We start from the raw sequence: 57671 nt of genomic DNA on the forward strand, positions 1-57671 counted from the left end.
GTAGGTGCCGAAGATACCTTTTCGGAAGATACCAATGAAGATTCGGTAATGCACGACCTATTGAAGCAAATTAGCGAAACGGTGGCCACCCGACTAGAAAAACACCAGCTGAGTGGCAAAACAGTTACCTTAAAAATTAAATTTGCTGATTTTAAGCTCATTACCCGCAGTCGCTCTTTTGCTACGCCAATAAATAAAGCAGAAGTGATTTACGCCGAAGCCATTAAACTTTTAGATGAAGCAGCAATTGGCACAACACAGGTAAGGCTTTTAGGAATAACTTTATCAAGGTTTTATGATGATGTAGTGATCGAAAAACCTGAAGATAATCAGCTGGAGTTTGAGTTTTAAAAATACTGTTGGCCATTGTTATACAGGCTTTTATAGCATAAAACCAATCTTCATGCGCTATTTTGAACTTAGATAAGGCATTTACTTACAGGGCTGACGCTTTAACAGGGGCTAAATCAGCTAGTAAATTATTTTTTTTTGTTATAGGGAGCAAAAAACCTTAGTTTTCAAACTAGTTTTTTTGGTCGGTGATACACCAACCGATAGGTCAATCGAAAAACAGTGTCACCTTGAGCATAGTATAAGGGCATAGCCAAATAGAAAGGAATAATTACACAATCTTTATTTTTTGGAGCGCAAGGCCTGTACATAATAATACGTTTCCGCCCGTTTTGCGCTTTTACGCTTCGCTGCCTCGTACCTCGTTGCTGCAGGGTAACGCTTCAACCGGGGCTAAATGGCCAGAATAGCATTCCATTTTGAGGGTTGCAGGGAGTAAAACTATTGTTTAGCTTGGTTATTTCGGTCGGTGAGACACCGACCGATAGGTCAAATAATAAATATCTCCTGCTTTATACAACAACATTAATTTCGGAAGATGAGACTCCAAACAAGAGTATAGCCCAGCATTAATATATAGAATTATCTATGCGGTCTGTGGGGACACAGACCATGGGAACAAAAACAAAAAGGTTCTACAAATTAATGCAGAACCTTTGATTGTTAATTTATAGGTAATCTTATTTGCCAGCTAATTTATCGGCAAGCATTTTCATATAAAAACCGCCTACAACACTTCGGGCTTTAAAATTATCACGTATACCGGTATTTGAATCATAAAAATCGTTAAGCGGCACTCTCGAATCGGTTTCAATGGCATGTTTGTAAACTGGATGTACCAAGGCTTCGAATTCTTTTTGTGTTGGGGCGAAAGTAGCTGTCCACAAAATCCAATCGTTTTTTGTATATGCTTTTCTGCTATCCAACGGAATGCCATACCTGTTTTGTTTGGTCAGGTAATATTTGGTTTCGGTATCGTAAATTTTCTGAGGAAACAGATTTAAATTTAAAACCTTATCCCAAACCAGGTTATATTTTTGGCTCCAGGTATCTTTATTGTCGAAAGTTAAAGCATAGTGATCGCCTGCATCAGCCATGTCAATCCATTTTGGCACCATACTTTCAGCAATTGCACGGTATTTTTTAGCCACATCATCATAACCCAATGTTTTAGCCATTTGTGCATAGCAGGCAATACCCACAATCGCTTTTACCGATAAATTGGCATTACGGGCAAGGTGACCGGCAAAATCATCGGTACAAAGCTGCGTTTTCGGATCTAATCCTTCTTTTGTTAAATAATCAACCCAGGTGGTTAATGTTTTCCAGTGCGCTTTTGCATAATTAGCATTTCCTTGCGCTTTTGCAATGGCGGCAGTTAAAATAATCATGTTACCCGATTCTTCCACAGGCATTGGCTCACCATAAGTTTGTCCGTTTGCCAATGGATATGTACCTAAATCATGAGCTGCCCATGGATGGGGATATTTCCCGCTTTCGCTGAAATAAAAAATTCCGTTCAACATGCCCTGTAACAATTCTGGCTTATATATCAGGTATAATGGTGCTGATGGGTAAGTTACATCAACAGTATTGATAAAACCACCACTGTTGTTTTCTTTTGATAACCATAAAATTTCACCTTGCTGACTTTTAACCAAAGTATGTGCTGCAATGCTCTGGCGATAGCCTAAAACACATAAATCTGCATATTCTTTGCCACCTGATTTTAATGCATCGGCATATAAAGTTTTGTTAAAAGCTTCGCATTTCTGAATCACATTTTTGTATTCATCTGCTGCTGCAGTTAATTGTGCTTCTATGGTTTCTTTACCTTAGGTGTTCCACCATGGCCTTAAATTTTTATTAAAATACTGAACTGAATAAATTTCATCGTAGCCCAATTCTACATATTTTTCTACAGGGGCCTTGCCTACCGCACCGAAAGGAACAATTGTATTTAGAGCCAGCATTTTGCCCTGCTTAGCTGTTGAAGCAGAATTACCTTTTCTAAAAGCATCTGATGCATCTTTTTCTGCAGTTACAAATTGTATTACATTACTTGCTTTTGGTGCAGCTACATAAAAGTAACCCCAATCAATACGCATATCATCACTTGCTTTTTGTAGAATCGGCTGTTCTACTGTACCTGTTTTTAGCACCGATAACTTGGCGGTACTGTATTTGCTTGCGGTAACTTCTTGCGTAGGGCGGTAAACGGCAATATTTGATGATGCACTTAGCAAAACTTTTACCTGGTGCGTTTTACCATCATTGGCTTTTACCTGGTAAGAAACATAAGAAACCGGACGGGCAAACAAGCCCAAATCTTGCATTAATAATGGCGAAGTAAATGTTAATTTAAGATCTATTTTACCACAAGTAAAGTTATAAATGGTTTGTGTAGCATTAATATCGACACTTTTTTGCTTTGCAACCTGCACCTTTTCGGCATTATCTTTCAGTTTTTCAACCAAGCCAAAATCAAGGAAACGGCCACCAGCGGTATTTAATAAGTGGATTGCGATTACGTTTGCACCTGCTTTTAATGTGCTTTTATCACCATTGCTTAAAGCGATATATTGGAAACTGTTTGTCCACCCTTCTTTGTTATAAATTTTTTTCCCGTTTAAATAAACTTCAATGTTATCATCGTGGTTTATTTTTAGAAAAAGTTCATTTATAGATGCTGGATTAGCAACATTAAAGGTTCTTCGTACCCAGATATCGTGAGATTTCCAGAGGGTTTTAACATTCTTTGCATCATCGCCAATGGGTGCTGCACCGGTTTGCCAGTTGCTTGCAGTATATTGCTCAGCTTTCCAATCGCCCTGAGGTTCTGTTTCAGTATATTTTACTTCATATCCTTTTTCATCAGAAGCGGGTACAACAGTTTTGTAAGTAGTGGTTTCTTTACCTAAAAAACGATAAATATTGCCATCAACGTTAATCATACCCAATAGAGAATGATCGGCACCTGTCCAGTGTTGCGTAGCAGATTCATTTAATTTATCGGTGGTAGACCAGATACTGAAATAGGTATTGTGCGTGATTAAGGGATAAGCCGGGGCTTTTCGCTCCTGTGCCTTAAGCAAACTGCCAATAAACATGCAGCCCAGTATGCCTATGCGTTTAAAAGTGTTGATTTTGTTCATAATTTGTGTGTGTATTGAAATCTGATATTATATTCTGGTTAGATTTTAACTATAGTTAAACGTTTTACTAAAGTATAAAATATAATTAACTTTTAAGCGTGAATTAAAACTTTTAATTGTCATTTAGACAATTAAAAATAAACTTCAAAAAAATACATGAAGTTTTTAAGCTCCATGTATCTTTCAAATTGTGTATAAGGGTAAAATGAATTAGGGTTGTTTTTTATTGATTGTCCACTCAGATAGTTGGAAAACTCTACTTCCTCTGTTGGCTTTAATGTATAAACGATAGAATTTATAGGCTACAAAATTGTCGAAATAATATCTTTTGGTTACATTTCTTTCGCCTTGATTTGGCCAAGGACAAGTGGTTACCGTGTGTAAATCGGTATATTGGATGCCATCTAACGATCCTTGCAAAATCCAATACCTTGGGTCTCTATCCTCGGCATCATTTCCTGAAGTTAGCGTATAAGCACCAACAACCTGTGGCGTTGCGAGTTCGAAAGTACACCTCTGGGTACCATCAAAACCTGCTTGCAAAAATTTGGTTTTAATATCATTATCAACCAGTTTTTTTGATCCCTCATTAGAATCGGCACCTGCACCTGCTTCGAGGTTTACCGAAAATTTACCGCCAATAGTTTGCATATAATTTTCGCCAATTTTGGTTGGATCGAAATTAGGATCTACAATATTTAACAAAACCTCTTTAGAAGCTGAATAACCTTGTCCGTTTCTGGTGGTTAAAGTAACCTTATATTTGCCTGGAAAACGATAAACATGCTTTGGATTAACTGCTACTGATGTACTATCATCGCCAAATTGCCAAAGCAATGTTTTATAATTGGTAGAGCTTCCGGTAAACTGATATTCTAAAAACTTGGTTGGGCTTGCTACCGCGTAATCAAAACCTGCTGTAGGTTTAGGTTCATCCACTACCGGAATCACCTCTTCTGCATCCTTCTTACACTTTACTGTTGTAATTACAATAAGTATTAAAAGAGATAGAATACTGAATAATCTTTTTGTGTTATTTTTCATATCTTATTAATATTTAAGGTGTTGGAAATAATTGAGATTTTGGTATTACTCTTTTCGACAAGATATCAGGTACTTCAATTTCTAAATAAGCTTGCTGCCCACCTACATTTTCACGGTGATGTGCCTCAATTGTATACCGCTTGCCGCGCTCTAAAAATATGGTGCCCTTACGTGTATCTTTATCCCATTGGGTGGTATAATCGTTTACTAAGGCAACTCCGTTTACATATAATCTTGATCCATCATCCCAACGGGTTTGATAGAAGGTGTAAGTGCCACGTACCGGAGCCAAAAACTCACCTTTCCATCTGGTTGCAAAATTATCTCTGCTTAACTGCGTTCCGCTGGTATTTTTAACATTATCCGGCCATCCATCACCACTAAAGTTAATGGTTTCATCAACCCTTGTTACAAATGGTGCACGCCCGTCATCCGGATCCAATTGTGTATTGGTATAATATTTTGCAGTTAAACCAGTCCCGTTTCCGGTGATATAAGAATTGTTATCCAAATTTACATTCGGATCTATCACCACAATTAACTTGCTTTTTGTTGGATGAATTACGTGGTTTGTTGCATCGCTGATATTTAAAGCAAATGCAAATTTCTTATTTGCAACAATATTCGCATCAAATACAGGCCATGGGATCTGAAGCCTTACGGTTGCACTTGTTGCTCCTGTAGCAAATCGAACTAAAGTATCAAGTGAATAATCTTTCGCTGCCAGATGGATTGCATCCGCAGGTAAAGTTCCTTTTCCCACTAAAGTGGCAATGGTATCTATGTTCTCTTTGATTTTTACATTAAATGCTGTAGATGGCTGGTTTTCCAAACTTATTGTAAGCGGTATGGTTACTCCTGCCGGACCTATAATGTACTTGCCTTGATAAACCACGGTATAAGTACCACCCCCATTTAAGCTTAGATAATGGATATCAGTTGGTTTTAACAGCTCGGCAGTATTAATTATCACTACAATAGTAGATTTACCCGCTGCAATTTTATTTCCTTTGCCCGGGGCCGAAAGTTTTAAGGCAAAAACAACCTTTTTACCATAATTACGCTCCAATACTGACCTACGTACAATGGCAATACCCTCGCTGTTATCTGTTCCAAAGGCTACGTTGATTACGTTCGGATATTCTACTCCGGCTGATGGCATAAGTATGCCATTCGTAATTGAACCATTTTTAATTAACTGGGTAACGGTATCGTTATTTAAAGTTAAACCAACCTGAAATGCTTCTTCTGCAATTCCTGTTAGGGAAATTTTGAAAGGGACTTTAACAAATTCGTTGTCGATAGAAACATTTCCGGCTACAATGCCATCTCCTGTAATACTCCTGGTATTGGGATCGGGGAGTTTTAAATCCTCTACCTGTGATTTGCGGCAAGAATAAACACCAATAATGCTTAGGCTTACCAATGCGATGTATATAATTTTTTTCATTTTATGATATGTTAATTATCGAATAATCCTTATTGATCTAACCAAACTCGGCCATCTAACCTCCAAGATTGCTTATTGGCAATTTTTAACCAGTTTATAACCTGTGCGGGTATATCTGAAGTTTGCGGAACAAATATGGCCAGTGTTTCTGGTGCTGGCGGGCAGATTAAATCGTTAAAATTTTCCCAGGTATAAATTCCCTGAAATTTGAAATCATGTGCCTGAGAACTCAAGTCGGCCATAATGTTGCCGTTACCATCAGTTGCAGGCCAGTATCCTACCAAGAAATTAAAGTATGGATGGCTCTGATCAATAGAGGTTTGACAGGCATAATTACTGATCATTCCATCTGGAACAGAAAATTTAAAGAAACGGATATCACTTACATATACATCAGGCTCTCCATGGCCATTGCCGTTTAAATAACCTAATTTTAAGGAATTTGAGTTTGCTAATGAACCTGATCCGGTAATTTCTACTTCATTATTAAAGCTACCGTTGGTATAGGTACGAACAAATCTTTGGCCATTACGCACCTCGATTTTAGCGGTTAAATTTGTCCATTTTCCTTTGCTAAAACTGCCTCCCCTACATTGATGGTAATCTCCATCCTTGGTACCTCTCCATTCGAAATACCAATAATCTTCTTCCAGATAAATTACCCAACCCACACTTGGGTGACCGCTAGACCACTCGTTACGTTTACCCAAAACACTTGGCCAGAAAAATTTTTCTTCATTCTTTTTAACCTTAAGCTCTATGGTTACTTTTGTGGTATCGTCTATATTGTAAACGGTCGCATCAACGCTATCAATTTGCGCCCTAACATCTTTCCCTTTAAAGCGGATTGTTTTACCTAGGTACCGGTTTCCGGTAAATGGCTTGGTAAGAATCCGTTTGCTATATGTTGGCGTATAATAAATAACAAATGAGTTGGCTTTAGGCTGGCTAAAAATGGTTTGATCATCGGCATTTGGGGGCAAGGTAAACTGGCCGCCTGCACTTGATGCAATAACAACCAACCATTGTTCATTATTGTAATTTGGTCGTTTTGTTAAAGCGGCCAAAATTTCACCTACCGAAGTATCGAATTTTTCGATAGCTGTTTTATAAGCCGGATAAGAAATGTCGTACCCGGATGCTGCTCCTGCTGCATTAATCCCAGTAAAATGGCCCGACAACAACAGTTGCTGTATCGCTGTTTAAGTTACTAATCAATCCTGCTTTTACGGCATCATCATTTGCCACCAGGCTACTTACATCAGCTCCTGTTGTTAATGATTTAAATACAGTTGATGAAGTGTAGGTAACAATTTTACTTTTTGCACTCGTTTCTTTAATTCTGTTAAAAATTATTGGATAATTCTGCAGGTCGTTATTGGTTAGCGCATCGGTTGTAACTTGATGTTTATCTTTTGAAACACCGGTTAACATATTGGCCCAATTGGTTGCATTTGCGGTTGCATCAAGGTCGCTTAACCCCACCCAACTGTAAATGGAGTGTGGTAAAATTGCATCGATATTTGGTGTATTGGCATCTAAAACCGATTGGCCCCTTGCTCCATCAACAATTAAATAGAGCACCTTACGGTTTCCGTATTTTACAGTTGTGGTATCGTTGGCATTCTTATCTCCAATTGTTCTGTCGAACTCCTTATTACAAGAAAATATAGCCGTAGTGATTATTGCTGCGATTAAGCCAATCAATAATTTATATTTTTTCATCATACTCATCCTAATTTATATTTTGGTTAGCTTAATCTATTATTCGATGGTTACCCTAATAATGTGATACAATGGTAAATTATCAAAACGATAAAATTCGCCGATTAACAATAATGCTTTTTTACCATCTGCAGATTTTGTTTCTATAACATCAGATAATTTTCCTGTAAACGGACCTGTTGCATTGTATCCTTTTGCCAATGTACCTGATGGCGTTAAAACCATAAAACCGTTTCTGGTAATAGCTCCATATTTTATAAAAGATCCGCTTACCACAATTAATCCGTTATTAAGCTGTTTCGCAAAACTAGGATAGCCTCCTTCAAATGATCTTGAAGAGAATGTTTCATCTAAAGTTCCGTTATCATTTAGTACGGCCAAACCAAATGCTGGTTTACCATTATATTGGCTAAAAATTCCGGTAATTACATATTTTTTTGTAGTTGCATTATATACACACGAAATTATGGAGTTATCTGCTCCTGAGCCAGGAGTAAAAGTAGGATCAATGTTTCCATCAGGGTTTAACCTCACAATGCGATTGGCCGGCTGACCATCAAACGTATTAAAATTACCGAATACAACCAGTTTTTCAAGTTTTTCTGCATCGGTATGCATATAAGTATAGGAACGTCCGTTTGCACTTTCTTTTCCCTTATTGGTAACGGTGTTAAAACGGAATGTTTTATCCAGACTGCCATCTAAATTAAAGCGTAAAATCTGTCGAATTTCTGTACTGTCCAATATTACAGTATCCCTTGATAAATCGTAATTAAACTTATCGTAAGTTCTTTTTACGTAAAACCTAAAATCGCCGGTTGCTAAAATTTTTCCCTGGTGTTTGTATACACGGTCAATATAACCATTTGTACCACCATTAAACTTCGGAAACCACTTTTGCGTAACAGTGTCGGTTGCTGTTGGTTTTCTTTTAGTCTGAATTTTTACAGTGTCAATTGCTCCACTTGTAAACAAACTGGTAATATTGCTGATGTTATCAGCACGCTGGTTAAATCCGCTAAAGCCACCTGCTACAATAAAACGGTTACCAATTTCTACAATACTGGATAAGCCTCCATTTGCACCTTTTCCGGTACGGAATGTACGGTCATATTCACCATCAATTGATGTTCTAGCGATTCGGTTAATTGGAACTACACCACCTTTATTATCGAAGTTGGTAAAATTACCAACAACAATTGCCCGTCCATCAAGCATTTCGTAAAACTGGCTTACATACCCATTAGTACCGGCCGTAGCTTTAAAAGTAGGGTCGACCTGGATAAGGCCGGTTACGGTAAATGTTGGGCCAATAAATAATTGATCGCCAATGGCGATAGACGTAACGCCTGTACTTCCAGTTTCAGGAACTTTAACTTTTATTTCAGTAGCGGTTACACTAAGTACTTCGCCTTTTTCGCCATTGAACATAAAGCTCAACTGATCTTTATATTTATCAAAGCCTGATGCTTTAATGGTTACTGTTGTACCCACCAGCCCTACTGCCGGAACAGGGATATCAGTTTGCGAAATGGCCACACCCAGGGGTGATTTTGCATCTGCATAAGGATCGGGGATCACTTCATCTGCTTTTTTACATCCTTGAAAGCTAAAAGCAATCAAAGTGATTATTGCGAGTATAAATTTAATATTTTTCATTGTTTTATATCTTGAGGTAAAACCTGTTATGACTTATTTTGTGGGATCAGACGGAGCTAAACCACTAAAATATACGTCGCTGTAAAAATCATCGCGGTTAAATCCAAAATAGGCGCCGTTTACTATATCATTAAAGGCTAAAGCATGTACTACACCATTGGTAGGTTTTATATCTGATGATGATACTTTATTTATACGCCAATCATCATTAGGCTTTGAAGCATCTGGTATATAAGTTAAATTTAGTTGGCGGTACCCGATGTATTTGATATTGTTTGCGGTGGCATAGGTTACGCCAATGTTGGCAATGTTGCCTGCAAGCGAATAGTATAAGCCACCCGGATAAACTGTCCTCACATCAAAATCTATCTGTTGATAGTCTTTTAACCTGTTTACCCCTTTAAACATATAGCGCATTAAATATTTTTTCCATATCGCCGGGCTAATCTGATCCAAAGTTTTAACGGTATCTTTTCCTGAGTAATAAAGAAAATTATTTAACCCATCAGTTCTAATTGTTCCAATTGTTCTTTTAATAACATCATCATCGAATGCAAAAAAAGTGAAGTCATCATTAGAAAACGTACTTTCCAAGCCCGCCAGCTTTACAATTTTAGCTACAGTATCAAAAGGAACTTTTTTAGCCTGCAGGTACTGAAGCATGTTACCTTTAAAATTAGGATCAGCCAATCCTCCATCACGATAATATTCATCACGTTTACAAGCATTTAATATAAGCAGTACAGCAGCACAAGCAAAAATTAGCTTTTTCATATATCTTTTATTATAATAATTAATTACCACCATTAACCCAGTATTCATTCAGTTTCATAAATGGATTATTGTTCACAGCATCTGAGCTGATAGGCCAGGTCCAGGCACCACGACTAAATTTATCTGATGTAAGTACATTGTAAGAAAACTGACTGTTTAAAATTCTTTTGGTTCTAACCAGATCGAAGTAATGGTGGCCTTCGCCGATAAGCTCTCTAGATCTTTCGTAGAAGATAAAATCTTTCAGTTCTGAGCCTCCGCCACCACTGTATTTTGTTGCTTGTGCACGCTCTCTTACTTTATTCACCAATACAATGGCCGCTGCATCTTCTCCTAAATTGGCAAGGGCTTCTGCATAAAGCAGCAATTCGCCGCCGTACCTGAAAATCATAAAAGTATTATCAGGGTTGGCATCTTCCTCACCAACAATGAAGGAGTTTTTTGCATATTTCAACAACATGAACTTTCCGTTATCAGCAAAAATATCTTCGTTAAACCAGGTGGTTATTCTTTTATCACTACCATCCTGAAAAATTTTCTGCATATACTCTCCCCTGTAATAAGCAAAACTTACACGGTGGGTATACTCGGGCCTTTTATATGGGTAATGCAAAAACATATCGGCAATTGGCGCAACGTTCAATACTGCATCTCCATAATTGATACTTTGATAAAATTCAAACAAACTTTCTTCTGAACGACCTTTGATCACGGTTGACCATTCGCTAAGCGGCAATAACCGATAGGCATTACTGGCAACCAGTTCTTTACCTAAATCTGCGGTAGCCTCATAATATTTTTTTGCATTTGCATTGTCGAAACCGGCATTCCACATATTCATTTCCATCATTAAGGCAATAATGCTGCCTCTACTTGCCCGTACACCTTTTAAAGCAGGATCGCTATAAGTAAATGGAATTTCGTTTTTATGGCTATTTAAATCGGCAATGCATTTATTCAGTACAGAAACAAAATTTTCACGTGGTAATGAGGTAGAGTGAAATGCATCTGTATAGTAAACAACATCTCCAAATAATCGTACCATGGTGAAATAGCAAAGTGAGCGGATAAAAGCAGCCTCAGCTTTAAACTGTCCTTTTTCGGTATCGTTAACGCCTGGTACGCCCTCATCTAATTTTGCAATTAAAATGTTTGCACCTTGAATGGCCCTGTAATAACCTGTCCAATTTGTTATTCTATCAAAATTGTAGTAATCCCAGGGCTGCCCCCTTCTGATTAGATTTAATATATCGTTCCTGCCCAAATATTCTACATATTCTCGCGATGGGGCATTATCAGACTGGCTTTCATGCAGCACTTCACCTGACCTATATTCTCCAACCGCACCAACATAGTGTGTTTCGTTTATTTTACTAAAAACAATCCTCGATAAATCGTAAATATTGGCAACAACATCTTCTTTAGACTGGAAATAGTTGTTACCCGTTAATTTATCCAAAGGCTGTACGTTTAAAAACTTTTTACATGAAGGCAAGCAAAAAGATGCCGCAATAACTAAAGTGTAAATGATAACTTTTTTCATAATAAATATTTTTAGTTGCCTGTATTAAGTTCTAAGTTTAAACCAATATTATAGGTACGTGGTACAGGATATCCATTTGAAATATCGCGCCCTAATGCGGTTACATTTTCTGGATTTGGACCACTATACTTAGAAAAGGTAATTAAGTTATTGGTTGAACCAAATATCCTTAAATTGGCAAGCCCGAATCTGCGTATCAACTTTTTATCGAACATATAAGAAAGCGTTAAATTGTTGATTTTCAGGTACGAACCACTTTCCTGCCATAAGGTTTGATCGGCTCTTAACGGCTGTATACTTCCGTAGCGGGCAAAATCATAAGGGTATGGATATTTGGCTACATCACCAGGTGATTGCCAGATGTTCAAATCACCTAAAGGCACTACCGCATTTAATGCAAAAGGATCTTTCATAATGGCAATACGATCGGCAAGGGCATTATTCAAAATTGTTCTGTCTGCGGTATAACTTGCATACATATTTAAGCCCCAGTTTTTATACCTCATGGTAAATGATAAACCTCCTGTAAACAATGGTTGTGAGTTTCCGGTAATTTCGTAATCTCTTCCATCCAGGATGTAATCGCCATTTACATCTTTTAAAATCGGGTCTCCTCCATAAAAGAAGGTATTGTTGGTTTGGTACCTTTTTCCGGTAACCGGATCTACAGGTACATCACCATCAGTGCGGTAAACACCCTGGTTAATTCTTAAATAGTTGGAAAGAGTATTTCTACCCACACGGAAAACATTATGTTGCAGGTAACTGGAACCATCAAAGCGGATATATTGGCCGTTATATTCTTCAGGCAATTTTAAAAGCACATCGCGGTTATAAGCGCCGTTTACTGAAAATGATAAATCAAAATCTTTACTGGTAATGGCTTTCACATTTAAACTGATCTCGGTACCATAATTTGCAATACCTAAATCGTTGCTTGATAATTTGTTAAAACCTGTAGTATTGGATAAAATACGATCGAACAATAAATTATCTACTTTTTTGAAATAAGTATCAACAACGATCGAGAATCTGTTCAGGAAACCGATATCAAGCCCTAAATTGTATTGACTTGTTGTAGTTGGCTTTAATGCCGGGTTTGGAATTAAATCGTAATCTATACCAATGGTTTGGGTATTGTTGTAATTTCCATTAAGGTTGTAAATACCATAAATACTTTGAAGATTACCTGTTGGCACAATATTTTGCCCCCATGTTAACCTTAAACTACCATAATCCAACCATTTTTTATCGGTTAACCAGTTTTCTTTGTTAAAGTTCCACCTTAAACCAACTGATGAGTTTTTAGAATATGGATTTTCTAAACCGCTTGATGATGTACCATCCAAACGGTAAGAAAATTCAGCAACATATTTTTTATCGTAATCGTAGGATAATGAGCCTGCGAATGAGGCAATTGTAGCATTTCTATAGCTACTTAAAACCCCACCACCTCTTGAATAAAAACCATCAATACCAATTGGGCCCTGAAGCTGATCATTCGGAATTCTCTCCTGCCGACTTATTGACGATTGTGAGCCTTGTTTATAGATCTCATTAAACGTGTTGATAAAGAAATTATGTTTTTCGCCAATCGATGTTGCATAAGTAATGGCATTTCTATTGTACAACTGGAAATTTCTTCCATTATAATCGTATAGTTTGGCAAACTGTCCGTTTGCCGCAGCAGGTGTAAATGTGGTTTCAGTATCTGATGTATAATCGTAACTCAAGGTTGATGAAGCTGCCAAACCCGGGATAAATTCGTAGCGGGCATCAATATTTGCTCTTAAATTTCGCGAGTTATTATCATTTAAAGTTTGTAAGGCCGATAATACCCCGCCCGAGGCCTGATAAAATGATGGTGGCGGCAAAAGTGTTGAAGCCTGCCCGTTTGAAGCTACTCCCGATTGAAGTAAACCGGCACCGTTACCTTTATTTTGTTTACCAACTGAACCGTTAACAAAACCGAAAAATCTAAATTTATCATTCGGTTTAAACTCCATGTTCATGTTTAAATTATAGCGGTTATAACCTGTGTTTTTAATCACACCTTTTTCGGAATAATAACCCATATTGGCTTTGTAATTAAACTTTTGATCACCGCCATCTAAAGCCAGGTTATGACTTTGGTTAAAGGTAGTTTGGTAAAATACATCCTGCCAATTGGTAGAATTATTCCAATAGGCATTTAAGCTATCGGCAAGAAAAGGTGTATTACTTATTCCCCTGATTTGATTAATGGTTTGAGCATTTAAAATGATCTGCTGAATTTTTAATGAACGCTCTGAATTACCACCTAGGGTTTCGCGTAATTTTGGTGGAGAATTAACGAAAAAGTTTGATACGTATTTAATACGTGGCACTTTAGAGTTACCTCTTTTTGTAGTGATAATAATTACACCATAAGCACCTCTCGATCCATACATGGAGGTTGCCTGTGCATCTTTCAGGATCTGGATATTTTCGATATCCTCCTGAGGGATTAATGAAAGCGGACTAACTCCCGGACCTTGTGTTTGAAAACCAAATTCAGCTGCTTTATCTGCATCCAAAGGTACACCATCAATAATATACAGTGGCGATGTAGGTTGCAGAAATGAATCGTTACCGCTACCGGATATACTTAAACTCGACAAACCACGAAGCTGTACCGATCCTCTAAAACCCGGAGCACCCGTATTGTTCTGGATATTTAATCCCGGTACTTTACCCTGTAATAAGGTTTCTATATTGGATACAGGTACATCTGCTACATCTTTATTGGTTAGCACGGTTACCGAACCAGCAGTAGTTTCTTTCGGCCTATTTTGATAAGCTACAATGATAACATCGTTCAGATCTTTACGGTCTTCGCTAATGGTAACTGTAATATTTGTTTGATTGGTAATTTTAACCGAAGAGGTGTTGTAACCTAAAAATTTAAATAAAAGTGTGCCTCCAACAGGTACATTTACAGAAAACTTTCCGTCGCCATTGGTTTGTGTTAGGCCTTTATTGGTGGCTTGTAAAACCACAGATACTCCTGGAACGCCTTGTTTTGTGTCTTTATCTAAAACCCTACCATTTATAATGATATTTTTTTCTTGCGAATAGGCATTCGTACAACATATTATACATACAATAAGTAATGTATATAAAAGTATATTTCTTTTCATAATATTAGCTTTATTGATCAACTATTCGTTAGCAAATTTTGGGTTTTCGTTTTTGAAATAAAATACAATCTCCCAGTCACCTGCTTTATAAATGGCGAAATCGATACCGAAATTGCCCACTGTACGTATACCTCCAAAACCTATTCTGGAGTAGCTCAGATCCACTTTTGCTCTTGAACCTCCGGTTGCGTAAGATGTTGGAACCTCTACCAATGGAATGGGATAAGCAACATCGTATTGCACATATTTATCTGTTTTTTGAATATTAAATCCATGGATCATTTTGTCCCAAACGGTTTCATTAAATGCAGATGGATTAATTTCTACAGAATCTTTGTTCAAAACCTTAATTCTAAGCGAATGCCCGTTACCACCGGAAGTAAATGGACGGATGTAAACGATTGCGTCCTTTTTATCATTATTACTTACCAGCGGTAAGTTAGATGTAGCACCGATTACGTTGTTTAGATAAGGGCGGATATAATCCCGAAGAGTTTTATCTAACGGAAATTTTGGATCAGGCGCAGGCAAACCTGTATAGGCGTTAAAATCATTCGATGGCTCGTAAGGGCGCTCCCTGAACGGTCTGATCTGAAAATCCCTGATGAACCTTTCTCCACCTGTATTTTTCACTTTAACATCAAAAAAGCGCGTATCCTGAGCGAAATTGGTACTATCTGTCGGACGGGGCTTTAATATCTGATTGGTTGCCGAAGGCCATAAAATAAATTCGCCTGATGAACGCATTTCAAATATTGGATGCGTTTCTATTTTTCTCTTTGCTTCGATTTCGGCGAGGCTTTTTTCTAAACCTGTATAAGGTGCAATCCATACATAAGTAGGTGCAGTTGTAAAAAGATCTGTTACTGGTTTTCCATCGCCATATCTAACATTCAAAATTTCAAACGTAATCGGATTGGTTGAATTGTCGCTGTTAAAGCCACCGATAAGATTGGTTCTGCCAATTATAGGCTCGAGAATTTTATTACTAAAATTCACATTATTACTCATATAATCCTTCTCGTCAGGCAGGTCGAAAATCTTTTTACAGCTACTAAAAACAGTGAGGGCAAGTAAAAAGAGCGCAAAATATTTATTTATGATAAATTTCATTGGAGTATTTATTTTAATGTTTCTATTCCGCATCATTATTTCGTTTTGTTTATGGTAAACTCTGCCAACTGGAATAATCCGCTGTTTCGCAGTTCGGTAATATCAATGCGGTAAAATTTATAGGCAACAGTATTTGTGCACCTGAAAATCTTTTGCTGATACCTTTCTTCGAAGAAGAAGTTAGATCTTCTATCCAATTCTACCCAGTTTACACCGTCCATAGAGCCCTCATAAGTCCAGGCTTTTGGATCCCTTTCGTTGGCATCATTTGCCGAGGTTAAGGTATAAACCGATGACACCGCAGGGGTTTTAAGTTCAAACCTCATCCACAATTCACCCTGCAAATCAGCTAAGAACTTAGTATGGTCATCTCCATCAATCACTTTTCTTGAATTTTCTCCACTGGTTATACCTCCGCCATTTTCGCGGTTAGATGAAAACACACCACCTATTTCGAGGTATAGGTTTGGTGGTGGCGGTACAAAAGTTAACCTGGTAACGAACTCGTTAAAACCGAATACGTGATCGGCACTGATTACGTGTACCACACCATTTTTGGTTTTAATGTTGTTTGATGAGGTTGTACTTGTTGCCCAGTTGCGAACAAATTTGCTTTTTTTGGTATTATCAAAATTTATAACTGCCGGCCCTGCGCCAACCTGGCCCGAAGCAGAGATGTTGGTAATGCTGGCATGCATCGGGTAACCAATATGTACACTGGTTAAGTTTAAACCATCCTGAAGTTTTAAGGAATCAGTTGTTTTTTTACCTCTGATAATATAATAAGAGGTCATTGTATCTAACTGAACCGCATCAATATTGGCTAAAAAAAGTGGATCTTTATCTGATAGTTTTTCTTAAAGTATTTAAGTTCCTCAAAGCCAGTTGAAAACTTGGGTTTGTTACAGCAAATAAAGTGACATTACTATCGGTTAATGTTTTTTTCAAACCCATTCTATCAACTGCTACAATTAGCGAATCGAAAACGCCTGGTTTGCTTTTTAAATAATCGTAAGTACTACCGGCAAAGGTTACATCCTGTTCTGGAGCATCATAAAACCCTCCGTTTTTTTTGCAAGCTGCATTGACTAGAATTAGCAACGTTAAAATTGCTAAAGCGCTCATGTATTTTATTGAATTTTTCATATCCGTATAATTAGCGCCAGTAAGCATTTTGGGTTAATAAACTATTTTGAGAAATAAGTCTCCTTGATATTGGCCAATAAATGCCGCCAGAGTTAATGAGGTTCATAAATTTGGCATCATTTTGTTTAATTTTATTGTAGCGGATCAAATCGTACCATCTAGAACCTTCGCCCAACAATTCGCGGTGGCGCTCTTCGAAAATGACTTTAATAATATCATTGGTATTTAGTGAATTAAGCAGTTCTATAGGGTCTTCAAATCTTCTGCTTTGTACAACAAGCAATTCATTTAAAGCACCATTTTGATCGCCTAAAACTGATAAAGCTTCTGCCCTTAAGAGTACAATATCTTCTAACCTTGTAAAAATTAAAGCACTGGTAAAATACCTGAAGTTCGGATCTGTTCCTCCGCCTTGAATCACTTTGATTTTGCTAAAAATGGGATACTTACCGTTTAAATTTGTAAAGTATCTGCCATCATATTTTGCCTGACCTAAAGTATCAACAGCAAACCTTTGATCTTTAGCGATATTAAAATATTTTAAGATCGAATCTTTTGGCAGGTATATATCCGGTACAGATTTGGTCATAACCAAGGCTCAGCCAGGGTTAGCTCTTCAATGTGCCCTGTAGATGAGCCATCAACATGTCCGTAATCGGAGTTAAAACCAAACATTTGTCTGGTGTTTTTATTGTAAAAGAACCCGTTAGAATTTGATAGATCACCACTTGAAGTAAAACCACCTGCACTTCTGTTATAATTATCCTCAACAAATTTGGCATATTTAGCAACATTGGTGTAATCACCATTCCAGGCTGCTATATGGGCTAAAATGGCATAGGCTGTAACTTTGGTAGCCAAAGCACCACCCCATCTTCCTGATGTTTCATTATAATAATCAGTAGGCTGCTGCACATCACCACCACTATAAATGAATGGCATATCGGCTGCTGCTTTTAAAATTTCCTGTTCGGCCCATGCTAAAACCCTTGCCTGGCTTTCGCGGGGTTTATCGGTAAACTTACCTTCATCCGAAGAGGTTATAAAAGGTACATCTCCCCAAATCCTAACCATATAGAAATAAGCAAAAGCCCTTAAAAATCTAGCTTGGGCAATATCAACAGTCATGTTATTGCTGGTGTAACGCTTATCTGTTTCTTTCACATGTGCTATATTTTCTAAAAAAACATTGGCACCATTAACAATGGCGTAAAACCTTGTCCAATCGGATAACGACTCGAGTACCGGATATGATGCATTTAAATTATTACCGATAACTGCCTTTAAATCCTGCCTTTTAGGACTTAAGAAACTCTCCTGTTCTTACATCACCATAAATCCAGTGACCGTTATTATCTGATAAAGCAGCCCTTGTTAAAGCATAAACCCCTAAAATTCCAGATCGGGCATCTTCTACGGTATTCCAGGCATTTTTTTCGCCAACAACTCTGGTAGAATCTGTTTCTAAAGCTTTATTACAGCTCGCAAAGGCCACTATAGAAATCAGAAGTATGTATAAAATATTTTTCATCTTGCTTGATGTTTCGTTAGTTCTTGTTTTCATCTTATAGCTCCATTTTAACACCTACAGTATATGTTCTTGGAATTGGCTGGCCATAGCCTGTATCAACGCCATCGTAGCTAACCAATTCAGGATCCTGACCGGTGTAAGGTGTGAGGGTGAAAATATTACTCACTGCACCGTACACGAAAAATTTACTGATTTTGATGCTTTTCTTACTAAGCAGGTTCCCAAGATCGTAACCTAACGATACCTGCCTCAACTTCAAAAATGATGCATTTTCTAAGAAAAGATCCTGATCTGCGCGATAAGGAATTACCGTACTCCAAGGGTTATAAAGCGGGTATTTTGAGTAATCGCCGCGTTTTTCCCCAAAAGGTAATTTCTTTTACAGAATTGATATCTGTATTGCCTTCGCGGTTAACGAAATCAAAACGGTTAGCCATCTCCTGGTTAATTAGCTTTCTACCTAAATTAAAATATAAGCTTGTACCTAAACTCCAGTTGCCATATTTAAAGTTGTTATCAAAACCACCTGCAATAGTTGGTAAAGAGTGTCCTTTTAATACTTTATCATCATCATCAATGGTATTATCGCCATTTTGATCCTGCCAACGTGGATCGCCAGCTTTTAAAGCAATTCCCTTGTATTTTAATTTTTGTCCATTCACTACCGGCACATCCGCATCTGAAGTGTAAATACCGTTATTAACCAATAACCAATATTGATCTACAGGCTGGCCAACCTTTAAAAACCTGTTACCTACAACAAGCTGGTCCAAACCTCTAGGCAGGGCTTTCAGTTCGTTCGAATTGTGATTAAAGTTTAAGGCAGAATTCCAGGAGAATTTACTTTTGGCAATTACCTGACCGCTGATGGTTACATCAACCCCCATATTATTAACTGACATTCCGCTTTCGATAGATTGCTTATAACCATATTCGGCATAAGCAGGAATACCAATTAATTGGTTTTTATCAGTTTTGCTGTAAAGATCAACCGAAAGGTGGAGACGGTTTTTTAACAATGCGGCATCGGCACCGATATTAACCTGATCGGAATACGACCAAGGCACACCATAACCCACCCAGCCAAACTGATAAGAACGGGTTAACACACCAAACGCGTTATATCCGGGCACGGTTAAGTTACCTGTATAACCAACAGAAGCTGTATATTGTGGCCCTTGTGCGTAATTATCGTAGCTAAATGTACGCCCCATTCTACCAACACTTGCACGTAACACCAAATCATCAACCAATCTGTTATCTTTCAAAAATTCATTTTTGATATTGCAGGCAGCAGAAATAGTTGGTGAATAAAACCAGCGGCTTGTTGGTTGTGCATTTGAAGAACCATCTAAACGTAATATAGCTGATAAGAAATATTTTTCGTTAAATGAATAATCGGCTTTGCCATAAAAAGACAGTAAATTATCTTCAGTTTTATCAATAAAGCGATAAGTTAATTCTCTAGGGAAAGCAACCGGGATTAAATAATTTCCGTTATCCGAACCATCATCATTTTTAGGTTTCGAATCGAGCAAGTTGATTTTAATGTAATCGTTAACACCTTTATAAGCATAAGCGTTACTGTATTTGTAAATATCCCATTGCATGGATTGGCCTATTGCAAAATGAAAATCATGAACCTGATTAAGATTTAAATCATAGGTTACTTTATTATCCATCATTAACCTTTGGCTAAAGCCGTAATAGTTAGAGGCATAACTGTTGCCCTGCAAAAGCGTTCTGGCATAAAAAACATCCCTGTAACCTTCACTGTAATCGGCATTAAAGGCCGATATAACTTTAAACTTGCCAAAAGTGCCTTCTAATTTGGCATATCCCTGGATGCTGTTGGTTTTATTATCATCAAAGCCTTTTGCGTATTGCTGTATATAAGAGGCATAAAAATCTTTGTTCGGAGGAAGCGGGGCGCTTAAATCAGGAAAATAATTAAGTTGTGCAAACCGATCGCGCAGGTTCCTGTTTCTATCACGGTTTAGGCGGTTTGCATTAATCATGGTAGAAAAAAGCAACCACTTAGTGGGCTTCATATTAATATTAAAAGTGGCACTATAACGATCTATGCCGGCTTGATCGGCTACACTCTCGCTTTTAGTGTTACCCAATGCAAACCTGAAGTTAGCCCTGTCGGTACCCCCCGCAAGCGAGAAATTAATGCCATATACCAAGGCATTTTTATAGTACAAATCCGTCCAATCTGATTTACCGCTATATACGTTGTTTAATGAATCACTTAGATATACCGGATATTCTTCATCATCAGAATACCTGCCGTTTGTGGTATAAATATCGTAAAACCGCTGTCTGAACTCATTTTCATATCTTCCATTAATGGTATTAACAGATGGTTTTTGCACCATACCGATATAAGAATTGAAGGAAATTGAACGGTATTTACCAACTGCTGTTTTAGAAGTTAGCACAATTACACCATTAACACCCCGTGGGCCATAAATGGAAGTAGAACCCAAATCTTTTAGTACTTCAACAGATGCAATATTATTCATATCGATACCTGCCAATAAATTAGTTGCAGGGCCGATTCTATTAAAATCAAATTGTTGTATATCAAAAGCGAAAGGATGCTCCCTTACCAAAGGGATTCCATCTAGCACAACCAGAGGCTGTACATCATATAAATCCTTTTTAGACAATAGCGGCATTGCAGCCCCTCTGATAAACATATTTTGTATAGAGCCCGGTTCGCCTGATGGCTCCTGAACATACAAACCAGCAAAATTGCCCTTTAAATTTTGCTGTAATGAAATGGCTGGAAAAAGAGACAGATCTTTCGGATCTTTTTTTACACCTCCGGAAAGCTTGTTGTAAAGTGTTTTTTGCTTAATCTGGTCTAAACTGTCTTTTCGCAAGGAATCTTTCAGAGTTACGATCTTAATTTTTGTCGTATCCTGAAATGCCAGGTAATTAATTGTTAGGCCTTTATGAAGTTTTTTGCCCGCTGCAAAAGTCGGTAAAACGTTTAATGTAAACGCGGCAAAAAAGACAAGGCACACCCATAAGTATCGCATAGTTAATGGATCTTTAATTGGTAAAAAAAATGATTTTTAAAACTTAGTTTTTCGGAAACGGCAAGATAGGTCTCGGGTTAGAAAGACAGGTACTTCGATAGTAATAGTTAGGGATTCTCATAAAATTTAGCATTTGGTTAAATCAAATATATATATACTAAATCGTTTTAACAACAAAATGTCATTTTTATGAAATTTTTATAAAACAACGTAATAATATTAAATTCTATTAAAATAAATGTCAAATCGACACGTAAAAAATTAAATATTATTAATATTTGTTAATATTTTAACATCCTATAAAACAGCACGTAGTGATATTTTTGAGTCTTAATTACAATAAATTGAACAATTTTCTGTTGTTAAGCCTGAATCTAGTTAAACGTTTTACTAAGCATTTAATAAAGAGGCCCATATCTCGCTGAACAATAGGGTGTGTTCGCTTTGCAACAGCACCACTGCTTGTTACAGTATTATTGCCACATCAGTATTCTTTTATGGTTTAAAATGACTTATGAGCGATCATTTTTCTGTAGCAACCCGGTAAACCGGATCTTCAATAATATTTACCTGGATAATTTCGCCGGCATTTTTAAGTAAACGTTTACAATCATTACTCAGGTGCTTCAATTGCAGCTTCTTATTTGCATGGCTATATTTGTCGGTAAGTTTATTCAAGGCATCAATGCCTGACATATCGTAAATTCTACTGTTTTTAAAGTCTATAACTACAAAAGCAGGGTCTTGGGCAACATCAAAAAGCTCATTAAAATTGGCCACCGATCCAAAAAACAACGGTCCGTATATCTCATAGTGCTTTACACCATCGGCATCAATGTGCTTGCCCGCCCTTATCCTTTTAGAACTTTCCCATGCAAAAACCAGCGCAGAAATAATTACCCCGATTAATACGGCCAGTGCAAGGTTATGCAACCAGATGGTAATTACCGCAACCAAAATGCCGATCACAATATCTTGCTTGGGCATCTTATTAATTACCTTAAAACTCATCCATTCAAAGGTTCCGATGGCAACCATCATCATTACCCCTACTAATGCAGCCATAGGCACACGATCGATTACAGGCGCACCTACCAATATAATGATCAGAATGGTAATGGCAGCAACAATACCCGATAACCTGGCCCTTGCCCCTGCCGAAAGGTTAACCAATGTTTGCGCAATCATTGGGCAGCCCCCCATGCCGGTAAAAAAGCCGTTTGCAATATTTGCTATACCCTGTGCTATGCTTTCTCTGTTACGGTTCCCTTTCGTTTCTGTAATTTCATCAACCAGGTTTAAGGTAAGCAATCCTTCAGTTAAGCCTACACCTGCCATAATGAGCGCGTATGGAAAAATTATTTTAACTGTATCCAGGTTAAATGGAACTAGAGGAATATGAAATGGCGGAAAACCTCCTTTAACTGATGCAATATCTTTCACCAATTTGGTATCGATTCCGAAACCTAAAACAACAATAAAAACCAAAATAATGGCCACTAAAGATGCAGGAATAGCTTTGGTTATTTTTGGGAGGATAACTACAATTGCAATAGTAAGCAGCACCAAAGCCAACATAATATATAAAGGTGTGCCGCTTAACCATTCTACTTTACCATTTACCATGGTTTTAAACTGTTCTAACTGCGACATAAAAATAATTACAGCCAAACCGTTCACAAAGCCGAACATTACAGGCTGCGGAACGAGGCGCACAAATTTGCCAAGTTTAAATAAACCCACTAAAATCTGGATTGTGCCGGCAAGCGCCACTGCGGCAAAAACGTATTCTATGCCCTGGGTTTTCATTAAAGCAATAAGCACAATTACAGTAGCACCCGCACCACCCGAAACCAAACCTGGCCTGCCACCCAAAACTGCTGTTACAAGGCCCATAATAAATGCAGCATACAAACCTGTTAATGGCGGAAAACCGGCAAGAATAGCAAATGATAACGATTCGGGAATCATCGTCATGGCTACAGTTAAGCCTGCAAGTATTTCAGTTTTGTAATCTATTTTCTTCGAAAAATCGAAAAGTTGCAGGTAGGGTTTCATTAATGAATGATATTAGCAAATTGCAAATATCGAAATAATAAGCACAATAGCCTTATTATTGGCTACGCATTGTGGGTAAGTTCAGCAAGCTGCTCCTCATCCTTAAAAGTGTAACAGCTCTTGTCGTGATCAGCATTTCCTGAAATTGGATTTATACGATGCTGAAAATTGCTTCCCCAAATTTCCAATGCTTTAAAAACATCAGTCAGCCTTTTACCCGATTCGGTAAACGAATATTCCACCTTTGGCGGTACCACGGGATAAATTTTCCGCTCCACAATCTGATCTTCCTCCAACTCCCTCAATTGCTGGGTAAGCATTTTCTCCGTTATGCCTGCAACACTACGGTGAAGTTCTCCATATCTTTTCGGACCCGACAAAAGCCTATTCAAAATAGTTAGTTTCCATTTACCGCCAATTACATTCAGCGCCGCTTCCATTGAGCAGGAGTAATAGGCTTGTCTTTTCTTTGTCATATAAAAATTTCGATGCAGGTGTTTAAAGAATCTCGGACCATTTCGTACTAAAAAGTGCGTACCGAACCAAAAAGTACATACTTGATGGGTGGTATAATTAGCCGTCTCTTTGACCTATTAAAACATAAAGATAATGAAAAAATTAGCAGGAAAAACCGCAATCATCACAGGTGGAAATAGCGGTATAGGTTATTCAACAGCAGCAGAGTTTTTAGCTCAGGGTGCTAAAGTAATCATCACAGGCAGAAATGAAAAATCGGTAAAAGATGCCGTTGCTGCACTGGGAGAAAATGCTTTCGGAATAGTTTCTGACAGCGCCTATATGGAAGAAATTACAAAATTGGCAGAACAGGTAAAAACGATAACACCCACATTAGATATTATTGTGGTAAACGCAGGCATAGGTAAATTTAACTCATTGGCAGATATGACAGAGCAAATGTTCGATGAAATTATGAATATCAACTTTAAAGGTGCCTATTTTAGCTTGCAGCAATTATTGCCTTTAGTTAACAACGGCGGTTCTATTATTTTAAATACTTCGATAAACGCACACATCGGTATGGCTGGTGCTACCGTTTATGCTGCAAGCAAATCGGCATTATTAACTTTAGCAAAAAATCTATCTGCAGAATTAACTTCCAGAAAAATAAGGGTAAATGCGGTTAGTCCTGGCCCTGTTGGCACACCCTTGCATACCAGCGAAAAACTTGGCTTAAGTGAAGAAGATTTGCAGCAAATGGGAGAGCATTTGGTAAAACAGATCCCCGTAGGCAGATTCGGACAAGCAGAAGAAATTGCTAAAACAATCGCTTTCTTTGCTTCTGATGACTCATCATTTATTTTGGGATCAGAACTTATCGCAGATGGCGGCATGTATAATTTATAATAAACAATTGAACCAGGGGATATTTCCCTTGGTTCAATTAATTAACCTGGAATAATACCATTACGTTTCAATTCATCAAACAAACTAAAAAACATTTTTTCGGTTTCCACATACTCATGAAAACCCATCCGCCGCGCTTTGGTTCCATCAGAAAAGAAATCATAATCCCATGAAAAAACAAAATCGCCAAACGGCCAAGAGGATACCGACGAATAATGGTGTTTAGCCAGGCCGTATTTTTCCTGCATCTGCGTCCATAAAGTCAATTTATCAGCCATAACTATTGTAAGAGGCATTTGGAGCGGTGGCGCGACTTCCATTTTAAAATAAGCGGCAATTTTTGGCCAGAGATCATTCCAGCGGATCAGATCGCCATTTGTAATGTTAAATGCCTGATTGGCGCATAAAGGATTTGTAGCTGCCCAAACTGTGGCCTTTGCCAATAAGCCAGCATCGGTAATATCCAAAAGTTTATCGCAGGCACCCAACTTACCAGGGAAACGAAGTGGCAAACCCAATTCTTTTGATATGGAGGCATAAATAGCAATTACCAGCACTAAATTCATCGGATTACCCAAAGCTGTACCTGCAACCACTGAAGGACGAATTGCCGACCAGCTCCATTTTTTTCCTTTTTGCTGCGCTTCAAGAAATTGCTGCTGATCTACATTAAACTCCGGTGGCATATGCCCGCCATCATTTTCTTTGGCGGGCGTTTTAAAAGGGCCATAATGCGCGCCATAAACTTTATATCCCTGCATTAAACTAATATGCTGTAAATCCACAGCAACATTTTCTATTGCATTAACTACATTAACGAGCATAGCCAAATTAGGGGCTACCAGCTCAGCCCATGATGGCTTATCCTGGTAGGCTGCATAAAAAATATGCGTTACGGCTGTTAATGTTGCTAATTTTAGCTTACTATCTTCACTATCCAGAAGATTAACCGATATATATTTAACGTTCCCATTACCAGTACACCCACGGCGGGATAGGCCAATAATTTGCCAATCGCCAAGGCTTTCTAAATGGCTGATGAGGTTGCTGCCGATAACGCCATTTGCGCCTACCACTACTGCTGTTTTTTTGCTGTTCATCTCTTAAAATTGAGTTGTAAAGTTCAGCTCAAAAAATAAATGTGTTTTTGTAAAATAGTATGATAGATTTGTATAATTCCAAGATGAAACGATACATCCAATTTCAGCCCATTGTTATTTCGGATTTCGAAGCAAACGAATGGCAACATCCTGTGCACCAGCACAACCATTATGAACTGATTTACATCAAAAATGGATCCGGCAGTCATATCATTAATAATATCCCTATAGCCTATCAAAAGGGAAATGTATTCTTAATTGGCCCTGATGATGATCATCGCTTTGAAATTGATGAGAAAACGCATTTCGTTTACATTAAGTTTACTGATATTTATATCCATCAGCAAGAAATTAACTCAACTGGCCTACAACATTTAGAATACCTGATTAAAAGCCGGGAAACACATTTTTTAGGTTTCAGTTTTAATGAAGATGACCAGTTGGTGGTGGAAAATATTATTGCACTCATATCCTCACTCCATAAAAATATGTTGCAAAATGAAGCGCTAATTTGGATACAGATTTTAACATTATCGCATATTATGCAACGCAACATGCCAGAAATTAAAGGCAGTTTACAACGTTCGAAAGATATTCAGGCCATTTTCTGTTATTTGCATAAACACATTTACCATCCACAAAACTTAAAGGCCAGCATTATGGCTGCGCATTTTAATCTTTCAGAAGATTATATAGGTTCGTACTTTAAAAGGAATACAGGCATTACCCTTAGGCAGTATGTTCAGGATTATCGACAAAACCTCATTAAAAAGCGCATGGAAAATGGCAGGTTTGGCCTAAAACAGATTGCCGCCGAATTTGGCCTAACCGATGAAAGCCATGTAAGTAAGGTACTGAAGAAAAGTATATAGTCAACCATCTGAAACCAGTTTCAACGTGAATTACGGACTGAATTGTTTATCCTTAACAAATATTAGGCTTATTTTCCATGTTTTTATAACGCTAAACTATTTCCTCATTTACAGGAGATTTGTACTACAGAAAAATAGCTCTTATCTTTATCCTTACAGGCATGAACCACAAATTAAGAACCCATATAGAAGAAATTGTAACGTTAACGGATGATGAATTTGATTATGTACAGGAAAATTTCATCACCAAAAAATTTAAAAAACATCAATTTTTAATCCAGGAGGGTGAACAGGTAAAATACTCTTATTTTGTGGTATCAGGGCTTTTAAAACTGGTGCATACGGACGATTCGGGAAAACAGCATATCGTTTCTTTCGCTATGGAAAACTGGTGGGAAAGCGACTATCTTGCCTATTTTAATCAAAGCTCTGCCACCATGAGTTTGGAGTGCCTGGAAGATACCGAAGTGTGTTGCTTTACCCTTAAAAATTACCAAACCCTGTGTACGGAATTTCAAAAAATGCAATATTTTTTTCTGCAGAAAGCCAATTACGGACACATTGGATCGCAGCGAAGGATATTATCATTACTTACATCAAATGCTCAAGAGCGTTACGAACAGTTGCTAAAGCAATATCCAGCCTTATTTCAACGGGTACCCAAATCGCTTCTTGCAGCTTACCTGGGCGTTTCCCGCGAAACTTTAAGTCGGTTTTCTCAATAATACTGTGATAAACCTCACTCCAAATTCTTGCGGTTCATCACCGTTTAAACCCTAACATCGGCTGCAACTTTGTATCATTAAAATTTAAATACAAAGTGATGGAAAAACAAATCATTAATCCCTGGCAGTGGCAAAATCAGCGCAGTTATGTACAAGCTGTAGAAGTTAAACAAGCAACAGGCACGCTTTACGTTTCGGGGCAAACAGCTACCAGTGCAGATGGCATATCAAGCACGGCCGACGTAAAAACCCAACTTATTGAAGCCATACAGCATTTGGAACAGGTAATTGCACAAGCTGGATATGAACCTAAAGGTATTGTCCGTTTAAATATTTACACCACCAAATCAGCTGAATTTTTCGAATGTTTCGATATTTTTCAGGCGTGGATAGCAAAACATGGTATTAAACAAGCCACTACCTTATTAGAAGTAAAAAGTTTGTACGAAACCTTAAGCGTAGAATTAGAAGCAACTGTAGTAAAGTAGATGCGAATCAATTAGCGCTTAGAAACTGTAAATTGTTAAACTAATGCTGTAAACGGCATATAAAATGCCATTAAATATAGCTTCGAGCAATAATTTAAAAAATCAGTCGGGTGACTGATTTTTTTTTGCCATTTTATCGACCAAAACAAAACACTGATTATCCAGTTAGATTAATATTATTGGTTAAAAAGCATGGAGGAAAAGTATAAATGACGGCTTCAGCACAATTGGCAAAGTGGGTGGCAGAAAAACATGCGGGGCAACTCGTAAGAAATACGAGTAAGCCCTATTTTAGTCATTTGGAAACTGTTGCAACGCTTGCAGGGCCTGTAATAAGGTTGGGTTACGAAATTGGACTTTGTCATGATTTATTGGAAGATACAAATACCAATGGCGATGACCTTCAAAATGCATTAATCCGTTTTGGTTATGCTAAACCTGATGCATCTGAAATTATGAATTGTGTAATCGAATTAACAGATGTATACACTAAAAAAGCTTATCCTTACCTTCATAAAGTGAAGCGAAAAAAACTGGAAGCCGAGCGGCTTTTTAAGGTAAGTGCCGCTGCCCAGACCGTAAAATATGCCGATTTAATGGATAATATTGACTGGATGATGCAGCACGATCAAAAACATGCTACAAAATACCTAAATAAAAAACGCCTGCTAATTGCCAACCTAAACCAAGGCAATGCACAGCTTCGCCAACAAGTATTAAACCAAATTAATAAATGTTTATGGACACTTAAATATGATCATTAAGATTATGCTCCGCTTTTCTTTTGATCTGCATAGGCCACATTATAAAGGTGGTTTGGCTTTAAATAAATTACATCATTTTGGAAATCGAAAACAGTATTGAATCTTTTCAGAATATCTGTACCTAAATAATGAACGTTTACACCTGGCATTGGTTTATTTTGCTCCATTACCTGCGCCGGAACATCTTTAAGTTCAAAATTGCCGATTTTTAAACTTTGTAATTTTACTGTAGTTACAGGTACTTCGTTTCCCCTAGTGCCATGCATCATCACTTTTTTTATAACTTCCATCTTATCTGTCGGAAATTTCATTTCCCGCAGCAAATCATTATCCAGCATTACGGTACGCTGATAGCCTAAATCAAAGAAAAACAGACTTTTATTTTTGGTACCGCTTTGCAAAATCTCACTTTCAATAAAAGGTTTGTTTTTGATATAGGTGATTTTAAATTTAGTGTATTGTTTATCCAATAAAATCTGTTTTGGCATCACTGAATGCACTATCAGTTTATTTTTGTCGTAATCAAGGGCTACAATCATGCCGTCGAATATATCCCAGCCCAGCAGTCCATCCGTTTCATCACCAGCCAGTTCGATATCATAAATTTTGCTTTTATAAGTTTGATTCCCAATTTTAACATCATAATCGGTATTATAAAGCTTTGGCTTAGATTTAACTTTTTGCTTCAAAGCAGCGGTTGTGAGGTCTACTTCGGTTGCACCAGAATCGAAGTTCAACAAAAGGGAATCCGTTTTATTGAAAACCACTGGTAAAAAGTTAGTATTGTATTTATTTATGAAAAATGGAATAGAATCGTGTACTTCAGGCGATATTTTACTAAAATTCTTTAAAGGTGGGCACACAATCCTTGTTCGGCAGGAATCTTTGCCGTTTAATAAAACAATAAATTCTTTTTCTGCCCCCGGGCCTATTCTGAATACAATAGAATCTATATCTGTTTTAAATTTTATGTTTATTGATTTGGTTATTTTCCCCGTTGTAAACACATCCAACTTTATTTTAGGATTGATGTACCAGTTTGATGAGGCCTTATGCGCTTCGTAAAATTTTGCCTCACCAGCTCCGGCTTTAACAATTGGTAATTTCTGTTGGGCTAAAATAGAAAAGGGAAGTAACACTGCTGCAATGAGTAATATTTGTTTCATAAGCGAATAATAGATTTAAGATTTTGCAAGGGATTGCATTTAAAGATTGCCAACGGAAACTAAAGATAAAAAAGAATTACAAATCATGATGTGCACGATGCATTTAAATTTTGAACGGTTGAAATGAGGTACTCAAACTAAATTTGTTAGCGACAAAACAAGTCGCATATCACCCCTTAACTTGTCGTTTTTGCACATCTGCGTCTATATTATATTGCTGTATTTTTGAGTAAACTAAATAAGAAACAACATGGCAACTCAAATTTTCGTAAACCTGGCGGTAAGCGACCTTAACAAATCGGTAGCGTTTTTCACCAAACTTGGTTATACTTTTAACCCAAAATTTACCGATGAAAAAGCAACCTGTATGATCATCAGCGATACCATTTACGTTATGCTGCTCACCAGAACTTTTTTCCAAACTTTTACCGAAAAAGAAATTGTTGATGCCCACAAAGCCATAGAAACATCCATTGCCATATCTGCCGATAGCAAAGATGCCGTTAACGAGATGGTAGATAAAGCTGTAGCTGCTGGCGCAACGATTCCAAACCCGGCTACGGATTATGGTTTTATGTATCAACACAGTTTTGATGATCTTGATGGTCACCATTGGGAATATGTTTGGATGGATCCGAACGGCATGCCAGAGCATCAGGGGTAAGATATTACAGGAATTAAAAAGGACAGATAAGGAAATTCCTTACCTGCCTCTTTTTGCTTTTATCTGATTACAGCAACTTGGCTAAATTTTTTATTTTGAGAATTTGATCTTCTTTTTATAGGCTTTTTTAATTTCGATTAAGATTACACCATTTGCACCCTTGGCACCATACATTGCTGTTGTATTTGCATCTTTAAGTACTTCAATTCTTTCAATCCAATCCGGAGATATTTCACTTATTTTGGAAGGATCGATGATACAACTTTTATTACCGGCCATAACATAGTAAAGCGGCGTTTTATTTTTCGAAACTATTGAAATGCCACCCAACATAATCCTTTGCTCCGTGGCTAACTTTACAACAATTTTGTCATGTATATCCGTTTCAACATTCGCAAAACCATTTAAACTGAAAATAAATTTACTTAGCCTGTCTATATCCTTGATGTTGAATTCGAACTTACCAGTGGAGTCTGTTACGGCAAGAACCTGCTCATCTCCCTTTTTCCTGATCTTTACACCAACTAATGCATTTCCATTATTATTTTGCACTACCTTTCCGGTAATTATTGTATTTGGAGCAGGTAAATGATATGATAATTCACTCGATATTGAAGAAGATTTAGGATGTTGCTCGCTCAGCAAAACTACAGGTTTTAAATTTTGTGCATCCGCCGGACTAATTATAAATGCACTCAGGGCAAAGGGCACTAACCATTGCCAGTTCAGCCTGGAAGAAGGCAATATAAGCGATCTATTTAACTGACTGGCCAATACCCGCCCACACACATTTTCTTTTTTATTTTGAAAGAAAAAGAAGCAATTCTTTATCCGATTTGCCAGAAAGATCAATAATGTTTTTTTCACACTTACTACAATGGTGATTTCCATCTGCGCTTTCGATGTCGCGCCACTGTTGTGTACAAGGGTTGGTTAATAGCAATTGCAGGCTTTTCATGCTTTGGGTTTTAGAGAAGATGCATTACAAACTATTATTCCATAAAATTACACAGCTGATTTTACTGCTAAATGTATTTTTATATTGATTTATAACGAATAGAACTTCTCGCCCCGGCGTATACGAAAAAAGCCAACTCGAAAGTTGGCTTTTTGCTCCCTCTGCTGGGCTCGAACCAGCGACCCTCTGATTAACAGTCAGATGCTCTAACCAGCTGAGCTAAGAAGGAGTGCTGGTTGTTTTCCTAAAACGTTGCTTAATGTACTTTGCAGCAAACTTAGCCTTGTTCGTTTTGGGAGTGCAATATTAGTGCTTTTAAATTATTTATGCAAGAATAAAATACAATAAAATGATCTTCTATTTTGAACAGAAGATCATTTTACAGATTTAAAACTGGATATCAGTCCATTAACAATTACTTCTTAACAATCCATGGTTCCTGATTTATATCATCGGCACCATTATATTGACGGCTTAATGCCTGTTTTAGGTTTTCTCCATTAGTTGCTCTTTCAATATCAGGGTACTGAAAACGTTTAGGAATCCTGTTACTGTTACCCACACCAGGGCCAGTATCAAAAGTTGGCACAAGCGTACGGCGGTATTGATAGTAAGCCTCTAAACCTGAATTACGGAAATAAGCCAGATATTTTTGGGTAAGAATCTGCTTTAAACCATCGTCTGTATTTCCTGTATATTTTACAACCGGTTGTGCATAGTAATCTGATTCGAAATTGAAATTTACATTATACGTTTCAAATTCGCCCAACTTTCCATCTTTCTTTAAAAAAGTAACTACATTATTGCCATCTTTAATGCCATAAAAGCCTATAGAAGCCTGAATACCTTTTTTATACCAACTTTCGGCATCGCCGGTAGCCCAACCTCTGTTAATACCTTCAGCCTTAATAAAGCAAAGTTCTGGATAAGCTATAATAAAGGTATTTTCGGCCGTGTAACCACTGTAATAACGGTAGCGCCCAATGAGCGAATACAAACCTTTTTGTACTTTATCCAACATCACGCCCTGATCTTCTCCTGTAGGTGCACCAATGAAATTGCGGTAATCGGTAATGGCATAACCATTTTGTTCTGCAATACCGCGAGCTGGCTCGGCAACCATGTAAGCACGAGGATCTTTAAGTGCCGAAAGTGTATTTAAGTAGGTGCCCGCCATATTGTAACGCAAGGCATCATTACCAAAATTATCTTTATTGTTGGGATATTTGTTAAAACTCTCGTTATATACAAACTGTAGGTTATCAGCCATGCTCTCCATTACCGGATATTTTGAAGGGTTATCCAATACCGCAGCAAACTGTTGTTTTACATTTAAGTCTGCATCACCCGCCTTAATGCTCAGATTGATCAACGTTCTTAATTTAAAGGTGTTTACCACCTTTTGCCAGGCTACCAAATCATTTTTGAGGTAAATATCACCCTTTAACTCTTTGTTACCCGCAACAATTAAAGCGGCTAAGTCATTATTTGATTCTTCCAACCAGGTTAGCGATTGTTTAAAAATATCTTTTTGGGTATCGTACTTTGGGGTCAGGTTAGCAAAACCTTTTAAAGCTTCTGTCATTGGTAAATCGCCCACTTTTAAACTCATTTTTACAAAGAAATAGGCTTTAAAAAATTTACCCAGGGCAAGGTAAGGTTTTGCTACAGCACCACCTAAACGATTGGCTTCTTCTTCCATTTTAACCACGTTTTTTAAGGTTGTATAATCTAAAGATGCACCGGTCCAATCGTAGTTGTTGGTTGCGTAATAGAAATAGTTGGCAGCAGTATATTGATTCCATCTTTCTGAACTCGAAAAGGGAGCTTCGTACATATCGAACAAAATGCCATTCAGCAATAAATTTGGCGGAACGGTTTCAGCCTGGTTAGGGTTTTTAAAGTTATCTTCAAATTCTTTCTTACATCCGCTGCAAAAAGCTACGATGATAAAAAGAAACAGGATTTTATATATTGATTTCATCTTTTTATTTTTATGTTCTGGGTATTAAAAAGTAACATTCAGGTTAAAACCTATACTTCTGGTAGTTGGGGTTTGCAGCGACGAAGTACCTTCTCTGCCCGAATATTGATCTACATCCACATCATTATAAGTAGAATTGATAAAGTACAGCAGGTTACGCCCTACTACAGAGAAATTGGCCGACTTGATGAAGCTGCGCTCCAATAATTTTTTAGGCAACTGATAACCAAAAGTTACCTCACGTAATTTTGCATAGGTACGGCTCATCATTGTATTTTCTTTGGCACCATAAAAAACGCCCAAATAATCCTGCAACAATTGAGGGGTAGTGTTTGGCGCGAAAGAAAGCTCTCCATAATTGGTGATAACCCCTGTAACCGGATCGAAGTTAAGTTTGCCGCCATTGGCAACAACCACTCCATCCCCTACCCATGTACCTTTATAGTTTGGATCATTTACACGCAGGTAATCCTGGTATCTGGCTTCGCCCATTTTACCCTGAACAGTTTCGATCTGACGGCCACCCTGAAACGATTTCAACCTCACATAATCTTGCATTACCCCACCCACTTTACCATCTAACTGGAAACTGAAAGAGAAATTCTCATATCGGAATTTGTTGCCGATGCTCCATACCCAATTTGGATCGGCATGCCCCAACAATTGGCTAACCGGTAATGAAATCGGTGTACCGCTTGAAGTATGAATTACCTGTCCGCTTGGTGTTTTAGCTAACACAGAACCGTAAATATTATCGATACGGTCGCCGGTTTTAAAAAATTGATCAACCGATGTTTCACCTGGTGCAAGTTCTTTGTAAACCTGTTTATAGGTAGACCAGTTGATCATTACATCCCAACCAAACTTATCCGTCATAATTGGTGCGCCCGATAAACTTAACTCTAAACCGCTGTTTTGTGTTTTACGGCCATTGATGGTGTTGGTTTGGTAACCAGTAGCTGCTGAAATATTTTGTTTGATAATTTTAGGCCCGTCGATATACCTGAAATAAGTAGCTTCGAAACCCAACCTGTTTTTAAGAAACTTTAAATCTATACCTCCTTCATAATTGGTTCTGCTCTGCGCTTTTACGGCATTGAGGTCAATCAGGTTATTGGTATAATAGGCACCTGTTTGGTTATTATAGGTTGGCCTGATGCTATATGGAGAAGACAAACCATAACCCGGGCCGCCGTATGATGATGAGTATTCTGCACCATAACCGACAGGATAAGATTGCAATGGCGTGGCACCAATAAAATCCTGCGTACCTAAACCAGGGTCTTTAACGTTGGCATACGATGCCCTTACTTTAGCAAAAGAAATAAAAGCAGGCATTTTTATATAATCAGAAATCACCGAACTTAATGAAACTGAAGGATAGAATGCCGCGTTATTGCCTGGAGGAAGTGCAGAATTCTTATCAACACGGCCAGTAGTATTGATATTAAGGTATTTTTTAAAACTTAAATCAACCGAGTAAAAAGCACTTAATACCAACATTTTTGAATTAAAATCGAATGCCTTTACCGGATTTTTAGAGTTTGAGAAGTTGTATACGTTAGGAACATTTAAATAATCGGTAGTGGTAAAGCTTGAGTTGTAACTGAAGTTACGGGCATTACCTCCACCAAAAGCGCTGATTTCGAATAAATCGCCAACATTTTTGTTATATTTTAAAATCAACTGTGTATTGTTTTCGAACATGCTCCGGCGGTCTTCCCTGTAATCACCCAAACCTTCTTCACGTCCATAAGGGTGAGCAGAAAATGGCATTTTTTCGGTTCGTAACTGATCATAAGTCGATATTTGTGTTTTTAACAACACATCCAATCCTTTGGTTACATTGTAGTTTAGTGATGCATAACCATTGATATCATTCTTTTTATGGCCGCGTAACCACTCATACGACATAAAATAAGGATTGTGGTAACGCTGGTATTCTGCATAAACAGACTGGATGCCTTCTTTACCAGGCTGCCAATAGTTTTTCATATCATCTATATTCCAATCGGCACCGCCCCAAAGCGTCATGTTATAAATTACACTGTTTGGGCCATAGTTAACATCAGGAATATTATCAGAAAACTGGCGGCTGTAGTTAATGTATGCTTCGGCCTTTAATTTTGGACTGATGTTATAAGAACCGCTCAGATTAAAGCTATTGATATTTAATTTGGTATTCGGTATAATTCCCTTTTGGTAGTTATTAGAGATGGAAACCCTCAAATTGTATTTATCCGTTGCAGATGATAGTGCAATGTTATTGGCAGATAGCAATCCGGTTTCGATAAAACGCTTTAGGTTGTCTTTACCGCGGGCCACCCATGGAGTACCCTGGCGCACGCCATTTATAACAGGACTATCGTATTGAGGAATTAACTGACCTTCGAATTTTGGCCCCCAGATATCGTAATCTCCATCATTTAAGCCACCGCCTTTTCCATCGCCAAAAGCATAGGCACTGTGTTCACCAGGACCATACTCATCCTGACTTTTTGGTAAAGCAATAAATCCTTTGTTAAATTGCGTGCTCGAATTTAGTTCTACAGTAAAGCCTTTATCGCTGAGCTTACCTCTTTTGGTGGTAATTAATAATGCACCGTTGTAAGCCTGATAACCATAAAGTGCCGCTGCAGCAGGGCCTTTAAGCACAGTATAGGTATCAATATCATCAGGATTGATGTTCCAGGTATCCGAATTGATCGGCACCCCATCTACCACTACCAGGTTTACATCATTACCTCGCAGGTAAAGCGATGAGCGCCCCAAAAGTTCTGAAGATACACCTACAGTTAAACCAGCAACTTTACCAACCAATCCATTTACGGGGTTGGCTTCCCTGGCTTTTACCAGATCGGCACCTTTAACTTCCTGAATGGCATAACCCAGGTTACGCTTTTCTTTGCGGATACCGAGCGCGGTAACCACTACATCATTAAGATTTTTTGAATCTGTTTTTAAGGTTATAGTAAGGTTTGCACTTGTAACCTGCACCTCTTGCGGAAGAAAGCCGATAGAACTTACCACTAGAGTTGAACCAGTTTGGGCATCTAATGTAAAACGGCCAGACTGATCGGTAGAAATTGCTTTTTTGGTTCCTTTAACCGTTACGCTTACGCCAGGAATTGGCTGCTGTGCATCATCTTTTACCTGACCGGTAATTTTTGTTTGTGCCCATGTAAAATAGGGCGTGAGGCATAAAAGCAATAAAGCTAACATGCACATCTTCATCTTGTAGAGATGTTTCATTTATCTATAAGTTTTTTTAGGTTTTATAGATGCAATGATAAGGTATGCATGTTAGCCTAATGCCAACTTTTAGTTAACAAATAACACTATTTTTGTTTAGTATTTGTTAACTAAGTATTTTCTTAATGCTTTCAGCAGCGTAACCTGCACTAGCCGTCATTCCTTTACCGCCAATAGCGGTGCGAATGTGGATGCGGTCGTCGATATCATAAGTTACAATGTGCTTTGTGGGGTGTTGGGGGTAAAATCCTGCCCAGGTGGTTTGGAGCTTCCGCACATCAAAATCAACAATACGCGCCGCCTCTTCCAGCATCAGCTCATTAATATAATGGCTTAAATCAAAACCAAGATCATCAAAATGGTTTACATCTGCATATACATGTGAATCGCCAATTATAATGGTATTATCAGCTGCTTTTTTAAACAACATATGGATGCCCCATTTTTTCAGTTCTTCGTAATGCTCAGGAGTATTAATGCTTTTAAACGAAGGGCAGTAGTGCTCGAAACTTTCGTAACGCCTGGTGGTAAGCCCTGTTAAAATATTACCTTCCAAAGCTACATCAGGCATAGGGATGCTGCGCATCATCTGTAATTTACTCACCACAATTCCACTTTCGCTAAATAACTCAGGATAAAGGAGTTTAAATTCATAACCATTGCAAATAATGGCCTTTTCGGCTGTAAAAAGTGCTGTTTTATTTTTTAAACCAACCTCTACACCGGTTCCTTTGCTTTCACAGGCTGTAACTGGACTATTGTATTGAAGTGTGTAGTTTTTGAACTTGGTTTGCATATAGGTATGCAGGCGGTAAATCATTTGATCTGGCGCAACACTAATTTCCTGAGGAAAAAAAATGGCTTCTTTAGCATAGGAAGCTTTTATAGCAGGATATTTTTTTAAAACAGCTTCCTGACTAAGCAGCTCTGTTTCGTAACCTATCGTATCGTAATGTGCTTTAAGCTCATGGATCAGTGTCTGTTCATCAGGATCGGAAGCGATATATACACTTCCATTTTGCTGCACAGAGATATCAAATTCTTTTTGAATGGATTTATAAATTTCCAGGCCTGCAACACCATACTCAAACCATTCGGCTTCCATACCTGATGGCACTACCTGGCCGAAGTTGCGTACTGTAGCACCTACCGGAAAATTATCTTTTTCGAGCTGCAATACCGTTTTGCCAGAAAGTAAAGCATGGTAAGCATGAAATGTTCCTAAAATTCCTCCTCCAATTACAATAAGATCGAAATGTTTATTCATTTTTTGTTTATGTTTTTGTGCGAGATGCTTTAAATAGCATCATCATCGATGTTAAAATATTTTAAAAATTATTTGCCATTCCTGCGCAAGCTGGAATCTTAGAGCCTATTACGTTACGATTCCCAATCGACCGATAGCTATCGGGTTAGGAATGACGATACTGTTTATAAAAGCCGCTTCAACTTCGTTGCGCTCCGTTACCATTAACAAACTCCAAATAGAAAAGCCGTCATTGCAAGGAGGAACGACGAAGTAATCTTTGCTTTACGGCCACCATAAAGATTGCTCCGTCGGCTGAAAAAGCCTTCTCGCAATGACGATAAATGGTAAAAAGCAGCCAAAACTTTTTTTATTTCCCCGTTAAAACCACGCTTCCTGCCGCTTGCATCTTTTTATTGGTAGCCAATGTTTTCCTTCTAAAATAAATCAATGAAAGTACGCTGCATACCCCACCAATTAGCGGAACAGCAAACAAACACTGCTTAAAGAAATGCATCCAGCTGGTATTGGTTCCTCCAAATTCATGTAACATCAGCACCGAAAAGCTTCCTACATAACCAATAGAATCAGCCACATACATAATAAAACCGATATTGCTTTTGTAATGAAAATTGGCAATCTTCCGCTCAAAAAAAATGGCATTATATGGTATATAAGCCATATAAAGCCCCATACCAAGCAAAGCCATCCAACTCACCGGACCAATATATCCGCGGTCAAAAAAGAATGTACTTACCCCAATTAATAAGCAACCTGCAATAATCATGATGTGTATTACGGTAAAGGCTTTAAGGTTATCTTTAATGAGAATCAAAAGCCCCATCATTACCAATACCACAACCGATATTAAGGTATCTATCTGCGTATAAATGTGGTTGTTGTGTATACCCAAACCATTCCATATCTCAACTTCAAAATTATCGCGCATGTCGCGGATGCAGGTAAGCAGTACATAAATGATAATGGTTAAAATAATACCCGGCAAAAAAGCGGTAATAAAAGCTTTCCGTTGTTTTGCATCCATCGGCACCCGCTTGGTACGCAAAGCCTGATCTTCTGTTGAAGGCGGTGGAATAACCTCCAAACAAAATACAAAAAGGAACAAGGGAAGCAAAAAAAACAAACCGGTAAGGAAAGGCATCCAATAATCACTTACGGCTGCAAAACTCATTAATGTACGTGCCACAGTTTTTACAAAACCTGAGGCAAAGATTAAACTGATCGACATTAACGCTCCCATAAACTCGGTGGTTTTTCTACCTTCGAGGTAACTGAATACCAGGCCCCAGATCATCCCGAAGCGGGAAACCGTTTAGGAAAAGAAATACAATATTGTAAGGCGCAGGTACCAGCGCAAAGCCAAGCAGTGCAAGCCACGAAAAAACAATTAAAAAAATAATGCTTCTGGCGCGGTTGCTTTTTCCGGATTCGGAAATAAAACGGATCCCATAAAATTTACTGAGGGTATAACCTACCATCTGCGCAATAACAAGCCACACCTTGTAATCAATATGCAAAAATTCCTGGTGCTCAAAAGTGGCTGATGCGAATGCTTTTCTGAAAGCATACATACTGGTATAACAACCAAAGGCTGCAACACCACCAAGCACAGTAATTAACCAATACGGCCAGTTTAATGCTTTTTTGCGGGCAATTTGAAGTAAATTCATCTTTAGCTTAACGATTTCCAATATTGCACACTTATATACTTGTCAGCTGTATTTGCTGCACCGAAGGTTTTGCCCATGCTATAGAACTTTACAAACTTAATTAACATAGCTATTATAATTTAAAACAATAGTAAACAATGTTTATTATTTGTAAACAAAGTCAAAGTTATTAAATTGTTAAGTTTAAAAACGTGGCAAAAATTATTTGCCAAAAGCTTCCAACACCGGTTTTCCCCTCCAACTTTGCGGCGCAGTTAACCCCATTAGCCAGGCTAATGTAGCGGCAGTATCATAGGTAATAATGGCATCTTTTAACTCGTGGTTTTTTTGTACGCCAGGCCCTGTAATAATCCATGGAATCTGCACTTCATCAAGTGATTTTCCGCCATGGCCTTTACCTGTACCACCATGATCTGCGGTAACTAATATAACAGTTTCTCCGGCAATACCAGCATCATTAACTGCCTTAACAATTTTTCCAATACGCTGATCTACCAGTTCGAGCTGTTTGTAATAGGCTGGTGTACGGTGACCGATCGAATGGCCGGTTTCATCAGGCTCATCAAAATGCAGGAAAGTAAAATAGGGCTTTTCTCTTTTGATAATGGCCGCAGCAGTGTCTGCACAGAAATCGTCTTTCTCTTTCCCATCTACGATAATATTTACAGCTTCTTTTTCAAACAGGTAACCGATCCCATTCCAACTGTAAATTATAGCTGTTTTAGCCAGCTTTTTCTGATCCCTGATTACGCTGAATATTCCGGGAAATAAACCATAAGAAGTTTTGGTTATGGAAGGAATTTCTGGCACTTTACTGTTCCATTCGGTGTAGCCATGCTCAGTAGGCCCTGCACCCATTAATAAAGAAGCCCAGTTTACCGCACTTGATGATGGCAATACACAACGTGCCTTATCCGTCCACGAGCCATTGGCCATTAGGGCTTTAAGGTTGGGCATATTTGCTTCCTGCAGGGCATAACCCCCAAAGCCATCGCAACCGATTAATACAACATGTTTAACTTTTTTTGGCTGAGCCTGTGCCAACACGGCTACGCAGAGCAACAAAACAATACTTTTTAAAAATTTTTTCATATTCATAATTTTACCACCTCAAAACTAGGAATGGTTTATGAACATGAAGGTAAATATTTGTTAAGTATTTATAAACAGTGTTTACTAAATTGTTACTCGAAGAAATATACTACGAGCATTAAAGCTTTGGTATCGCCAACATTTACAGGAGTATGCGAAAGCCTTCCATCAAAAAGCATTGAATCACCCTTTTCTAAAACGATTTTCTTTTTTGCAAACTGATATTCAACCCTGCCTTCAATCATATATTTAAATTCGAAAGCTTCAGTTTTAACCATTGGGCGTTGGGCGTTTACCTCAAGCTCAAGCAATACAAAATCTGCTGTAGAAAATTTAATATTCTTGGTTAAGATACGCGAATAGTTAAAGCCAACGGCTTGTTCTTTTTCAAATTTCTGATATTGTTCTTTTCGTTTTACCAGTACAGGGGCATCTTTTTTATGGAAGTTGATATCCTTAAAAAAACTGTTCAAATCAATTTGCAAGCTTTTGATTATATCCATCAAAACCATTAAAGATGGGATGGTTCTGCTATTTTCGATCTGAGAAATAAGGCCTTTACTTACTTCTGCCTTATCTGCAAGTTCCTGAACGGTAATGCCAAGTTCTTTGCGTCTTTCCTTAATTTTAACGCTTATTTGTAAAAGAATTTCTTCCTGCATGTTAAAAGTGTATTAATGACGCTAATGTATTATTTTATTCCTACAATCTGATTCCAACCATCGCATTAGTTACGTTTAAACACATTTTTTTTGAGGGTGAAGCGTCAAACTTAGATTTATCACCATGAGCCTGCCGATGGAAATACTTAAAATTATTTAAATTGTTTCGACAGGCTCAATGTGATAGGTGCAAACCAATTGATTTGATTAATTTACTTATTATCGGTAATGGCCCTTTACCCAATGGCGGCCACCATAGGGGCCAACAATATAATGGCCGGGTACCCAATGGGCGCGTGGTGCACGTGCACTTACCACGCATGCACTAAAATTAACTGCCATAACCAATAAGAGCAATGCATTTACAATCTTTTTCATAACCTAACCTTTTTAAGTGAAAAAATAATTCGAGCTTTATGCTGTGTGTATCATTTTGACGGGCCGAGCACGGGAAAGGTTTAATTGTCTTTAACTAAAAACATAAGTTATGTTATCCGATAGCTATCGGATTTATTCATCTTCTTTGCATTACAGACCGTGAAATAAATTCAGGGTGACGAGCGACCACTGACAAAAAAACGGCCTGACCTTTTTGAGGCCAGACCGCTATATATTAGTTAAAAAAAGATTAGAAGCTATACCTCAATCCCAATTGCATCTGGTAACGTGATGCAAAGAAATCTTTTGAATAAGACGTTACGTCTTTTTGAGCAAAGGTATATACCGGATAGGCTGTTGGTGTACCTGCCGTTTGAACTTTAATACCCATACTGGCCATAGAGTTATACGTATTAGGAGAAAAATATTGAATTCCCCAATCCTTGTTTACCAAATTGGTTAGGTTAACAATATCATAAGTTAAAGTAAGTACATGCGGGTGTTTCCCTTTTGCAACCTGTATATCCTGAGAGAAACGGAAATCAGCCTGAACATTCCATGGGGTACGGGCACCGTTACGCTCAGTAAAATCACCTCGGCGGCTACTCAAATATTTATCACCATTAATGTAGTTATCGAACGCCGAAGCTTGTGCAATACCATCAGGTGTATTGGCAAAGAATTTCTGCGTTTGACCTACAGCTGGCACATACATTAAACTTACCGTTTGTCCGGTTCCGTTGATTCTCGTATTCACTAAGCCCAATGAATATGGTGAACCCGACTGGCCGCTGAAGAATAATGAGAAATTAGATACATATTTACCATTTTTAGCCCAATCTAACCTGTAGTTGATGGTAGAGATAATTCTGTTGCGGATATCGAAGTTAGAATAAGCCAAACCTGGATTATTTGGACTAAGGGCCTGGTTTAACTGCCAGTTGGATTCCATAGAGTTACGGATACCATTCGCAATATCTTTCGATCTTCCGTAGGTATAAGCCACCATCATATCCAAACCAATAGGAAGCGATTTACTTACCTGAGCAGTTAAACTGTATTTATATCCTTTATCTGTATTAGACAAAAGATAGGCGTTGGTGTACAATGGATTAATTTTGGTACCTGAGTAAATTGGCTGTTGTTTTTGCGTATCGTAAACCATGTAAGTAGGGTTATCTACATAGTTGATCTGTTGAAACTGCACATCTTTGATTACCTGGCTAAAAATTCCTTCAACTGTAAATTTCCACTGATCGTCAGTTTTATAATCGAAAGCTAAATTACTTCTCCATGCTTTTGGCATTTTAAAGTTATTATCAACCAAATCTACCTGTGTTGCACCTTTGGCATCTTTAACATTAACACCTTGGTTGGTTACATAACCTGCTTCGCCATTACCAGTTAAAGCATCTTTAATCGGGTCTGAACCTGCTGCAGGTTTCACAATTTTGGTCGGATCAGCATTTGCATAAACATACGATTTATCAAATGCACCATAGTTTACACCATTGTTGTAATATGCATAACCAATCCAGGCAAAAGGAACACGGCTGGTAAATAAACCTGTACCACCGCGCATTACCAAACTTTGGTTACCCAATACATCAAAATTAAAACCTACACGTGGAGAAATCTGAATTTTATTTAAAAATTTTCCAGTAATTGACGAGGGTTGTGTATATGTATAAGTTGTTCCATAATTGACATCAACCGGAGAGTTTGTCGTTTTTGTACTTAAAGAAGGCATATCTGGTAAGTTTGCCATATCGAAACGTAAACCTGGAGTTAATTTAAAACGGTCGCCTATGCGGATTTCATCCTGACCATAAACGCTGTACATGTTCACATTAAATTCTGCAGTTGGGTTGGCAATAATGTTATCGCGGGTATTGTCGTCATAATTATAACTTGTACGTACCCTGTTTGGCTGATTGGCCAGAAAATCTGCAACACTGCTGTAAGCTACACGGCCATTCCATGAGTTTACAAAACCATAGTTAATTTTATAGAACTCGTTGTGTGTACCTACGGTAAAAGTATGGTTACCGCTGCTGTAAGTATAGTTATCGGTAAACTCGAAAGTGTTTTGTTTCATGTTGAAGATACTGGCCTCACGGTCGGTACCAAGAAACAACGTTCCACCGTTAGAAGCAATTTCGATTTGCGGTACAGCTGGATTAGATAGTGGATCACGGTAATCGTGAACGGTAGAATAACCTACAATTAAGTTGTTGGTAGCTGAATTTCCGAAACGGGTTTTAAGGTCGGCAACTGTTGAAGTTTGATTGTTGTTCTGCCTAAAATCGATACCACCAAACCTAAAGTTAGACTGATCTCTTTCTAAGTTTGTGGCTTTCGAAATAATGGTATTGTTTCTGATCGTCAACTGCGTGCTCTCGCTGATATTCCAATCTAAACGGTTAAAGAATTTGTTCGATTGTGAATAGATATTGTAGTTGCCAAACGAACCTGCATCAATGCCGTAAGCGGTTTTCATACGGTCAGAAATCTGCTGCGCCTCAGTTAAGGTAAGCAATTTCATATCCGATGATCCTGCACCTAAAATTACCGGGTCCTGACGGCGGGTAATCTCCTCATTGGTGAAGAAAAACAATTTATCCTTAATGATTGGAAAGCCTACGCGGAAACCAGTTTGATAATCGTGGAAAGCAGAAGGCTCTTTGCTGTTATCGCCAATTTTATTCCTGCCGATTAACGAAGCATTACGGCCATAGCCATAAACCGATCCTACCACTTCATTTGTTCCGCCACGCGTTACCGCATTGATACTACCGCCTAAAAAGTTACCCACTTTAACATCGTAAGGAGAAAGCAAAACGGTAACATCCTGAATGGCATCAAGCGAAACGGGATTGGTACGTGTACTGCTTCCAGGCATGCCCGAACTTCCGCTCTGCCCACCCAGTGAAGGACTAAAACCGATGGCATCATTATTAATTGCACCATCAATGGTTACGTTATTGTACCTAAAGTTGGTACCGCCAAAGGTATTGTCTTTACTGCCTTGAGGGGTAACTCTTGTTACATCCTGCAAACTGCGGTTCATGGTTGGTAAGGTTTTTATCTGCCCTTCACCAATACTGGTACCTGCGCCAGATTTTGTTCCGCCTTTTTGACCTTTAACACTTACCTCTGCCAATTGGTTGCCTTGCTCCTGAAGATCGATATCCAATTTAACATCAGCACCCAGGGTTAAGTATATATTTTCTTTTACAACCGGACTATAACCAACAAAGGTTACCGTGATTTTGTATGGTCCGCCCGGATTTAAATTGCCGATGCGGTATAGGCCGTTTTCGTTCGACGAACCTTTTGATACTGTACCTGTTGGAACGTGCACCATAACGATGGTTGCCCCAGGGATGATACCTTTGTTATCCTTAATCTTTCCGTTAATGCTGGATGTTGTAACCTGCGCCTGAGCAAATGTGACCAGTAGCACAAGAATACTTACCAGGGATAGTATACGTGATTTCATTTTCTGTTATTTTATTTTTGGTACAAAACAACAGCCTTAATGTTAATTCAATATTAACATCAGATTAAGTTTAACCTGGTGTTAACAATATAAAAACGGGAAATAAATAATAGGAAAACAATTCCTTAACAGCCCGGTTTCGGGCAGGAATAAGATTTAGAGCAATATGCTCAAATATCAAAGTCAAAGATGAAGATTTGATGAAGTTTGCGGTTTTCAGTTGGCGGTTTTCTCTTATCAGTTAACTGATTTTAAAAAATTAACTACTCCACTCGGATAAGCAACTCGCTATTGAACCAATAAACCTTATGTATTACCTTTGCAGTAATGACAATTAGATTAGCTAAAAAACAAGATATACCACAAATAATGCAGTTGGTAAGCAAGGTTGTGCCGTTGATGCAAGCTGCCGGAAATTTTCAGTGGGGAAATGATTATCCGAATCCTGAAGTATTTACCGCTGATATTACCATAAATCAGTTATGGGTTGCCGAACTGGAAGAGCAGATTGTTGGGGTTTCGGCCATTACAACAGATCAGGATCCGGAATATGCCGATGCGGGATGGAATATTAATGATAAAGCCATTGTTACGCACCGTTTAGCAGTAGATCCCGATCGCCAGGGAATGGGCATTGCCAAAGCGTTAATGATGCAGGCCGAAGATGTGGCTAAATCATCAGATATTACCATTTTAAGGGTTGATACGAATAGCGAAAACAAAGCCACTCAAGCACTTTTTCCTAAACTTGGCTATCAGTTTAGTGGCGAAATCAGTCTTGCCAAACGCCCAGGACTACGATTTTTTTGCTATGAAAAACTTTTGTAATTAAACCCTTAACGAACCGCGGAAACCTCTGGCGGCATAGTATGATTGCGCACCATTGTGGTATACAAAAACATGATTATAACGGCGGTCGGCAAATAACGCTCCGCCGAGTTTTCTAATTTCAGGAGGGGTAACAATCCAGCTTGATGTTTTCACATCAAACGCTCCCAATTGCTGCAAAGCCCTGTACTGCTCTTCATTTAAAAGTTCAATACCCATAGCCGCGGCCATATCAATTGCATTATCAGCCGGCTGATGCTCTTTTCTGGATTCTAAACCTTCCAAATCGTAACAAACACTCCTGCGGCCTTTGGGGCTTTCTGCAGCACAATCGAAAAAAAAATATTCGCCAGTAACTTTATCATAAGCAACCACATCAGGTTCACCTCCAGTTATTTCCATATCATCAAGTACCCACAACTTTTGCAGATTGGCTTCGAGTTTTTGCTGCACATTGCTCCATAGCATACCTTTATGCCTGTTCATATTATTTTCAAAACGGTTTTTCAAGGTTAGAATGAGTGCTGCGGTCTGTTCGAACGATAACTCTTTTTTATTGGTCTTTATTTTATTCATAAATTGGGTAATTAAATTATGGAATCACCAGAGTTAGTCATTCAGCCCTTTTCCACTTAAAATCTGCGGCAGGTATTTCTCAACCCTGTTCTCACGGGTTTTGGCTTGTTTGGGTGCACAAAAATGTAATAGGTAAGCCCTTTGCCGTCCGGGTGTTAATGCCTCAAATGCAGTTTTTAAATCTGGTATACTGTCCAATTTACTTTTAAACTCCACCGGAATTTCATATTCTGTAGTTTTTTTCAGTTCTACCTTCAATCCAGCCTTTTCTACTTCAATTGCTTCATAGATATAGGTTTTTAAAAACAGGTTTTAGCTCGATTATTTCCAATGCACTGGTAAACCTAATTTGCCTTGCCGATTGCACATTCTCCGTCTGCTGAATCAATATGCCATCTTCATCCTTCAACAAAGCCCCTTTAAAAAATAAAAAAGCACAGTATTCTTTAAAATCGTGTATTAAAACAATATTGCTTCCTTCGAACGTGTAACATGGACAGCCCCATTTTAATTCTTCGTTAAGTCCGCAATCAAGGGCAATTGTTCTTAAAATAGTAACCGCCTCTTGCCATTTTTTGGCTTTGTTAAAATAAAAATCAACTTTAGGATTCATCGGGTTATAAATTAGCAGGAACAATCTTTCTATATGCCGGAATAAATACCAGGATAATATATGCCCATTCTATTAGTTAATTTAAATTTAGGAATTACTACAGCAATTCAAAAAACTTTCTAAAGATATAAAAGGTTATATGAGCGTATATTTTTCTATCGTGCCCTGATATTGTAAAAGCTGCGATTATTTTTATAATGCTCGATGGCTTAATTGATAATTGTCAGTCTAAACGGAGTCGAAGAACTTCTCGCCAGCCTTAAATGAAAAAAGCCAACTCGAAAGTTGGCTTTTTGGCTCCCTCTGCTGGGCTCGAACCAGCGACCCTCTGATTAACAGACGGACGCCGCCCATTGCTAACAATATGTTTGCCAATTAGTTACAACCTATCAAAGAAATTTTGTAATGTATTTGTAACGGTTTTTTTTATGAAGATAAGAATTTCTTTTTGCACATAATTTCCCAATTCCTTAACTTTTACCATAATTAAATTTTGGTTATAAGCCTTGCGATTTGATATTGCTTTGACTACTCTTTCAGGAAAGATGATAGCAAACGATTAGCAGTGATGCAGATTTAGACTTTTAAATAGCTGATCAATGACATAGATCACTATACCCTTTTCAAATGATTAGTAATTTGATACCTTGAATTTTACCGTTTTACTTTGAAAGGTTGTGTACACCATACTACATCTTAAATTACTTTAAGTTACGGAAAAGCCTCTCTACGGGCAGCAAGCATTTTCTCATATAGCTCTTGAATAGTTTTCTTTTTGCTGGCTTCGATCTTCTTCATCCAGTATGCTGATCCGCCTTTTGGATTGTATTTACATCCGAACTCCATCAGTTCTACCATCAGCGGTATCAGGTCAAGCCCTTTATCCGTCAAATAATAAAGAAACTTGGAAGCATTGCTTTCAGAAACCTTTTTGATCAAATAATTCTCATCCAATAGTAAACTGACTCTGTCTGATAAAACCGAGGGCGCAATGTGTTCGTCAGAAGCCCTCCATTCGCAGCCAGGAATTTTTGTCTCCAAAAATCATATCTCTCAATAATAACAAAGTCCATTTATCTCCAAAAACGTCCAGTGTGTAGCCTACAGGACATGTCGATCTGCTTCCAATTGTTTTCATAATGTCATTAAATTAAGTAGTACATTTTTAATACTACTTTGTGTTTATGTTTGTGGTATCGAAATAATACCACAAATGTACACATAAATGTTGCCAATAAAAAAGTTGCAGTATCTGCATTCGCTAATATGTAACATCATTTTATCAAGTGACAAATTATGACTTTGTAATGAACTCAATTATTATTAATTAAAAAATCATGAAAGCAATTCACCTAACAGCTATTGGAAATCCGATAGAAAATTTGAAACTAGTAGAAATCCCTACACCCACTGCACCCAATTCAGGTGAGGTGATCATTAAAATGGAATACAGCCCAGTTAACTTTAGCGACCTGATGGTGGCTAAGGGTGTTTACTTTGTGCAGCCTGAATTGCCTGCCGTGATCGGTGGTGAAGGTGTAGGCGTAATCACTGAGATCGGCCCAGATGTAGATCAGTCTTAAAGTTGGCGATAGGGTTGTATTATCTTTTGGTACATATGCCTGGGCAGAATTTGTTAAAGCTCCAGCTGAAAAATTGTTTGCATTATCTTTGACATCTGATCCCAAACAAGCTGCAATGGCATCAATCAATCCACCTACAGCTATACTATTACTTGATGAATATGCCAAGCTAGAACAAGGTGATTGGATAGTTTTAAATGCAGGAAACTCAAGTATAGCTAATGTAATTTTCACATTCGCTAAGGCACGGGGTATTAAATGCGTTGCAATTGTTAGGCGACCTGAGGCTGTTGAGGCTGCCCGTCAGGCAGGTGCGGATGTTGTTGTAGTAGAAAGTGAAACTGTTGTACAAGAAGTAAAAGAGGCTACTGGCGGTGCTAATATTAAGCTGGGTCTTGATGGGGTAGGCGGAAAATCCTCTGCAATATTAGCCCAAATTCTTGGACAGGGAGGTCATCTGGTAGCTTATGCTGTCTTAAGCGGACAACCTTTAGTGGTAAGCCAGGTAGATCTTATTGTTAAACGTTTAAAAATCCATGGTTTCTGGATGTATTTGTCTGAATTTCTTCCAAAGCTAGATGCCGCTGCCCGGGAAACCGATTCATTAATGGCATCCGGCTCCATCAATGTGCCTATAGCAGCTTGCTATCCGCTAAGTGCCTTTAGCGAAGCTGTAGAACATTCTATCAAAGGCGAAAAAGTCTTGCTTGACTTTACTTTATAATCAGAATCAAAAAAACAATAGTTTGGGAACAGGTTATTTATTAACGAATTAATTAGCTGTGAAAAATAAATGTTTAAGATTGACATTCAGCAAAGTGTAGTCGTAATATTGATCTGAAACTGGCATGCGCGAATATTTCTTTAGCACAGGACGGATTTTGCCGCAAAAGGGAAATGATGCTATTGGTGTGTAGAATCCTCGGAGTTTTATTATAATGTCTGAATGAATTCTCGCTGAAGACTGATATTACAAGCTTAGTAATTTGAAAACGCTTTTAGTTTTCGACAAACTCTTCCATTATTCTCTAACCAGGCAGAGAGATACCGTCGAGGTAGGGCCAGTCATGACTAATAATTTAATTAAAAGAGAGGAGGCTTTATTAATCCTTCTCTCTTAAAAATCAAAATGAAAAATAATAATAGATGTCCGTTAGGGATAAATGAAAAAGTTTTTCGGGTCTTAGACCAAAAAGTTGCTATAAATTTTGCTATAGTCGTTGAGCTAGATTGTAATGAACCGGAAGAAGCCTGGAGACAGGCTATGGATAGTGCGCAGTTAAGGCACCCAAATCTTTCTGTAGAGATCATTGGCAGCCATTATTCGAATTTAGCATTGAACTTGTAGCAAATTGCCCTATTCCACTTACTACTGAAAGAAGAACTTAAAACTATCAATCAAATAAAACGAAATGGTAAAAATTATATTAATAACCGGGGCCTCAAGAGGATTCGGTAAATTATGGGCAAAGGCTCTTCTACAGCGTGGTGATAAAGTTGCTGTAACAGCGAGAAAGCTTCAGGATTTAAATGACCTGGTGACGGAATTTGGAAGTGCAGTGTTTCCAATTGAACTTAACGTGGATGATCGGAAAGCGTGTTTTGCCGCTGTTCAACAAGTTAAAGATCATTTTGGACGTATTGATGTTGTGGTCAATAATGCGGGTTTTGGTTTGTTCGGAGCTGTTGAAGAAACTACGGAGCGAGCAGGCACGCAACCAAATGCAAACTAATTTTTTTGGTCTACTTTGGATTACGCAGGCAGTTTTACCAATAATGAGAGCCCAGCAAAGTGGACACATTGTCCAGCGTTTCCAGCTTCCTGGATCAATTACCATTCCATTTCTTGGTTTGTATAATGCTTCAAAATATGCAGTTAATGGTTTGAGTGAAACCCTTGCTAGCGAAACTAAAGCTTTTGGAATAAAAGTCAGCATAATAGAGCCAAATGGCTATTCAAACTGACTGGGCTACTATATCTTCAGTTCACACAGAGCCTCAAGAAATTTATTCTCTGGGTAAAAAAGAATTTGAAGATTCACTAACTCCTGATACCTATGGGACACCTGAAAACACTGTGTCAGCTTTTCTACAGCTCATTGACAGCGATAACCCACCTTTACATTTTTTATTGGGGAAAAATGCCTACGCGGCAGTAAAAGATGTTTATTCGGCACGTATTGCTGAGTTTGAAGACTGGAAAGAAGTTGCCATAAGGGCCCACGGTTTTCATTAATACTGCAGCATCATTCTGTTTTTATCAATATTACTTTGGTTTCATTTATGGCTGCTTGCCTAATTACTGCACTTAACTTTTCCTGATGGGCGTCTCCCCATTGCCCAAGGGCATTAATTATTGGCATTAAACTTTCACCCATGGTCGTTAAAGAATATTCAACTTTAGGAGGTAACTGAGGGAAAATCTTCTTGGTCACCAATCTCATGTGCCTCCAGCTCATTCAGTTGCATATTTAAGACTCGCCTTGATGCATCTAGGATTTGGCGCTGTAATTCGCCTGGCCGTTTATGACCCTGATTAATAAAGTATAGAAGACGTATTTTCCATTTCCCGTAAAGAACCTCTCCCAATACGTCCAGACCGCAGTTAAGTGATGGTTGTATTTTTTTCTTATATGCCATATTGCAAAGGTAAAACATATCTTCAAGAATGTCTATACGGATAAATTTGTCCCTATTGAATCGTTTTTCCGTACTTGTTTCACCCGCGCTTATCCTCCAATTTTGCCTTATAAAAACAAGAAAATGGAAAATTATAATCATAACAACGAATTAGCAGGAAAAATCGCTTTGGTTACAGGTGGTACAAAAGGTGCGGGACAGGCAATCGCAGAGCGACTTGCCAAGGCGGGAGCAAAAGTTATCGTCACGGCGCGTAATCATCCCGAAAAGATAAATGATGCCTTCACATTTATCGCCGCGGATCTTAGTACAGTAGTTGGTACAAACCAAGTATTAGAAAAAATTAAATCACTGTTTGGAGGGGTAGATATTCTAATTAACAATATGGGCGGTTCTGAAATACCTGGGGGCGGATTTAGCGTATTAACAGATGAGGCATTGGGAGCAAACGCTGCAAACTAATTTTTTTGCACCTGTTAGACTTGATAGGGGCCTTTTACCTTCAATGCTGAAAAAAGCGTCAGGTTGCATCATTCATATTGCTTCTATACAAGGGAAGCTGCCATTATATGATTCAACTTTGCCATATGCTGCCGCAAAAGCAGCATTAATAAATTACAGTAAGGGCTTGTTCTTTAATGAACTCGCATCTAAAGGAGTAAGAGTACTTACAGTGTCTCCGGGATGGATTAAAACCACTTCTGCAATTAGAATGATGGAACGCTTAGCAGAAAGTTCAGGTGTAACAATAGAAGAAGCAACACAAGGGGTGATGGATTCTTTAGGTGGAATTCCCATGGGCAGACCTGCCGAGCCAGAAGAAGTGGCAGAGTTGGTTGGATTCCTCGTTTCCCCCAGAGCGTCTTACCTTACCGGGACAGAGTTTGTCATCGACGGAGGTACATTACCAACAATTTAATTTCAATTAAAAAAATAATAAAATATGGAAATCAGGAATTTAGAATTGCCACCAATAATTACCGCATTGATCAACAGTCAGAACGAGCATGACAGCACAGCGTTTGTAGCCTGTTTCATGGCTCAGGCAGAGGTGTTTGATGAAGGAAAACACCATAAAGGATCTCAAGAAATTAAAGCATGGAATGAACAAACCAATAGCGAATACAATACGCAAAACGAGCCAATAAGCTTTGAGCATACAGATGCTGGCATGTTCTTACACTAAAGGTATCTGGAAATTTCAAAGGAAGCCCAATTCAATTAAAATATAATATTATAATTCAGGATAATCTTATCTCTTATCTATCGATAGCATCATGATAGGTAGATCGGTTTGATCTTTCTGTAACTGTGATTTATAACATAATCACGAGTTATAAAGTTGGTTATCGACGTAATATTCAACCACTCTATACTGTTATCAACTGTATTTGTACAAGCAATGTCATTTGCAAAAGTAGTATTATAATAATACTTCTTATTTAATATATTTGGATATGCAGGTGCATGTTGGCGACAATACAGTCAGAGGATTTTTACAAAAAAAAGATGCCATTAGTAACAGTAACTTTAACAAAAGGAAAACCTCAACAATATATTGAGCAGGTTTCCGGTAGTATCAATAACGCATTACTTGAATCCTATATGTTGCCGCCGAATGATTTGTTCCAGAGATTTTTGCAGTTAGAACCAGGGGCATTTATCTATGACAGACATTATCGTGGAGGCCCGAGATCTGATGATTTTATACTTGTGGAAGTTAAATCGAATGCAAGGAGAACCGAAGAAAAAGATGCAGCTTTTAAATCGATAGTGGAACATTTGTCAAAATCTCCAGGTGTTCGTCCTGAAGATGTGATGATCATTTTTGATTCTCATTCAACTGCCGAGGATTATTCTTTCGGTAGCGGAATCTCAGCCAATAAAAATTGATATTGCCGTTATTGTTTGAATCTTTTAATTAATGAAGAGGCTGTATCCAATTAGATGATGCAGCCTCTTTGTATTTAGTAGGTTTATACCATTCGATGTTTGTCTCTACATTCCTTCTTCCTGTTCGTTTTCTCCATGCTTTGCTTATGACGAATTAGGTTTTCATTGATTTCAATATTGTGGTTTCGTTTGATTTATGGCAAAATCCTTTCATCGGGCAGTTTTGACCTTTTGCCACTACCGTTTTTTTGTATCTGAAATGGATACATCTGTATAAGTCGAAAAGGCCACGACTGATGCAACTTTGAATCATAAAATAAATAAACAGATGAGTAAAGTAATCTTAATCACCGGAGCCTCCAGAGGCTTCGGGAAACTCTGGGCAAAAGCGTTCCTGGAAGCGGGTAACAAGGTAGTGGCAACCGCAAGAAATTTGGCCGACCTAGAGGACCTCGTGTTAGAATTTGGCAATATGGTATTGCCGCTTCAGTTGGACGTCAAAAACAGGACGCAATGTATCGAAGTGGTAAACTTTGCTAAAGAAACTTTTGGACAACTGGATGTAGTGATCAACAATGCCGGATTCGGCCTTTTTGGTGCGGTAGAAGAAGTGAATGAAGTTGATGTAAAGAATCAGTTCGAAACAAATGTATATGGCTCACTTTGGATTATACAAGCTGCGCTACCGATTATGCGAGCACAGCGGAGTCGGTCACATTATACAATTATCCAGCTTACTGGGAATTGTTAGCATTCCTACTATGAGCATCTATAATGCAACGAAGTTTGCCTTGGAAGCCATCATAGAAGCATTGTCTGGGGAAGTGAATCACCTGGGCATCAACACTACCCTTATTGAGCCTAACGCCTACACAACTGATTTTGGGGGTGATTCGGCTCTGCACAGTGGGTCTATCGACATTTATGATGATGTAAAAAATGCAGTCCTTGCAGGTTTTAACGAAGACACGATGGGTGATCCATTAGCGACCATACCTGCTATTTTAGAGATCGTGAATACGAAAAATCCTCCGCTTCGTGTATTTTTTGGTAAAGTAGGTTATACCTTTGCATCAGAGGTTTATGCCAAACGCCTTGCGGAATGGGAAGCTTGGAAGGAATTTTCCATTGCTGCCCAAAAGTAACCGGTTTTTGTAACGAAAGACCAAATGACATTCGTTTGGCTTTCGTCATTTTATAACATGCATATGAAGCACTATACAACATTGAACGCCTTACATGATGACAGCGGAATTAAGCGGCCTGAAAACCCTTTGTTAAGCATCATGACCTGCCAGGATTATAGGAGCAGTTCGCTGGGAAAAAACAAGTTTAGCGGGGATTTTTATCTGATCAGTTTCAAAAAATTCGTTTCCGGCAATTTTCGGTACGGACGCAGAAAGTATGATAATGATAATGGTTCGATGATCTGATGTAAGACCTAGGCAAATCATTGAGTTTGCGGATTTGGTATTATCAGAGAAAGGTTTTCTAATATTAATACATGAAGATTATTTGTTGAACACAAAATTACATTCTGAAATAAGCAAGTATAGTTTCTTTGATTATGAAGTTAGTGAGGCCCTACACTTATCGGTAGCTGAAGAAAAAAACATCTGGGAACTTTATGGTAAAATCCAGTCGGAATACCATAATAACCAGGACGAATTCAGCAAAGAGATCATCATAACGCACATCGATTCTATTTTAAAATACTCTCAGCGATTCTATAAACGTCAGTTCATTAATCGGGCGGATTATGAGGGAAGTCTGATCACCAGATTTAACTTGATTATGAGGGAATATCAGGAAAGCGGTAAACTGATCACAGAAGGCTTACCCACGGTTGGGTACATGGCATCGCGACTGGCCATTCTACACGTTACCTAACCGATCAACTGAAAGTGGAGACGGGTAAGACAGCCCTTGACCATATTCATATATTTTTGATAGACAAAGCTAAAAACATCTTGTTAGCTACTAATAATTCTATATCAGAAACGGCTTACCAACTAGGCTTTGAAAACCCACCATATTTCTCCCGATTATTTAAAAAAGAAAAGCGGTATTACACCGGTCCAGTTCAAAGAAGGAAAGTTTGGGCTTAATTTAATATTATCAGGCAAGTATTTTGAAAAAAAAGCCTTCTTTTTCTGATAATGGATTGTGAGCAAATGCCGATGCCTTTAAGGAAAGTAAACCGTTCCAGATAAGCATTTAATATCTCTTTTTCTTTTTGCCGATTATCATAAACCCATTCCATTATTCAAATCAAAATTTTAGGTTTTGATGATAGAATTTTTGATAATTTGGATTACAAAATAGCGAAGGTTTAATTGTACTCTCAAAAAATTAGAATAGATGGATAGTCTAGGCATTCGTATGACCTTGAAGACATAATGGATACACAATATGGTGAGCAAAGAAAATGATGATAGGAACTTAATCATTCTTGTTTTACAACACTGCGACCGATTTGATGCGATAAGAGGTCGTGCTATGTTAATCACAGTTGCCTGTGATAAGCCATATTACTCCAGAGAAAGAAATGAAAGTGTGGACAATGATTACAAGGCAATGCAGAGAGTTGGGGGATTTCGCTAAAAGTGTGCACCAGTTTTCATTCCAAACTGTACACCCCGCTTTTTACCATCCGGTCTTGATGGAATCGTAAAGACTGAGCCAAATATATTAAATCCTCCCAGGTTCAGCTTCTCTTTCATTTTCCAATCTATCTTTCCTGCATTTGTTCTGTCAATCCTCCAGCAGAAGATGGTTTTGGAAGAAAAACGGCCTTCCCAGAACAAGATTTACAGCAAATCAGCTCATGTTTAAAAACACATCAGAATAAAGAAGTGTTTTCTTTTTTTGATTTTAAGGCCATCAGAACATGTCCAATTCGGTTTCTCTAAGGCGAAACGACCAATGAATCCATCCCCGCTTTCCAGAAGCTTAAAGCCACTTTAAAATGAGCCGAGTGGCCAGCTTTCAAGCGAAATCTAGTGAACAATATAGGCCAAAGAGATGGCCACGATGGATGAAAATCAGTGGCCACTTTTAGCGGAACCCCCATGTAAAGGTTTTTCGAAAAGTTTGACATTTATTAGTGTAAAACTTGACGACGAATAACAGTAATTGAGAAAGTGTTCAGTGGGTAGCAGAATTCCTATATGCAAACAAAAACCCCATCCTATTGCTAGAAATGGGGTTTTTTGCGATTTTCGGACTTGAAAATCTGAGCTCCCTCTGCTGGGGCTCGAACCAGCGACCCTCTGATTAACAGTCAGATGCTCTAACCAGCTGAGCTAAGAAGGAGTGCTGGTTGTTTCCTAAAACGAGGTTTTTTACACTAAAAGCGCACATAGCCTTGTTCGGTTTGGGAATGCAATATTCGGGCTTTTAAATTATTTATGCAATATTTGCAGTGAAAAATTTTAAAAAAAAATTAACACATAGATATGAGCCTGATAATCATAGGTACTGTAGCTTTTGATGCTATTGAAACTCCTTTCGGAAAAACGGATAAAATTGTAGGTGGCGCAGCAACTTACGCAAGTTTAGCCCGCATCTTACTTTTATAATAAAGCAAAAATCGTAGCAGTTGTTGGTGATGATTTTCATCAAGCAGATATTGATACCTTTACTTCGCATGGGATTGATACCGAAGGATTACAGATTAAAACAGGCGAAAAAATCTTTCTTCTGGTCGGGGAAATACCATAACGACATGAACAGCCGCGATACTTTGATTACAGAGTTGAACGTATTGGAAAACTTCGATCCGGTTATACCAGAAAGCTATCAGGATTGTGAATATTTGATGCCGGGAAACCTTACTCCACAAGTACAACAAACGGTAATTAAACGCCTTA

Annotated in this window: 61 protein-coding genes, 2 tRNA genes and 1 pseudogene (2 of these 64 running past the window's edge); 23 read left to right on the forward strand and 41 right to left on the reverse strand. The window is 38.2% G+C overall.

Annotated features, from left to right (window positions below):
* On the forward strand, positions 1 to 351 hold the final stretch of the coding sequence (dinB, locus tag AC0IWE_RS17185; protein ID WP_471793973.1) for a DNA polymerase IV. It extends 702 nt beyond the left edge of the window; only the last 351 of its 1053 coding nucleotides appear in the window; its start codon lies beyond the left edge, outside the window; it ends in the stop codon at positions 349 to 351.
* Positions 352 to 1031: 680 nt separating this feature from the next.
* Here the strand turns inward: dinB and AC0IWE_RS17190 are convergent.
* From AC0IWE_RS17190 to AC0IWE_RS17285, 20 genes are all read right to left on the reverse strand, one after another.
* Positions 1032 to 2132 (reverse strand): glutaminase domain-containing protein, encoded by a 1101-nt coding sequence (locus AC0IWE_RS17190; protein ID WP_471793974.1) that lies wholly within the window; start codon positions 2130 to 2132, stop codon positions 1032 to 1034.
* Positions 2133 to 2186: 54 nt separating this feature from the next.
* A complete protein-coding gene (locus AC0IWE_RS17195) occupies positions 2187 to 3506 on the reverse strand; it encodes a DUF5127 domain-containing protein (RefSeq protein WP_471793975.1) in 1320 nt (439 codons plus the stop codon).
* Between the two features lie 210 nt (positions 3507 to 3716).
* Positions 3717 to 4550 carry a PKD domain-containing protein gene (locus AC0IWE_RS17200; RefSeq protein ID WP_471793976.1) on the reverse strand — a complete coding sequence of 278 codons (834 nt, stop codon included), beginning with the start codon at positions 4548 to 4550 and terminating at the stop codon, positions 3717 to 3719.
* Between the two features lie 13 nt (positions 4551 to 4563).
* Entirely contained in the window at positions 4564 to 6000 is a 1437-nt protein-coding gene (locus AC0IWE_RS17205) for a PA14 domain-containing protein (protein WP_471793977.1), read from the reverse strand.
* Between the two features lie 29 nt (positions 6001 to 6029).
* Positions 6030 to 7181 (reverse strand): DUF4983 domain-containing protein, encoded by a 1152-nt coding sequence (locus AC0IWE_RS17210; protein ID WP_471793978.1) that lies wholly within the window; start codon positions 7179 to 7181, stop codon positions 6030 to 6032.
* Positions 7156 to 7728 (reverse strand): hypothetical protein, encoded by a 573-nt coding sequence (locus tag AC0IWE_RS17215; protein WP_471793979.1) that lies wholly within the window; start codon positions 7726 to 7728, stop codon positions 7156 to 7158. The genes AC0IWE_RS17210 and AC0IWE_RS17215 overlap by 26 nt, the downstream gene beginning before the upstream one ends.
* Before the next feature lie 36 nt (positions 7729 to 7764).
* A complete protein-coding gene (locus AC0IWE_RS17220) occupies positions 7765 to 9384 on the reverse strand; it encodes a DUF5008 domain-containing protein (protein ID WP_055908312.1) in 1620 nt (539 codons plus the stop codon).
* A 33-nt stretch (positions 9385 to 9417) separates the two neighbouring features.
* Positions 9418 to 10158: a hypothetical protein gene (locus AC0IWE_RS17225; RefSeq protein WP_157255400.1), complete on the reverse strand. Its 741-nt coding sequence runs from the start codon at positions 10156 to 10158 to the stop codon at positions 9418 to 9420.
* A gap of 19 nt (positions 10159 to 10177) precedes the next feature.
* Positions 10178 to 11701, reverse strand: coding sequence for a RagB/SusD family nutrient uptake outer membrane protein (locus tag AC0IWE_RS17230; RefSeq protein WP_055908318.1), 1524 nt, complete (start codon positions 11699 to 11701; stop codon positions 10178 to 10180).
* Between the two features lie 11 nt (positions 11702 to 11712).
* Positions 11713 to 14859 (reverse strand): SusC/RagA family TonB-linked outer membrane protein, encoded by a 3147-nt coding sequence (locus AC0IWE_RS17235; protein WP_471793980.1) that lies wholly within the window; start codon positions 14857 to 14859, stop codon positions 11713 to 11715.
* Between the two features lie 21 nt (positions 14860 to 14880).
* The gene (locus AC0IWE_RS17240) at positions 14881 to 15972 is read right to left on the reverse strand and encodes a DUF5007 domain-containing protein (RefSeq protein WP_471793981.1); all 1092 of its coding nucleotides are present in this window, start codon (positions 15970 to 15972) and stop codon (positions 14881 to 14883) included.
* Between the two features lie 35 nt (positions 15973 to 16007).
* A complete protein-coding gene (locus AC0IWE_RS17245) occupies positions 16008 to 16766 on the reverse strand; it encodes a hypothetical protein (RefSeq protein WP_471793982.1) in 759 nt (252 codons plus the stop codon).
* Positions 16767 to 16812: 46 nt separating this feature from the next.
* Positions 16813 to 17118: a hypothetical protein gene (locus tag AC0IWE_RS17250; protein ID WP_471793983.1), complete on the reverse strand. Its 306-nt coding sequence runs from the start codon at positions 17116 to 17118 to the stop codon at positions 16813 to 16815.
* Between the two features lie 10 nt (positions 17119 to 17128).
* Positions 17129 to 17707: a RagB/SusD family nutrient uptake outer membrane protein gene (locus tag AC0IWE_RS17255; protein ID WP_471793984.1), complete on the reverse strand. Its 579-nt coding sequence runs from the start codon at positions 17705 to 17707 to the stop codon at positions 17129 to 17131.
* Positions 17704 to 18393, reverse strand: a complete 690-nt coding sequence (locus AC0IWE_RS17260; RefSeq protein WP_471794054.1) for a RagB/SusD family nutrient uptake outer membrane protein — start codon at positions 18391 to 18393, stop codon at positions 17704 to 17706. Before AC0IWE_RS17260 ends, AC0IWE_RS17255 begins: the two co-directional genes overlap by 4 nt.
* Positions 18394 to 18415: 22 nt before the next feature.
* On the reverse strand, positions 18416 to 18682 hold the full coding sequence (locus AC0IWE_RS17265) for a hypothetical protein (protein WP_471793985.1): 267 nt from the start codon (positions 18680 to 18682) through the stop codon (positions 18416 to 18418).
* A 1-nt stretch (position 18683) separates the two neighbouring features.
* The gene (locus AC0IWE_RS17270; protein WP_471793986.1) at positions 18684 to 18908 is read right to left on the reverse strand and encodes a hypothetical protein; all 225 of its coding nucleotides are present in this window, start codon (positions 18906 to 18908) and stop codon (positions 18684 to 18686) included.
* A 64-nt stretch (positions 18909 to 18972) separates the two neighbouring features.
* Positions 18973 to 21540, reverse strand: coding sequence for a SusC/RagA family TonB-linked outer membrane protein (locus AC0IWE_RS17275; protein WP_471793987.1), 2568 nt, complete (start codon positions 21538 to 21540; stop codon positions 18973 to 18975).
* A 681-nt stretch (positions 21541 to 22221) separates the two neighbouring features.
* Complete coding sequence (locus AC0IWE_RS17280; RefSeq protein WP_471793988.1) at positions 22222 to 23757, reverse strand: SulP family inorganic anion transporter; 1536 nt, start codon at positions 23755 to 23757, stop codon at positions 22222 to 22224.
* A gap of 62 nt (positions 23758 to 23819) precedes the next feature.
* Entirely contained in the window at positions 23820 to 24233 is a 414-nt protein-coding gene (locus tag AC0IWE_RS17285) for a winged helix-turn-helix transcriptional regulator (RefSeq protein ID WP_082458738.1), read from the reverse strand.
* 133 nt (positions 24234 to 24366) lie between these two features.
* Between AC0IWE_RS17285 and AC0IWE_RS17290 the strand changes: the two genes are divergently transcribed.
* Positions 24367 to 25122 carry an SDR family oxidoreductase gene (locus AC0IWE_RS17290; RefSeq protein WP_471793989.1) on the forward strand — a complete coding sequence of 252 codons (756 nt, stop codon included), beginning with the start codon at positions 24367 to 24369 and terminating at the stop codon, positions 25120 to 25122.
* A gap of 41 nt (positions 25123 to 25163) precedes the next feature.
* On the opposite strand, the gene AC0IWE_RS17295 is transcribed toward AC0IWE_RS17290, so the two are convergent.
* Positions 25164 to 26222 (reverse strand): SDR family oxidoreductase, encoded by a 1059-nt coding sequence (locus tag AC0IWE_RS17295; RefSeq protein WP_471793990.1) that lies wholly within the window; start codon positions 26220 to 26222, stop codon positions 25164 to 25166.
* An 83-nt stretch (positions 26223 to 26305) separates the two neighbouring features.
* Here AC0IWE_RS17295 and AC0IWE_RS17300 point away from each other — a divergent pair, with 83 nt between their 5' ends.
* The 4 genes from AC0IWE_RS17300 to AC0IWE_RS17315 all read left to right on the forward strand — a co-directional run bounded on the left by AC0IWE_RS17300 (position 26306) and on the right by AC0IWE_RS17315 (position 29071).
* On the forward strand, positions 26306 to 27094 hold the full coding sequence (locus AC0IWE_RS17300) for an AraC family transcriptional regulator (RefSeq protein ID WP_471793991.1): 789 nt from the start codon (positions 26306 to 26308) through the stop codon (positions 27092 to 27094).
* A 161-nt stretch (positions 27095 to 27255) separates the two neighbouring features.
* Positions 27256 to 27819, forward strand: coding sequence for a Crp/Fnr family transcriptional regulator (locus AC0IWE_RS17305; RefSeq protein ID WP_471793992.1), 564 nt, complete (start codon positions 27256 to 27258; stop codon positions 27817 to 27819).
* 98 nt (positions 27820 to 27917) lie between these two features.
* Positions 27918 to 28307 carry a RidA family protein gene (locus tag AC0IWE_RS17310; RefSeq protein WP_055908343.1) on the forward strand — a complete coding sequence of 130 codons (390 nt, stop codon included), beginning with the start codon at positions 27918 to 27920 and terminating at the stop codon, positions 28305 to 28307.
* Positions 28308 to 28516: 209 nt separating this feature from the next.
* Entirely contained in the window at positions 28517 to 29071 is a 555-nt protein-coding gene (locus tag AC0IWE_RS17315; RefSeq protein WP_471793993.1) for a hypothetical protein, read from the forward strand.
* Positions 29072 to 29073: 2 nt separating this feature from the next.
* Here AC0IWE_RS17315 and AC0IWE_RS17320 read toward each other — a convergent pair whose 3' ends face one another.
* Complete coding sequence (locus AC0IWE_RS17320; protein ID WP_471793994.1) at positions 29074 to 30237, reverse strand: aspartyl protease family protein; 1164 nt, start codon at positions 30235 to 30237, stop codon at positions 29074 to 29076.
* 250 nt (positions 30238 to 30487) lie between these two features.
* On the opposite strand from AC0IWE_RS17320, the gene AC0IWE_RS17325 reads away from it, so the two are divergent.
* On the forward strand, positions 30488 to 30901 hold the full coding sequence (locus AC0IWE_RS17325) for a VOC family protein (RefSeq protein ID WP_055908352.1): 414 nt from the start codon (positions 30488 to 30490) through the stop codon (positions 30899 to 30901).
* Positions 30902 to 30991: 90 nt separating this feature from the next.
* Here the strand turns inward: AC0IWE_RS17325 and AC0IWE_RS17330 are convergent, their stop codons facing one another.
* The 11 genes from AC0IWE_RS17330 to AC0IWE_RS17380 all read right to left on the reverse strand — a co-directional run bounded on the left by AC0IWE_RS17330 (position 30992) and on the right by AC0IWE_RS17380 (position 45666).
* Entirely contained in the window at positions 30992 to 31792 is an 801-nt protein-coding gene (locus AC0IWE_RS17330; RefSeq protein ID WP_471793995.1) for a peptidase associated/transthyretin-like domain-containing protein, read from the reverse strand.
* 222 nt (positions 31793 to 32014) lie between these two features.
* Positions 32015 to 32088 (reverse strand) — tRNA-Asn (locus tag AC0IWE_RS17335).
* Between the two features lie 186 nt (positions 32089 to 32274).
* A complete protein-coding gene (locus AC0IWE_RS17340; protein WP_471793996.1) occupies positions 32275 to 33843 on the reverse strand; it encodes a SusD/RagB family nutrient-binding outer membrane lipoprotein in 1569 nt (522 codons plus the stop codon).
* A 24-nt stretch (positions 33844 to 33867) separates the two neighbouring features.
* Positions 33868 to 37095, reverse strand: coding sequence for a SusC/RagA family TonB-linked outer membrane protein (locus AC0IWE_RS17345; RefSeq protein ID WP_471793997.1), 3228 nt, complete (start codon positions 37093 to 37095; stop codon positions 33868 to 33870).
* 106 nt (positions 37096 to 37201) lie between these two features.
* A complete protein-coding gene (locus AC0IWE_RS17350) occupies positions 37202 to 38362 on the reverse strand; it encodes a TIGR03364 family FAD-dependent oxidoreductase (RefSeq protein ID WP_471793998.1) in 1161 nt (386 codons plus the stop codon).
* Between the two features lie 349 nt (positions 38363 to 38711).
* Positions 38712 to 39656: a DUF5690 family protein gene (locus AC0IWE_RS17355; protein ID WP_471793999.1), complete on the reverse strand. Its 945-nt coding sequence runs from the start codon at positions 39654 to 39656 to the stop codon at positions 38712 to 38714.
* Positions 39619 to 40032 carry a DUF5690 family protein gene (locus tag AC0IWE_RS17360; RefSeq protein ID WP_471794000.1) on the reverse strand — a complete coding sequence of 138 codons (414 nt, stop codon included), beginning with the start codon at positions 40030 to 40032 and terminating at the stop codon, positions 39619 to 39621. Before AC0IWE_RS17360 ends, AC0IWE_RS17355 begins: the two co-directional genes overlap by 38 nt.
* A gap of 201 nt (positions 40033 to 40233) precedes the next feature.
* Positions 40234 to 41124 (reverse strand): alkaline phosphatase, encoded by an 891-nt coding sequence (locus tag AC0IWE_RS17365; RefSeq protein ID WP_471794001.1) that lies wholly within the window; start codon positions 41122 to 41124, stop codon positions 40234 to 40236.
* A 92-nt stretch (positions 41125 to 41216) separates the two neighbouring features.
* Positions 41217 to 41786, reverse strand: a complete 570-nt coding sequence (locus tag AC0IWE_RS17370; RefSeq protein WP_055908373.1) for a helix-turn-helix domain-containing protein — start codon at positions 41784 to 41786, stop codon at positions 41217 to 41219.
* Between the two features lie 219 nt (positions 41787 to 42005).
* Complete coding sequence (locus tag AC0IWE_RS17375) at positions 42006 to 42164, reverse strand: hypothetical protein (RefSeq protein WP_200912295.1); 159 nt, start codon at positions 42162 to 42164, stop codon at positions 42006 to 42008.
* Positions 42165 to 42414: 250 nt separating this feature from the next.
* Positions 42415 to 45666, reverse strand: a complete 3252-nt coding sequence (locus AC0IWE_RS17380) for a TonB-dependent receptor (protein ID WP_471794002.1) — start codon at positions 45664 to 45666, stop codon at positions 42415 to 42417.
* 327 nt (positions 45667 to 45993) lie between these two features.
* On the opposite strand from AC0IWE_RS17380, the gene AC0IWE_RS17385 reads away from it, so the two are divergent.
* The gene (locus AC0IWE_RS17385) at positions 45994 to 46494 is read left to right on the forward strand and encodes a GNAT family N-acetyltransferase (protein WP_471794003.1); all 501 of its coding nucleotides are present in this window, start codon (positions 45994 to 45996) and stop codon (positions 46492 to 46494) included.
* Here the strand turns inward: AC0IWE_RS17385 and AC0IWE_RS17390 are convergent, their stop codons facing one another.
* The 4 genes from AC0IWE_RS17390 to AC0IWE_RS17405 form a co-directional block, all read right to left on the reverse strand.
* A complete protein-coding gene (locus tag AC0IWE_RS17390; RefSeq protein WP_471794004.1) occupies positions 46495 to 47070 on the reverse strand; it encodes a DUF4256 domain-containing protein in 576 nt (191 codons plus the stop codon).
* A gap of 33 nt (positions 47071 to 47103) precedes the next feature.
* A complete protein-coding gene (locus AC0IWE_RS17395; protein ID WP_471794005.1) occupies positions 47104 to 47328 on the reverse strand; it encodes a YdeI/OmpD-associated family protein in 225 nt (74 codons plus the stop codon).
* Between the two features lie 25 nt (positions 47329 to 47353).
* Complete coding sequence (locus AC0IWE_RS17400; protein WP_471794006.1) at positions 47354 to 47683, reverse strand: DUF1801 domain-containing protein; 330 nt, start codon at positions 47681 to 47683, stop codon at positions 47354 to 47356.
* A gap of 711 nt (positions 47684 to 48394) precedes the next feature.
* Positions 48395 to 48724 (reverse strand): winged helix-turn-helix transcriptional regulator, encoded by a 330-nt coding sequence (locus AC0IWE_RS17405; RefSeq protein WP_471794007.1) that lies wholly within the window; start codon positions 48722 to 48724, stop codon positions 48395 to 48397.
* A 296-nt stretch (positions 48725 to 49020) separates the two neighbouring features.
* On the opposite strand from AC0IWE_RS17405, the gene AC0IWE_RS17410 reads away from it, so the two are divergent.
* The 6 genes from AC0IWE_RS17410 to AC0IWE_RS17435 all read left to right on the forward strand — a co-directional run bounded on the left by AC0IWE_RS17410 (position 49021) and on the right by AC0IWE_RS17435 (position 51502).
* Positions 49021 to 49266 (forward strand): alcohol dehydrogenase catalytic domain-containing protein, encoded by a 246-nt coding sequence (locus tag AC0IWE_RS17410; RefSeq protein WP_471794008.1) that lies wholly within the window; start codon positions 49021 to 49023, stop codon positions 49264 to 49266.
* A 73-nt stretch (positions 49267 to 49339) separates the two neighbouring features.
* Positions 49340 to 49990, forward strand: a complete 651-nt coding sequence (locus AC0IWE_RS17415; protein ID WP_471794009.1) for a zinc-binding dehydrogenase — start codon at positions 49340 to 49342, stop codon at positions 49988 to 49990.
* 405 nt (positions 49991 to 50395) lie between these two features.
* Complete coding sequence (locus AC0IWE_RS17420) at positions 50396 to 50614, forward strand: hypothetical protein (protein WP_471794010.1); 219 nt, start codon at positions 50396 to 50398, stop codon at positions 50612 to 50614.
* Positions 50615 to 50678: 64 nt separating this feature from the next.
* The gene (locus AC0IWE_RS17425) at positions 50679 to 50999 is read left to right on the forward strand and encodes an SDR family NAD(P)-dependent oxidoreductase (protein ID WP_471794011.1); all 321 of its coding nucleotides are present in this window, start codon (positions 50679 to 50681) and stop codon (positions 50997 to 50999) included.
* Entirely contained in the window at positions 50989 to 51231 is a 243-nt protein-coding gene (locus AC0IWE_RS17430) for an SDR family NAD(P)-dependent oxidoreductase (RefSeq protein WP_471794012.1), read from the forward strand. The genes AC0IWE_RS17425 and AC0IWE_RS17430 overlap by 11 nt, the downstream gene beginning before the upstream one ends.
* On the forward strand, positions 51215 to 51502 hold the full coding sequence (locus tag AC0IWE_RS17435) for a hypothetical protein (protein WP_471794013.1): 288 nt from the start codon (positions 51215 to 51217) through the stop codon (positions 51500 to 51502). The genes AC0IWE_RS17430 and AC0IWE_RS17435 overlap by 17 nt, the downstream gene beginning before the upstream one ends.
* 10 nt (positions 51503 to 51512) lie before the next feature.
* Here AC0IWE_RS17435 and AC0IWE_RS17440 read toward each other — a convergent pair whose 3' ends face one another.
* Together AC0IWE_RS17440 and AC0IWE_RS17445 are read right to left on the reverse strand one after the other, a co-directional pair.
* Positions 51513 to 51725, reverse strand: coding sequence for a winged helix-turn-helix transcriptional regulator (locus tag AC0IWE_RS17440; protein ID WP_471794014.1), 213 nt, complete (start codon positions 51723 to 51725; stop codon positions 51513 to 51515).
* Positions 51667 to 52047, reverse strand: a complete 381-nt coding sequence (locus AC0IWE_RS17445) for a winged helix-turn-helix transcriptional regulator (protein ID WP_471794015.1) — start codon at positions 52045 to 52047, stop codon at positions 51667 to 51669. The genes AC0IWE_RS17440 and AC0IWE_RS17445 overlap by 59 nt, the downstream gene beginning before the upstream one ends.
* Between AC0IWE_RS17445 and AC0IWE_RS17450 the strand changes: the two genes are divergently transcribed.
* The 8 genes from AC0IWE_RS17450 (at position 52030) to AC0IWE_RS17485 (ending at position 55907) form a co-directional block, all read left to right on the forward strand.
* On the forward strand, positions 52030 to 52368 hold the full coding sequence (locus AC0IWE_RS17450; RefSeq protein ID WP_471794016.1) for an SDR family NAD(P)-dependent oxidoreductase: 339 nt from the start codon (positions 52030 to 52032) through the stop codon (positions 52366 to 52368). The genes AC0IWE_RS17445 and AC0IWE_RS17450 overlap by 18 nt on opposite strands.
* Positions 52337 to 52825 (forward strand): oxidoreductase, encoded by a 489-nt coding sequence (locus AC0IWE_RS17455; RefSeq protein WP_471794017.1) that lies wholly within the window; start codon positions 52337 to 52339, stop codon positions 52823 to 52825. The genes AC0IWE_RS17450 and AC0IWE_RS17455 overlap by 32 nt, the downstream gene beginning before the upstream one ends.
* A 24-nt stretch (positions 52826 to 52849) precedes the next feature.
* Positions 52850 to 53092, forward strand: a complete 243-nt coding sequence (locus AC0IWE_RS17460) for a hypothetical protein (RefSeq protein ID WP_471794018.1) — start codon at positions 52850 to 52852, stop codon at positions 53090 to 53092.
* A gap of 323 nt (positions 53093 to 53415) precedes the next feature.
* Positions 53416 to 53799: a tautomerase family protein gene (locus AC0IWE_RS17465; protein WP_055908416.1), complete on the forward strand. Its 384-nt coding sequence runs from the start codon at positions 53416 to 53418 to the stop codon at positions 53797 to 53799.
* A gap of 328 nt (positions 53800 to 54127) precedes the next feature.
* Entirely contained in the window at positions 54128 to 54550 is a 423-nt protein-coding gene (locus tag AC0IWE_RS17470) for an SDR family NAD(P)-dependent oxidoreductase (RefSeq protein WP_471794019.1), read from the forward strand.
* Positions 54453 to 54944: an SDR family NAD(P)-dependent oxidoreductase gene (locus tag AC0IWE_RS17475; RefSeq protein WP_471794020.1), complete on the forward strand. Its 492-nt coding sequence runs from the start codon at positions 54453 to 54455 to the stop codon at positions 54942 to 54944. The genes AC0IWE_RS17470 and AC0IWE_RS17475 overlap by 98 nt, the downstream gene beginning before the upstream one ends.
* A 373-nt stretch (positions 54945 to 55317) precedes the next feature.
* Entirely contained in the window at positions 55318 to 55689 is a 372-nt protein-coding gene (locus tag AC0IWE_RS17480) for a hypothetical protein (protein WP_471794021.1), read from the forward strand.
* Positions 55690 to 55703: 14 nt separating this feature from the next.
* Complete coding sequence (locus AC0IWE_RS17485) at positions 55704 to 55907, forward strand: helix-turn-helix domain-containing protein (RefSeq protein ID WP_471794022.1); 204 nt, start codon at positions 55704 to 55706, stop codon at positions 55905 to 55907.
* Between the two features lie 492 nt (positions 55908 to 56399).
* On the opposite strand, the gene AC0IWE_RS17490 is transcribed toward AC0IWE_RS17485, so the two are convergent.
* Positions 56400 to 56606: a hypothetical protein gene (locus AC0IWE_RS17490; protein WP_471794023.1), complete on the reverse strand. Its 207-nt coding sequence runs from the start codon at positions 56604 to 56606 to the stop codon at positions 56400 to 56402.
* Between the two features lie 433 nt (positions 56607 to 57039).
* Positions 57040 to 57114, reverse strand: a tRNA-Asn gene (locus AC0IWE_RS17495).
* A gap of 143 nt (positions 57115 to 57257) precedes the next feature.
* Between AC0IWE_RS17495 and AC0IWE_RS17500 the strand changes: the two are divergent.
* Positions 57258 to 57671 (forward strand): annotated as a pseudogene (locus AC0IWE_RS17500) (PfkB family carbohydrate kinase); it runs 513 nt beyond the window's last position.

It is taken from the genome of Pedobacter sp. AC402 (genome assembly GCF_979252805.1).

Coding starts and splice junctions, on each gene's coding strand:
- AC0IWE_RS17285 (WP_082458738.1), bottom strand. CDS start 24,233: ATGACAAAGAAAAGACAAGCCTATTACTCCTGCTCAATGGAAGCGGCG.
- AC0IWE_RS17425 (WP_471794011.1), top strand. CDS start 50,679: ATGGTAAAAATTATATTAATAACCGGGGCCTCAAGAGGATTCGGTAAA.
- AC0IWE_RS17205 (WP_471793977.1), bottom strand. CDS start 6,000: ATGAAAAAAATTATATACATCGCATTGGTAAGCCTAAGCATTATTGGT.
- AC0IWE_RS17305 (WP_471793992.1), top strand. CDS start 27,256: ATGAACCACAAATTAAGAACCCATATAGAAGAAATTGTAACGTTAACG.
- AC0IWE_RS17435 (WP_471794013.1), top strand. CDS start 51,215: ATGGCTATTCAAACTGACTGGGCTACTATATCTTCAGTTCACACAGAG.
- AC0IWE_RS17385 (WP_471794003.1), top strand. CDS start 45,994: ATGACAATTAGATTAGCTAAAAAACAAGATATACCACAAATAATGCAG.
- AC0IWE_RS17370 (WP_055908373.1), bottom strand. CDS start 41,786: ATGCAGGAAGAAATTCTTTTACAAATAAGCGTTAAAATTAAGGAAAGA.
- AC0IWE_RS17460 (WP_471794018.1), top strand. CDS start 52,850: ATGGAAATCAGGAATTTAGAATTGCCACCAATAATTACCGCATTGATC.
- AC0IWE_RS17225 (WP_157255400.1), bottom strand. CDS start 10,158: ATGAAAAAGCTAATTTTTGCTTGTGCTGCTGTACTGCTTATATTAAAT.
- AC0IWE_RS17325 (WP_055908352.1), top strand. CDS start 30,488: ATGGCAACTCAAATTTTCGTAAACCTGGCGGTAAGCGACCTTAACAAA.
- AC0IWE_RS17350 (WP_471793998.1), bottom strand. CDS start 38,362: ATGAATAAACATTTCGATCTTATTGTAATTGGAGGAGGAATTTTAGGA.
- AC0IWE_RS17255 (WP_471793984.1), bottom strand. CDS start 17,707: ATGACCAAATCTGTACCGGATATATACCTGCCAAAAGATTCGATCTTA.
- AC0IWE_RS17420 (WP_471794010.1), top strand. CDS start 50,396: ATGAAAAATAATAATAGATGTCCGTTAGGGATAAATGAAAAAGTTTTT.
- AC0IWE_RS17445 (WP_471794015.1), bottom strand. CDS start 52,047: ATGATTATAATTTTCCATTTTCTTGTTTTTATAAGGCAAAATTGGAGG.
- AC0IWE_RS17245 (WP_471793982.1), bottom strand. CDS start 16,766: ATGACCTCTTATTATATTATCAGAGGTAAAAAAACAACTGATTCCTTA.
- AC0IWE_RS17195 (WP_471793975.1), bottom strand. CDS start 3,506: ATGAACAAAATCAACACTTTTAAACGCATAGGCATACTGGGCTGCATG.
- AC0IWE_RS17265 (WP_471793985.1), bottom strand. CDS start 18,682: ATGAAAACAAGAACTAACGAAACATCAAGCAAGATGAAAAATATTTTA.
- AC0IWE_RS17390 (WP_471794004.1), bottom strand. CDS start 47,070: ATGAATAAAATAAAGACCAATAAAAAAGAGTTATCGTTCGAACAGACC.
- AC0IWE_RS17360 (WP_471794000.1), bottom strand. CDS start 40,032: ATGAATTTACTTCAAATTGCCCGCAAAAAAGCATTAAACTGGCCGTAT.
- AC0IWE_RS17465 (WP_055908416.1), top strand. CDS start 53,416: ATGCCATTAGTAACAGTAACTTTAACAAAAGGAAAACCTCAACAATAT.
- AC0IWE_RS17330 (WP_471793995.1), bottom strand. CDS start 31,792: ATGGAAATCACCATTGTAGTAAGTGTGAAAAAAACATTATTGATCTTT.
- AC0IWE_RS17295 (WP_471793990.1), bottom strand. CDS start 26,222: ATGAACAGCAAAAAAACAGCAGTAGTGGTAGGCGCAAATGGCGTTATC.
- AC0IWE_RS17440 (WP_471794014.1), bottom strand. CDS start 51,725: ATGAGCTGGAGGCACATGAGATTGGTGACCAAGAAGATTTTCCCTCAG.
- AC0IWE_RS17470 (WP_471794019.1), top strand. CDS start 54,128: ATGAGTAAAGTAATCTTAATCACCGGAGCCTCCAGAGGCTTCGGGAAA.
- AC0IWE_RS17340 (WP_471793996.1), bottom strand. CDS start 33,843: ATGAAATCAATATATAAAATCCTGTTTCTTTTTATCATCGTAGCTTTT.
- AC0IWE_RS17450 (WP_471794016.1), top strand. CDS start 52,030: ATGGAAAATTATAATCATAACAACGAATTAGCAGGAAAAATCGCTTTG.
- AC0IWE_RS17300 (WP_471793991.1), top strand. CDS start 26,306: ATGAAACGATACATCCAATTTCAGCCCATTGTTATTTCGGATTTCGAA.
- AC0IWE_RS17365 (WP_471794001.1), bottom strand. CDS start 41,124: ATGAAAAAATTTTTAAAAAGTATTGTTTTGTTGCTCTGCGTAGCCGTG.
- AC0IWE_RS17455 (WP_471794017.1), top strand. CDS start 52,337: ATGAGGCATTGGGAGCAAACGCTGCAAACTAATTTTTTTGCACCTGTT.
- AC0IWE_RS17220 (WP_055908312.1), bottom strand. CDS start 9,384: ATGAAAAATATTAAATTTATACTCGCAATAATCACTTTGATTGCTTTT.
- AC0IWE_RS17240 (WP_471793981.1), bottom strand. CDS start 15,972: ATGAAATTTATCATAAATAAATATTTTGCGCTCTTTTTACTTGCCCTC.
- AC0IWE_RS17475 (WP_471794020.1), top strand. CDS start 54,453: ATGGCTCACTTTGGATTATACAAGCTGCGCTACCGATTATGCGAGCAC.
- AC0IWE_RS17375 (WP_200912295.1), bottom strand. CDS start 42,164: ATGAAAAAGATTGTAAATGCATTGCTCTTATTGGTTATGGCAGTTAAT.
- AC0IWE_RS17315 (WP_471793993.1), top strand. CDS start 28,517: ATGACGGCTTCAGCACAATTGGCAAAGTGGGTGGCAGAAAAACATGCG.
- AC0IWE_RS17430 (WP_471794012.1), top strand. CDS start 50,989: ATGCAAACTAATTTTTTTGGTCTACTTTGGATTACGCAGGCAGTTTTA.
- AC0IWE_RS17290 (WP_471793989.1), top strand. CDS start 24,367: ATGAAAAAATTAGCAGGAAAAACCGCAATCATCACAGGTGGAAATAGC.
- AC0IWE_RS17215 (WP_471793979.1), bottom strand. CDS start 7,728: ATGATGAAAAAATATAAATTATTGATTGGCTTAATCGCAGCAATAATC.
- AC0IWE_RS17230 (WP_055908318.1), bottom strand. CDS start 11,701: ATGAAAAAAGTTATCATTTACACTTTAGTTATTGCGGCATCTTTTTGC.
- AC0IWE_RS17200 (WP_471793976.1), bottom strand. CDS start 4,550: ATGAAAAATAACACAAAAAGATTATTCAGTATTCTATCTCTTTTAATA.
- AC0IWE_RS17320 (WP_471793994.1), bottom strand. CDS start 30,237: ATGAAACAAATATTACTCATTGCAGCAGTGTTACTTCCCTTTTCTATT.
- AC0IWE_RS17310 (WP_055908343.1), top strand. CDS start 27,918: ATGGAAAAACAAATCATTAATCCCTGGCAGTGGCAAAATCAGCGCAGT.
- AC0IWE_RS17380 (WP_471794002.1), bottom strand. CDS start 45,666: ATGAAATCACGTATACTATCCCTGGTAAGTATTCTTGTGCTACTGGTC.
- AC0IWE_RS17410 (WP_471794008.1), top strand. CDS start 49,021: ATGAAAGCAATTCACCTAACAGCTATTGGAAATCCGATAGAAAATTTG.
- AC0IWE_RS17235 (WP_471793980.1), bottom strand. CDS start 14,859: ATGAAAAGAAATATACTTTTATATACATTACTTATTGTATGTATAATA.
- AC0IWE_RS17345 (WP_471793997.1), bottom strand. CDS start 37,095: ATGAAACATCTCTACAAGATGAAGATGTGCATGTTAGCTTTATTGCTT.
- AC0IWE_RS17355 (WP_471793999.1), bottom strand. CDS start 39,656: ATGATCTGGGGCCTGGTATTCAGTTACCTCGAAGGTAGAAAAACCACC.
- AC0IWE_RS17250 (WP_471793983.1), bottom strand. CDS start 17,118: ATGAAAAATTCAATAAAATACATGAGCGCTTTAGCAATTTTAACGTTG.
- AC0IWE_RS17280 (WP_471793988.1), bottom strand. CDS start 23,757: ATGAAACCCTACCTGCAACTTTTCGATTTTTCGAAGAAAATAGATTAC.
- AC0IWE_RS17400 (WP_471794006.1), bottom strand. CDS start 47,683: ATGAATCCTAAAGTTGATTTTTATTTTAACAAAGCCAAAAAATGGCAA.